A 57671-nucleotide genomic window follows, 5' to 3' on the forward strand; every position below is an offset into this window, starting at 1 on the left:
CTGATCTCGTCTCCAAGGAGGGCCGCACCAGCGTTCCCGTACTGCAAGCCCAGATCGGTGAAAACAAGCTGAACGGAGCCATCGAATTCACCACGGATTTCCTGCCGCAGGGCTCGATCGACTTCAATTTCCCGGATGTCGGCCTGCTCGCCGCCATGGCCGGTGAAAAGGCGTCGGGCGACATTGCCGGCTCGGCGGCGATCAACAGCGCCGATGGCAAGACCTCGATCGCGCTCAAGGCCAGCGGCTCGGGCATCAAGCGCGGCGACCTGGTCATCACCAAACCATCAGCCGATATCAATATCGCCGACCTGAAGACACTGGCGATCAAGGGTAACCTGTCGGTCGAAGCGTTTGCGCAAGGTGCAAACCGCGTCAACGGCCTGAAGCTCGATTTCGTCCAGCAGGCGGCCAAGACCAATGTGACGCTCGGCGGCAGCTATGACGGCGCGCCGCTGAATCTGAGTGCCGATATCCAGACCAGCGGCGGCAAGACGGTCGTCAATCTTGCCAATTTCGCCGCATCTCCGCGCAAGATTCCACTCAAGCTGTCGTCCCCGACCGTGATCACCATCGAGAATGGCACCGTCAGCCTGCAGAAGCTGACCATCGGCGCTTCCGGCGGCTCGATCGCGGTGACAGGCAAGGCCGGCGAAAAGCTCGATCTCGCCGTCAATCTCAATGCGCTGCCGGCAAAACTTGCCAACACGTTCTCGCCCTCGCTCGGCGCGGATGGCGCGATCAGCGGCACGGTCGGCGTCAAGGGCACGGCTGCGGCTCCGGCAGTCAGTTACGACTTGCGCTGGGCTAATGCCGGCTTTGCGCAGACCCGCTCTGCGGGTGTGGGTGCGCTCAACATCACAGCCAAGGGACAATTCGCTGATAATACCGTGACCGTAGACACGACGCTCAGCGGCCCGAGCGGCCTCGCCTTCCGGGGCGGCGGCAAGGTCGGCATCACTGGAAACCGGCCGATCGCCATGAAATTCTCGGGCGATCTCCCCTTCGGCCTCGGTGCGGCGCTGCTGGCCCAGCAGGGCTTCACGCTGACCGGCTCGGCGAAAGTAGATGTCGCGATCGCGGGTGCGGCCACGGCACCTGTTATCACCGGCACGATCTCGACCTCGGGCGCACGCCTCGTCGATGTCAGGCATAATCTGGCGATCGACGACCTCGCCGCCAATGTCTCGCTGAACGGCCAGCAGGCGAATATCTCGAAATTGTCCGGCCGGCTGGCCAGCGGCGGTTCGCTCGATGTCTCCGGCACGGTCGGCATCACGCCCGGCTCCGGCTTTCCGGCAGACCTCACGATCCGCCTCGACAACGCCACCTATGTCGATGGCAGCCTTGTCTCGGCCACCGTCGATGGCGCCATGACGCTGAAAGGCCCGCTGACGGCCTCGCCGATCCTCGGCGGCAATGTCACGATCCAGAAGGCGGCGATCACGATTCCGGAAAAGCTGCCGGCCTCGCTGTCCGAGATCAACATCAAGCACAAGAATGCACCGGCCAAGGTTCGTCAGATGCAGGCCGATATCCGCAAGGACCAGCGTGGCGGTGGTGACGGCGCCGGCGGTGGCGGCGTCATCGGCTTCGACCTGACGGTGAGCGCGCCCGGAAAGCTGTTCGTGCGCGGCCGCGGCATCGATGCCGAACTCGGCGGCGACCTGACGATCCGGGGAACAGCCGCCCAGCCGGTCGTCTCCGGCGCGTTCGAGATGCGTCGTGGCCGGCTCGAAATCCTCGCCAAGCGGCTCGATTTCACCGACGGAACGATCAGCTTCGGCGGCAACCTGATCCCGACACTCGATCTCGACGCCACCTCCAGTGCCGGCACGACGACGATCACGGTCAATGTCACCGGTGTCGCCAACAATCCGGCGATCACCTTCTCGTCGTCACCCGCTTTGCCGCAGGATGAAATCCTGGCGCAGCTGATCTTCAACCGTTCGCTCTCCAAGCTCTCGGCCCTGCAGATCGCGCAGCTCGCCAGCGCCGTCAGCGAACTCGCCGGCGGCGGCTCGAACGGGCTGTTGAACGGCCTGCGCAACAAGCTCGGCGTCGACGATCTCGACGTCTCCACCGACGCCACCGGCGGCGCCACCGTGACCGCCGGCAAATATCTCAACGAGCGGACCTATCTCGAACTCCAGTCCGGCTCGGAATCCGGCGGCGGCAAGGCGATCATCAATCTCGACGTCGGCCGTGGCGTCAAGCTGCGCGGCGAAGCCGGCTCGAGCGGCGCGGGCGGCGGGATTTTCTATGAGAAGGAATATTGAGCCATCATTCGGTGAAAAAAGGTACGACGATGTCGAACGGAGCATCAATAGTCAGCAAAGAAAGCTCCGCTTGAATGTCTGCATGACGAAGTCGATCGTTTCGGGACGCGGATGCCGAAGATCGACGCCATATGCGTCTTCCAGAAACGCCGTGACGATCTCGTAGGATGGAAAATAGTACAAATTGCGATCGTCGACGAACTCGCGCATCAGTTCGTCAATGGCAACCCGGAGCGATGCCTTCGAGACGCAATTTGCAGTGATGCACGATACCGGCCGGAATGTTGCGGCAAGCGGAACCGGTGAGAGGGTTATCACAACCGTTGCCGAAGGCCGATATTCCCGGATGATCTGTAGTACGGACCGCAGATTTGTTTTGTTCTCTTCGACAGTCAGAACCTTGAAACCATGCTTATCGGGGTCGAAAACAGCCTTGGGTATGGCCTTCCAGAAGATATCTCCCGTCGATTTGTCGTACCAGACTTCGGAAAGGCCGAGCGTAAAGATGAAGACGTCCGTTTCGGCAAAAATCTGGCGTGTTGTTTCCTTCATGTCCTCGGTAGCACCCGCAAAGGCGCCATCCCTGTCGTGCCAGACCGATGATTTTGGGCCTTGATCATGGAAAGCCCACTCGAATTGCTGTCTTAGAGCTGCGGAATTGACGATTCCCTCGCCCGAGCGCACTACGTGAGCGTCGAGATTGCTCGTCTTGTCTCCGAACACGCGATACCCTGCGGCTTGGAGAAACTTCGTAACTTCGGATGCGAAACAGCTTCCAAAGGCTGTGATGTAGTGTTCGCGGTTGATGAATGGCGCGCCTGGCAGCCAACCATGACCGACATAGCGTTCCACGGCATCGGGTTCGCTCAGGCTATCCCGAACGGGATGGAAGTTCGTCGTCTCACCCCGATACCATGTGGCGTGCGCCCGCCTCTTCTTGCCGGCCATGTTGTAATAGATGAGACCGGGCACTTCCTTCGCATCGTCGGGAACCACAAAGTCCTTCGTCGGCGCTTTCATGGGCAATCTTTCTTCAAAAAAGCTAGGCCCATTCGGGCCGCATGTAGCGGGTGCCTGCGAAGCGCCCATGAATCGACATTATTGTGGGAAAATCACTCGGCTATGTAAAGAACGCCCGATCAGACGATCGGTAATTTCTCTCTCTCTCTCTCTCTCTCTCTCTCTCTCTCCTAAACCGCCGCCGAAATCTTGCTGGTCTTCAGCAGGATATTCGTTTCCGTCAGGTTGATGCCGTCGATCAGGCGAATGAGCCGCAGCGTCTCGTCGAATGTGCCGAGGTCCTTGTCCTCCAGTTCGGCGATGAAATCCCAGCGGCCATTGGTGGAGTGGAGAGCCCGGACCTGCGGCAGGCCGCGCAATTGCGCCGCCACACGGTCCGCCATCTTGCCGTGGATCTCGATCATGACGATGGCCCGCACGCCGCTGCCGGACAGTTCGGCGCCGGTGCGGATGGTGAAGGCCGCGATGGTGCCGGAAGCCACCAGCCGGTCGATACGGGCCGCGACCGTGGCGCGCGATGCGCCGGTCATGGCGGCAAGAGAAGAAACCGGCGTGCGGGCATTGTGACGCAGCGCGCTGATCAGCGCATGATCGAGATCATCCAGACTTATCATCTTGCGCATCCAACCTTATCATAATGCCGATTATTGCCTTCCATTTGCCAGTTTTCCATCTATTTGCCAACGCCTGAACCCGTATAATCCGCGCAGAAACCGGGCAAACCGGCATCACGCAAACCTGCGGGGAAACCATGGCTGAAACCAAGAAGAAGATCACCCTGATCGGCGCACCGATCGAAGAAGGCTCGGGCCGTCGCGGCTGCGCCATGGGGCCTGCCGCCCTGCGCATCGCGGGTCTGGACACCACGCTCGCCGAACTCGGCCATACCGTGACGGATGAGGGTGACGTGAAGCCGCTGCCGGCGCGCGACATTCCCAACCACAAGGGCGCCAACAACCTGCAGATCGTCACGGCGTTTACCCGCGCGCTGGATTCCGCCGTGCATGACGTCGCCCGCGCCGGTGGCGTGCCGATCGTCCTCGGTGGCGACCATGCGTTGGCCATGGGCTCGGTTTCTGGCATGGCCCGTCATGCCGCCGATGTCGGCCGCCCTCTCTTCGTGCTCTGGCTCGATGCTCACGCCGATTTCAATTCGCCGGCCACCACCCCGTCGGGCAACATGCATGGCATGCCGGTCGCGTTCTTCTGCGGCCAGGCGGAATTTGCCCCGATCCTCGACAAGGATCGCCCGATGGTCGATCCCAAGAACGTCTTTCAGGTGGGCATCCGCTCCGTCGATGCGCGCGAGCGTGAGGAAATCACCAAGCACGGCGTCAATGTCTTCGACATGCGCGCTATCGACGAGACCGGCATGGCGCACATCATGCACGAGATCATCGCCACGGTGAAAGCAGCCAACGGCCTGCTGCATGTGAGCCTCGATGTCGATTTCCTCGATCCGGAATTCGCCCCCGGCGTCGGCACCACGGTTCCCGGCGGTGCGACCTTCCGCGAAGCGCATCTGATCATGGAAATGCTCTGTGATACCGGGCTCGTTTCCTCGGTCGACCTCGTTGAACTCAACCCGTTCCTCGACGATCGCGGCAAGAGCGCCCGCATTCTCGTCGAACTGACGGCCAGCCTGTTCGGCCGCCGCATCCTCGATCGCCCCACCCGCAGCGCCTGAGACCCAAGAACAAAGCCACCGGAGGACCCATGAACACGACCAATGCCCTGATTGAAACCGAATACCGGCTCGGCGCGCATAACTACAAGCCGCTCGACGTCGTGCTGGCACGCGGCGAAGGCGTCTATGTCTGGGATCTCGACGGCAATCGCTACCTCGATTGCCTCTCGGCCTATTCCGCCGTCAACCAGGGCCATTGCCATCCGAAGATCCTGGCGGCGATGGTGGAACAGGCGAGCAAGCTGACGCTGACATCCCGTGCCTTCCGCAACAACCAACTGGCACATCTCTACGAGGAACTGGCCGCTCTCACCGGCAGCCACAAGATCCTGCCGATGAACTCAGGCGCCGAAGCCGTCGAGACCGCCGTCAAGGCGGTGCGCAAATGGGGTTACGAGGTCAAGGGCGTTGCCGAGAACAAGGCCGAGATCATCGTCTGCTCCAACAATTTCCATGGCCGCACCATGGGCATTGTCGGCTTCTCCACGGATCCGGATGCCCGCTCTGGCTTCGGTCCCTTCGCCCCCGGTTTCCGCACCGTGCCGTTCGGCGATATCGATGCCTTCCGCGCGGCGATCAACGAAAACACCGTTGCCTTCCTGATCGAGCCGATCCAGGGCGAAGCCGGCGTCATGATCCCGCCGCAGGGCTATTTCCCGGAAGTTCGTGCGCTCTGCTCTAAGCATGGCATCACGCTGATTCTCGACGAAATCCAGACCGGGCTTGGCCGCACCGGCAAGCTTCTGGCCGAAGAGCATGAAGGCATCGAGGCCGACGTGACCCTGATCGGCAAGGCGCTGTCCGGCGGCTTCTATCCGGTGTCCGCCGTGCTCTCCAATTCCGAGGTTCTGGGCGTCCTGAAGCCCGGTCAACATGGCTCGACCTTCGGCGGCAATCCGCTCGCCTGTGCCATTGCGCGCGCAGCCCTGAAGGCGCTGACCGAGGAAGGCATGATTGAGAACTCGGCCGCCATGGGCGACCGTTTCATGGCGGGCCTCAAGGACATCCGATCCAACATCATCAAGGAAGTTCGCGGCCGCGGCCTGATGCTGGCTGTCGAACTGGTCCCCGAGGCCGGTGGCGCCCGCAAATATTGCGAAGCCCTGAAGGAGCGCGGCATCCTCGCAAAGGATACCCATGGCGATACGATCCGCATCGCGCCGCCGCTGGTGATTACGGCCGATCAGGTGGATTGGGCTGTCGAGCAGTTCGCCGCCGTTCTGCACGCCTGACCAGTAAAAACATTGCGACCGCGATCCGTTCCAAGCACGGGTCGCGGTCTGCGAGCAAATTCCGCCTTATTTACTCGCCAGCCGGGTGGTTATGTCAAATAATTTGACTTAATCAGTATAGATGACCCGCGCGGTCCACTTTCCTCAATATTTATTTAATATGTTCTCACCAGATTGCGGTCAGCGCGATTGGCCGAGCCAAGCATGATGCAGGCGCGACGCCGATGAATCGGCATCCAACTCAAAGTCATTTTTGAACCCACCCGCCATGTGCTGCCAAACACATGTATTTCGCGGCAAACCGTTGAGACGACGATGCCAGTTTTTGGAAATCGATTCCGCACAGACGCCAATGCAATCCTCTCGGCCATGCAGCGTTCGCAGGCCATCATCGAATTCGACATGCAGGGCAGGATCCTGACCGCCAACGACAATTTCTGCAGGGCGATGGGCTATTCGCTCACTGAAATCGTCGGCCAGCATCACCGGCTGTTCGTCGATCCCGCCGACGCCGCCAGCGCGGACTATCAGCAATTCTGGGCGCGGCTCGGCCGCGGCGAATTCGACAGCCGCCAATATCGACGCATCGGCAAAGGCGGTCGGGAAATATGGATCGAGGCATCCTACAACCCGATCTTCCGGGGCGGAAAGCCCTACAAGGTTGTGAAGTTCGCCACCGACATCACCACCGCGAAACTGAAAACCGCCGAAGATGCCGGCAAGATCGACGCCATCTCGCGGGCGCAGGCCGTCATCGAATTTGCGCCGGACGGCAAGATTCTGACCGCGAACGCCAACTTCCTCTCGACTGTGGGTTACGAACTTGCCGACATTCGGGGCAAGCATCACAGCATGTTCTGCGAGCCGACCTATGCCGGTAGCGAGGAATACAAGACGCTCTGGAACGATCTGCGTTCCGGCAAGTTCATCGCCGACGAGTTCAAGCGGATCGGGCGTGGTGGAAAACAGGTCTGGATCCAGGCCAGCTACAATCCGATCTTCGATCACAATGGTCGGGTCTTCAAGGTCGTCAAATTTGCGACGGACGTGACCGGCCGCATTCAAAACAGCGAAACACTTGCGGGCGCGCTTGAAAAGCTGGCCGCCGGCAATCTCGATCAGTCGATCGGCGATAAGTTCATCCCGGCGTTGGAGAAACTGCGCCTCGCTTTCAACGAATCGGCGGCAAAGCTGAAACAGGCCATGCGCGCTGTCGGCCAGAACGCGGCAGCGATCGCCTCCGGATCCAGCGAAATCAGCAACGCCGCCGCCGATCTGTCGAGCCGCACCGAACAGCAGGCCGCCTCGATCGAGGAAACCGCCGCAGCACTCGAACAGATCACCACCACGGTCGCCGATTCCAGCCGCCGCGCCGAGGAGGCCGGCAAGCTCGTCGCACAGACTAAGGAGGATGCCGAGCGTTCGAGCACCGTGGTCAACAACGCCGTCGCTGCGATGGGCCAGATTGCCGCATCGTCCAGCGAGATCAGCAATATCATCGGCGTCATCGACGAAATCGCCTTTCAGACCAACCTGCTTGCCTTGAATGCCGGCGTCGAGGCTGCACGTGCCGGGGATGCCGGCAAGGGGTTCGCCGTTGTGGCGCAGGAGGTTCGCGAACTTGCCCAACGCTCGGCAAAGGCCGCGAAAGAGATCAAGAGCCTGATCACCGCCTCCACCGAACAGGTAAAAAGTGGCGTCTCGTTGGTTGGTCAGACCGGCAAGGCGCTGGAGGAAATCCTCGCGCAGGTGCAACTGATCAACACGAATGTGGTCGCTATTGTAGAAGGTGCGAAAGAACAGGCGACAGGTTTGAAAGAAATTAACCAGGCTGTGAATACTATGGACCAAGGTACACAGCAGAATGCAGCGATGGTCGAGCAATCCACGGCTGCCAGCCACTCCTTGGCAAGGGAAGCGGAAGCTCTTTTCCAGCTTCTGGGTCAATTCAAGGTCGGCGAGGCAGGAGAGGGGCGCATAACGACAGCGCGGCAGGATGCCAGACCGGTCGCTTCTCCAGCCCGCGCGATGGCCAACCGGGTGGCGAAGGCCTTTAATTCAAACGTGGCAGTTGCCGCCAATCGGGATAGCTGGGAAGAATTTTGATGAGCAACACAATCGCAACAGGTAGCTTCGGTCACGAAACCCTCGAGATCATCGCCTTCCGCCTTCATGATCAGGAATTCTGCGTGAAGACGACAACGATACGCGAAATCCGCGGCTGGGCGCCGTCCACCCCGATCCCGCACTCTCCGGCCGAAGTCCTGGGTGTCATGAACCTGCGCGGCACCGTGATCCCGATCATCGATCTCGCCCACAAGCTCGGCATGAAAAGCACGGTTGCCAACGAGCGCAGCGCCATCGTCGTCGCCGAAGTGCACAACATGGTCATCGGCCTCGTCGTCGACCGCGTCTCCGACATCCTGACCGTCCGCGGCGAGCAGGTCCAGCCGGTTCCGGAAATCACCACCTCGTTCGACAAGAGCTATGCGGAAGGCATCATCGCCAACGAGACCGGCATGATCTGCTTCCTCAACCTCGCCCGCATGTTCAAGGAACGCGAAATGGACGACATCGCCGCCTGATCGGTGCCTGTCCTATCCGAGAGTTCAGAGAGCGGTCCACGGGCCGCTCTTTTCGTTTGGCTCCCCCAAGTCGGCTTATTTTGCGACAACCTCCCTCCACTCCGTCATCCTCGGCCTCCGCGCCGAGGATCCACAACCCGGGGCATGGATGGTCGGGTCAAGCCCGACCATGACGGATGAAAGCTGTCAAGCCAGCGCAGCCTCGTCCTCGCCGACAAAGAACCGGCGGCGATATTCGCCCGGTGACAGGCCGAGCAGCTTTCGGAAAATCTTGCGAAACGCGCCCGGGTCCTCATAACCGATCTGCCAGGCAATCTGCTCGACCTTGATGCTGGAAATTTCCAGAAGCTCCCGCGCCTTGGCGATGCGCAACTGCTGGCAATATTCGGTCGGATTGATGCCGGTTGCCTTCTGGAACCGGCGCAGGAAGGTGCGTTCGCCAAGCCCCGCCCGCTCGGCCATCATTTCCAGCGTGATCTTTTCCGTGTGATGCGCCTGCAGCCAGTGCTGGATCTTCAGCACTGCCTCATCGCCATGGTGCAGCTTCGGCGCAAAGGTGCTGTAGAAGGTCTGTTCGCGCCCGGCCGGATCGACCAGCATGAAACGCGCCGTCGCCAGCTGGATGCTGGGGCTCATAAAGCGCGCGACGAGCTTCAGCCCCAGATCGATCCAGGCCATCATCGCCCCGGCCGTGATGATATCGCCGTCGTCGATGATCAGCTTGCTGACATCGACCTTGATGCCGGGAAACTTGCCGGAAATCTGCTCGGAATGCGTCCAGTGCGTGGTCGCCAGCCGTCCCTCGAGCAGGCCGGATTCAGCCATCAGATAGGCGCCGCCGCAGATCGAGCAGATCGTCGTCCCGTCCGCATGCTGCGCCCTGATCCACGCCGGAAAGGCGGCCATGCGTTCGCCCACCGGCAGGTTGGTGAGGCTCGGCGGCAGGATCAGCGCGATCAGACCCCGCTCGGGCAGGCCCGGATGACTGTCGAAAGCCTTCTCCACCGATGAACCGTCGGCCGAAAGCTGCCAATGGCTGACGCGGATACGCGCCGGTGCCCGACCGCCCTGCTCCTCGCTCATCAGGTTGGCGACGTGGAACAGGTCGGTCAGCCCGTGGATCGCGGCACGCTGCGCCTCCGGATAGACGACAATTCCGATCTCCGCTGGTTCACCGAACGCCATTTGTCAGTTCCGTCCCGCTTAATGTCAGTTTCGCCAATCCCGAGTTTAGGCCCCGCTTGGTATCAAAGCAACAAGACGGGCGGCGGAAACGGAATGACCGAAACGGAGCCGCCCATCGAGGAAAAACAACCACATAGAACAAGGGAACACGACAATGACCATCACCGCCTCCACCGAAAATGCAGTCCTGACCCGCCGCAACATGCTGATCGGTGCCGCCGGCATCACCAGTCTCGCAGGCCTCCCGGCCGCAGCCGTTGCAGCCAATTCCGCCACCACAGCCAACACAACATCCAATGAAGGGAACAAGACCATGAGCAGCAAGATCATCACCCGCGACGGCGTCGAAATCTATTACAAGGACTGGGGTCCGAAGGACGGCCAGGTCGTCATCCTCAGCCATGGCTGGCCGCTGTCCGCCGACAGCTGGGAAGCCCAGGCTTTCCATCTCGCCCTGAACGGCTTCCGCGTCATCACCCATGATCGCCGCGGCCATGGCCGGTCGTCACAGCCTTGGGACGGCAATGACATGGATCACTATGCCGACGACCTGTCCGACCTGATCGAGCAACTGGACCTGAAGGACATCTTCCTCGCCGGCTTCTCCACCGGCGGCGGCGAGATCACCCGCTATGTCGGCCGCCATGGCACCAGCCGCATCGCCAAGCTGGGCCTGATTTCCGCCGTGCCGCCGCTGATGGTCAAGACCGAAGCCAACCCGCTCGGCCTGCCGAAGGAGGTTTTCGACGGCATCCAGGCCGCCAGCATCGTCGATCGCTCCAAGCTCTACCGCGACATCGCATCCGGCCCCTTCTTCGGCTTCAACCGGCCGGGCGCGGTTTCCTCACAGGGCATGATCGACAGCTTCTGGCTGCAGGGCATGATGGGTGGCCACAAGAACACCTATGACTCGATCGTCGCCTTCTCGCAGACCGACTTCACCGAGGACCTGAAGAAGTTCGACAAGCCAACCATCATCATCCATGGCGACGACGACCAGATCGTGCCGATCGATGCCGCCGCCCGCTCCTCCAAGAAACTGGTGCCGCACGCCATCCTCAAGGTCTATGCCGGCGCCCCGCATGGCATCACCGACACGCACAAGCAGCAACTCAACGCCGACCTGCTCGAGTTCGCACGGTCCTGACCGCCAGATGCCCGGCACCGCCTCCCGCGCGGTGCCGGCCTCCTCCCCCCCATCAACCCAATCCGAACTGGAGCACCGCCATGGCCCGCACCCTAGCCGCACTCGATACGCTTCCTGAAATCGACCCCGCCCGTCGCCGGTTCCTTACTCTTGGCGGCGCCATCGCAACCCTTCCCTTCTGGCCCAAGACCATGTTCGCCACCGAAACCCACCGCATCGCCCAGGGCGATTTCGACATCACCGTCCTGAGCGATGGCTACATTACCCTGCCTGCCGACATCATCATGCCCGAAGCTTCACCGGCTGAGCGGGTCGACATCCTCAAGCGCCTCGGCGGCAGTGCTGACAGCGCTCAGGCACCGTCCAACATCCCTGTCATCCGCACCGGCAAGGACATTATCGTCGTCGATGTCGGCTCAGGCACGAATTTCCAGGACACGGCCGGCACCTTCGGCACGAATTTCGAGATCACAGGCATCGATCCCGCCGATGTCACCAAGGTCGTCTTCACCCATGCCCATCCGGATCACACCGGTGGCACCCTGACGAGCGCCGGCACCTTGCGCTTCCCGAATGCCGAATATGTCGTCTCCGAGAAGGAATGGACCTTCTGGACCGATCCGGATTTCGAAACGAAGATGCCGAAGGCCCTGCACGGCTTTGCCCGCGGCGCCCAGCGCGACCTGTTTGCAGTCAAGGATCGGGTCAAGCTGGTCAAGCAGGGCGATGACATCGTCACCGGCATGCGTGTGCTCGATACAGCCGGCCATACGCCGGGCCACATCTCGCTGGAGCTAGCCGGTGGCGACGGTCTGATCATCTCGGCCGACGCAGCCACCAACCGGATCGTCTCGTTCGAGCATCCCGGTTGGAAATTCGGCTTCGACACGCAGCAGGACGTCGCGATCAGGAACCGCCAGGCTTTGATGGACCGCGCCGCCACCGACCGCATCAAGCTCCTCGGCTATCACTGGACCTATCCCGGTATTGGTTACGCCGAACGCAAGGGAACCGGCTACCGCTTCGCCGCGGCGTGAGGCATTTCCACATGCGCAAAATTCAACAGAGCCTTGCTCCCTGCGAGGCTCTGTCTCGTTTCACAACAGCGTACATCGGCGCTTGAACGGTCATAAAGTTCAGCCTACGGTCCGGCATGGCCACCTCCCGTCAGACAAAAGAGCCCACCGGAACGATGCTGGACAGTATCCGTGCCTGGCTGAGCATGCTCTATCTCGGCACCAGTCCGCGTGCCGTTCGCTTCCAGGTGATCATGGCGCTGGTCGATCTGGCCATCATCATCTTTTTCCTGCTCGGCCCGTATTTCAGCGGCGGCAGGACCTATCTGATCGTTGACTATGCCATTGCCGTCCTGATTGCCTTCGAGCTTGCTGGACGCGCACTGCTAACCGCCAGTTTAACGCGGTGGCTGACGCGGCCCATGACATGGGTCGATATCATCATCCTGGCGACATTGCTGTTCCCGGCAACCTTCTCGAACTTCGCCTTCCTGCGTGCCTTCCGGATCTGGTCGCTCAGCCAGAGCAAGGTCTTCACCCTGTTGATCAAGCGCGCCCGCTGCGGCGAATGGGAAGATGTGATCCGCGCTTGCGTGAACTTCCTCACCTTCCTCTTCCTCGTCACCGGCTTCGTCTATTCGACGTTTTTCTACCATGTGCCCGGTGTCGATGGCTTGATCGACGCCCTCTACTTCACGGTCGCCACCGTGACAACCACGGGCTTCGGCGACATCACCCTTCCGGGGCCACTCGGCAAGCTGACCTCGATCGTCACCATGATCTTCGGCATCTCGCTGTTTGTCCGGCTGGCACAGGCGATCGTACGACCGCACAAGGTTAACTTCCCCTGCCCGGAATGCGGCCTGCAGCGCCACGACGCCGATGCCGTGCATTGCAAGGCTTGCGGCCATATCTTGAACATTCCGGACGAAGGAAGCTGACAGCCCCTCGAAGGCAGGCCGGCTCGGTCAGGGCGACACGGTCGATTGTGCGATGCGCTCGAATCGTGCGATGATGCAATCAGTGTTTGTCGTGGTGTTTTCACCAGCTAGCCAGGGGAAGCGAAACTCTCCAGCCATGCTGCCACGGTGGAAACTGCGTGTATCCGAGTTTGTCTTCCCTCCCTTGAATTTCGGCACCCGCGCGATGGCATGGCTTCTGTCACTTTATACCTTGATCTGCCTGTTCTTTCTCGACAATACCTATCGCGAGGGCGAAGCTGCGGGCGGCGCCTGGGACGGGATGCGCGTTCTCGGACTGGTTTTATGCCTTTTGTGGCCCTTGCTTGTCGCCCACGTGATCATCTCGGCCTACAGGGATCGGCAAACAGCTGACAGACGTCCATAATCTCGCCCGCAGGACGCGCCTGAATGGCGTTGTAAAAATCGAGAGTGGCGGATGGCCTAAGCATGGGAGGACGCGGGGCAAGAGACCGGCGAACGTCGGGTAAATCAGATTCTGGCGTGACGAGAGACCGCAACCGCCGATCCGGCAGGCTGTTTTTCGCCATTACCCTTGCTTTGGTCGTCATCGGGATCCTGGCAACCGTTCTGCTCGCCAATCGCCACCGCAATCTTGATGTCCTGCTGACATTTCTCGGCTATCCCGATCTCTTGCTGCGCGAGGAACCTGAAGCCAGGACCGTCACGATCAAAACCAGCAAAGGCGTTCGCTTGCCTGCGGCGCGGATGATCCTGCCCATCCATGCGTTCTCGGATATGAAGGCGCCGGAACAGCGCTTGGTTCGACTGATCCAGAGCGACCCGAGGACATTATGCGAGAAATTGAAGGCCGGCGGCTTCAACGACCTCGACTGGACGATCAGCAGTGCCAGCAAGGACAAGTGGGAATGCTCCTCCATCGTCAATCTCCCGCCGAGAAGCCCGGAACAACCGGTTCAGTCATCCGTTTTCATCTTCATCAAGGGTGACGGCGAAAACCGTGTCACATCCTTCCGGGTAAAGCTGAACATCGAGGATACCGCCGATACGATCAGGGTCGTCGACCTCGCCGGCAATGCCGCGAACATATTCCTGCGTGAAGTACGGTGGGGAAACCCTGGCGAAATTCTCGGCAAGATCCATGGACTGGAAGCTTTCGACATTCGCAACTTCGGCAGCCGGATCCAGTTCAAGCGAGAATTCGGGGAAACCCCGCGGTACAATTTCCTCGCCAATCAGATCAGCAGCCCCGGCAAGCAGACGCCTGGAGATATATTCTTCGATCGCAAGAAATGGTTTCCGCTGACCGACAGCAACGGGCTGCCGATGATCGATGGCATGATGGCGGGCGAAGGTTCGCAGGGTCTATCACTCAACGGACCTGCAGAATAAGACAATATTTGCAGTCATAAAAATTTCAAATTAGCAGCTTGCTTCGACCCGTTTTCTACCGCGCTGCACAATAGATGTGCTCGATGCCGCAAATCATTGCAGAACAACGGTATTCACCCAAAAATGAGCCATTTTGAACCGTCGCAAATTAACCACAAACGGCAAGTTTGCGGTCGCGGTGGCTTGTCAAAGTCGATCATATTTAATAAATGATTAAAAACTCAAAAAACGCTTTTTCGACAAAATACTTTTCAGGGACGAAACCTTCAGCGAGGAAACCGGAAGCAGGCAACTGCTGCCTGTCAGACGCGAAATTCTTGCAAAACAGAAGATCGATCAGTTCTTCGACAAAACAAATTTTTCAGTAAAGCCAAGGAAAGGCTGAGCTGTCTGTCAAAGGTGCCAGGAGTAGTAAACGCAATGACAGAAAAAATGATGTTGCAACAAACAGCCGTTGTCGGAGTGGAGGATAGCCGGCTGGGCAGGACGATTTCGGGGAGGCTCTCCGTTCATCCCAAGGAACGGCGTGCGGACGAAAGCAATTTTTACATCAATCCGGCCAGCGCGCCGGACATGCCTCTTCAACTGGCCTTGAAGCGCGCCATGGATATTGTTGGATCGTTCCTCGGTCTGCTTGTGCTCGCACCAGCCATTGTTCTGGTCGCCGTTCTCATCAAGCTGGAAAGCAAAGGCCCGGTTTTCTTCCGGCAGTTGCGGACGGGCCTCAACGAGACCCCGTTCGAGATCCTGAAGTTCCGCTCGATGTACACAGACCTTTGCGATAACAGCGGCGTGCGTCAGACGATCGACAATGACCCGCGCATCACCCCGCTCGGCCGCATCCTGCGCAAGACCAATCTCGATGAACTGCCGCAGCTCTGGAACGTCCTGACCGGTGACATGTCGCTCGTGGGACCTCGCCCCCATGTTCCCGACATGCTGGCTGCCGGGCGCAGCTATTCCGAACTGGTGCAAGGTTATGAAAACCGCCACCTGATGCGGCCCGGTATTACCGGTCTCGCCCAGGCACGCGGTCTGCGTGGTCCGACGGAACAGCGATGGATGGCCATTCGCCGTGTCGTTTGCGATGTCGAATATGTCCGCAACTTCTCGGTTCTGCTCGATATCAAGATCATGGTTCGCACCCTGATCAACGAACTGAAGGGCGGCACGGGCTTTTAAGGCCGACCACTTCTGGAACTCGAAAGTCTTTGTGAACCACCGGCTCGCGCCGGTGGTTTTTTATTGTCACGCGTACGCAAGATCGCCCCATCCAACCTGGTGACTACCGGTCGCGAATGATCGCAATTGAAAATCATTCCTGCTACAGGCTCCCGCCATCCTTAAAATAGCCGGGATACTGCACCTCTTCCGGATCCGGCTCGTTCGGCTTGGGCTTCTTTTCTGCGGCAAGACTGCCGTCATCCACGCCCGCAGCAGGCTGCTTCCGCTTCTTGTCGGCGTCAGGGCCGTTGACTTCGGCCAATAGTGATCTGGCAACATTTTCGATGGACATATCGATCTCCTTCTCTGCAAAGAAACGACACGCCGACGGGGTTGGTTCCGATACATGCGCCATGCTGTCGCCCATCCAAAAAAGAAACCGCCCGGGCATGACCCGGGCGGCTCGATTTCACCTGAGGACGTTGCCGGCTTTTACTTCTGCCAGCTCTTGACCAGTTCGTCATAGTTGATGGTGATCGGCTTTTCTTTTTCGTTCTCGATCTTCAACTGCGGAGCGAGGTTGCCCTTCGATACGGCATCCTTGTTCCAGTATTCGAGGTCATGTTCCTCGGCGAGCTTCGGACCGATGTCGCCCTGTACACCCGAACGTTCCAGGCGCTGCAGAACCTTTTCCTGCTCGGCGCACAGCGAATCCATGGCTTCCTGGGCGGTTTTCGCGCCGGAGGAAGCATCACCGATTGCCTGCCACCACAGCTGGGCCAGCTTCGGATAGTCCGGGATGTTCGTGCCGGTCGGCGACCACTGGACACGGGCCGGCGAACGGTAGAACTCGATCAGACCGCCGAGCTTGGGAGCCCGTTCCGTGAAGCTCGGATGCTGGATCGTCGATTCGCGGATCAGCGTCAGACCGACGTGAGCCTTCTTGACGTCGACCGTCTTCGAGGTGACGAACTGCGCGTAGAGCCATGCGGCCTTGGCGCGGTCATCCGGGGTGGACTTGAGCAGCGTCCAGGAACCCACGTCCTGGTAGCCGAGCTTCATGCCTTCCTTCCAGTAGACGCCGTGCGGCGACGGAGCGAAACGCCACTTCGGCGTACCGTCCGCGTTGACGACCGGCAGGCCTTCCTTGACGAAGTCGGCCGTGAAGGCCGTATAGGTGAACATCTGCTGGGCGACTTCACCCTGGGCCGGAACCGGACCGGCTTCACCGAAGGTCATGCCCTGGGCTGCAGCCGGAGCGTAAGCCTTCAGCCAATCGAGGTACTTCTGGATCGAATAGACCGATGCAGGGCCGTTGGTATCACCACCGCGCGCCACGCAGGATCCGACCGGCTGGGACTTCTCGTTGACCTTGATGCCCCATTCGTCGACCGGAAGACCGTTCGGCAGGCCTTTGTCGCCGTTGCCGGCCATCGATAGCCAGGCGTCGGTGAAGCGCCAGCCGAGCGACGGGTCCTTCTTGCCGTAGTCCATGTGGCCATAGACCTTCTTGCCGTCGACTTCGCGACCGGTGAAGAATTCGGCGATGTCTTCGTAAGCCGACCAGTTGACGGGAACGCCGAGGTCATAGCCGTACTTCGCCTTGAAGTCCGCCTTGTTCTTCTCGTCGTTGAACCAGTCGTAACGGAACCAGTAGAGGTTCGCGAACTGCTGGTCGGGCAACTGGTAAAGGTCGCCGTCCGGAGCGGTCGTGAACTTGGTGCCGATGAAGTCGGCGAGGTCGAGACCGGGGTTGGTCACGTCCTTGCCTTCGTTGGCCATCCACTTGGTCAGCGAGCGGGCCTGCTGGTACCGCCAATGGGTACCAATCAGGTCTGAATCGTTGACATAGGCGTCATAGACGTTTTCGCCAGACTGCATCTGCGTCTGCAGCTTTTCGACGACGTCGCCTTCACCGATCAGGTCGTGGGTGATCTTGATGCCGGTGATGGCGGTGAAGGCCGGAGCGAGAACCTTCGATTCATATTCGTGCGTGGCGATGGTTTCGGAAACCACCTTGATGTCCATGCCGGCAAACGGCTTGGCCGCGTCGATGAACCATTGCATTTCCGCTTCCTGGCCGGCGCGGTCAAGCGTCGACAGGTCGCCCACTTCCTTGTCGAGGAACTGCTTTGCTTCGTCCATGCCGGCGAATGCCGTGCCGGTAAAGGCCAGAAGCATGACTGCTGTCGTTGTTAGAAGATGCCGTCGCATAGGTGTCCTCCCTTAAAGGTTTTGCGATTGCAGTGACGGACGGCCCGGTTCCTCCCCGGCTATCCGGTTCGTAATCTTGTCTCAGACCAGCTTGAACACCCCGATGGCGTACACGACGGAAAGAGCAAGAGCCCACCACACGTTGGGACCGACAAGTCCCAGCCATGCGAGATGAATGAAGGCGCTGCCGAGCAGCGAGACGAACAGCCGGTCTCCGCGCGTCGTCTCGAAGCGCAGGATGCCGACGCGCGGATTGCCGCCCGGGCTGGCATATTCCCAGACCGCCATCAGCGACAGCAGCAGGAAGATCGTCAGAAAGAACATGGCGCCGGGGAATGACCAGGCCATCCACCCACCTGGGATCAGCGGCGCGAACCAGTCGCGCACCCCGTCCTTGACCGGCAGTGCCAGGATGAGCAGCCCGACGATGGCGGCATAGACGACAAGGACGATGGCCAGAGCCAGCGGCCAGCGATTGGTGCGTTGAATGACAGCAGCCATGAGACCCTCCCCCTCAGACCCGGCCAAGGGCAAAACCCTTGGCGATGTAGTTGCGAACGAAATAGATGACGATGGCGCCGGGAATGATGGTCAGCACGCCGGCCGCGGCCAGCACGCCCCAGTCCATTCCCGATGCCGAGACCGTGCGCGTCATGATGGCGGCGATCGGCTTGGCATCGGTCGTCGTCAGCGTGCGGGCGATCAGGAGTTCGACCCAGGAGAACATGAAGTTGAAGAAGGCCGCGACACCGATGCCGGATGCGATCAGCGGGATATAGATCCGCAGGAAGAAGCGCGGGAACGAATAACCGTCGATATAGGCGGTTTCGTCGATCTCCTTCGGTACACCCGACATGAAGCCCTCGAGGATCCAGACCGCCAGCGGCACGTTGAACAGGCAGTGCGCCAGGGCAACCGCGATATGCGTGTCGATCAGGCCAAAGGCCGAATAAAGCTGGAAGAAGGGCAGCGCAAAAACGGCCGGCGGCGCCATGCGGTTGGTGAGCAGCCAGAAGAACAGGTGCTTGTCCCCGAGGAAACGGTAGCGCGAGAAGGCATAGGCCGCCGGAAGCGCCACCGAGACGGAGATGACCGTGTTCATCACCACATAGATGATCGAGTTGATGTAACCCTTGTACCAGGACGGATCGGTAAAGATCACAGCATAGTTGCGAAGGGTCGGTGCATGCGGATAGAGCGAGAATGTGCCGGTGATCTCGGTATTCGTCTTGAAGCTCATGTTGACGAGCCAGTAGATTGGCAGCAACAGGAAGACGATGTAGAGGGTCGGCACCAGCCAGGAGAGGCTGCGGTCGGATGTTTGCGTCGCGGTGGTCATTGTTTTTCCTCCCTCCAGCCGTCAGTTCTGCGCATCGCTATTGGTCATCACGGTGTAGAAGATCCATGAGAGCAGCAGGATGATCAGGAAGTAGATGAGGGACATGGCCGCGGCCGGTCCAAGGTCGAACTGGCCGATCGCCATCTTGACGAGATCGATCGACAGGAACGTGGTCGAATTGCCGGGGCCGCCGCCGGTGATGACAAAGGGCTCGGTGTAAATCATGAAACTGTCCATGAAGCGCAAGAGGAAGGCGATGAGCAGGACGCGCTTCATCTTCGGCAACTGGATGTAGCGGAATACGGCCCAGCGCGAGGCGCCATCAATCTTGGCAGCCTGGTAATAGGCATCCGGGATCGAGACGAGACCGGCATAGCAGAGGAGAACGACCAAGCTCGTCCAGTGCCAGACGTCCATGACGATCAGCGTCAGCCAGGCATCGAAGACATTGTTGACGTAGTTATAGGGAATGCCGAGCGCCGCCAGCGTATAACCGAGCAGACCAATATCGACACGGCCGAAGACCTGCCAGATGGTGCCGACCACGTTCCACGGAATAAGCAGCGGCAAAGACATCAGGACGAGGCAGACGGGCACGCCAAAACCCTTTTTCGGCATGTTGAGCGCGATCAGGATGCCGAGCGGAATCTCGATTGCCAGGATAATGCCGGAAAACAGCAGGTTGCGCCCGAGCGCTTCCCAGAAGCGGTCGGAATCCAGGACGTCGGAAAACCAGCCGACGCCGTTCCAGAAGAACTCGTTATTCCCGAACGTGTCCTGAACCGAATAGTTGACCACCGTCATCAGCGGGATAACTGCCGAAAAGGCGACCAGCACCAGCACCGGCAGGACCATGAACCAGGCCTTGTTGTTCCAGGTCTTTTCCATGATCAGGCCTCCCCACCAACGCGCCAGGAATCGGCGTAGATATTGATGGCATTGGGATCGAAGGTGATCTTCGGTTCCGAGGGAATTTCGCCGTCCTCATGAACGACAATGGCGATCGGGCGGTTGGCAAAGGAGGCGCGCACGATCTTCTGGCGGCCGATATCCTCGACCTTGGAGATCGTCACAGGCATGCCCTCGCGGCCGAGACGGACGAATTCCGGGCGAATGCCCAGTTCGGTCTTGGCACCGGCCGCAATCTTCGGCGCAAACGAGAGAGCGACCTTCTGACCATCGAGATCGACAGACGAGCCATCGATCTTCGCCGGCAGAACGTTCATGCCCGGTGAGCCGATGAAATAGCCGACGAAGGTGTGCTTCGGACGCTCGAACAGCTCTGCCGGCGTCCCGATCTGGACGATTTCGCCGTCATACATGACGACAACCTTGTCGGCGAAGGTCAGCGCTTCGGTCTGATCGTGCGTCACGTAGACCATCGTGAAGCCGAACTGCTTGTGCAGCCGCTTCAGTTGCGAGCGCAGCACCCATTTCATGTGCGGGTCGATAACCGTCAGCGGCTCGTCGAACAGGATGGCGCTGACATCGGAGCGGACGAGGCCGCGGCCGAGCGAGATCTTCTGCTTCTGGTCTGCGGTCAGCCCTTGCGCCTTTTTCTTCGCACGATCGGACAAGCCGATCATTTCGAGGATTTCGGTAACGCGGCGGTCGACTTCGTTTTCCGGAACACGACGGTTGCGCAGCGGGAAGGCCAGGTTGTCGTACACCGTCATCGTGTCGTAGATGACCGGAAACTGGAACACCTGCGCGATATTGCGGTCCTGCGTCGACAGGTTGGTCACGTCCTTGCCGTCGAACAGGATCTTGCCTTCCGACGGCTGCAGCAGCCCGGAAATGATGTTGAGCAGCGTGGTCTTGCCGCAGCCGGACGGGCCGAGCAGCGCATAGGCGCCGCCATCGTTCCACTCGTGATGCACTTCCTTCAGCGAGTAATCCGAAGGCTTTTTCGGGTTCGGGCCGTAGGCGTGGCGGATATGATCGAGATTTATGCGTGCCATGGTGTTCTCCTCACGCTCCCCGACCGGCTGAGCCGCCGATTGCGCGACCGTCGGCACCGAAGGCCATCAGGTGTCGCGTGTCGACGAAAAGCTCGATCGCCGTATCCGGCTCGATGTCGTGAATGCCGTGCTCCAGCATGACCCAGCGCGATCCGGCGCAATCGACATGGATGAAGCTCTCGGAGCCGGCGATTTCCGAAATGATGATCTTCGCCTTGAGCGGCGCCGCGGTCGCATGCGGACGCGTCAGGGACAGGTGATGCGGATGGAAAGCAACGGTGTAGGGACCGTCGGCAATACCTGCCAGATGCTCCGGCACCGGCAGGACGGTGATGCCCTGGCGCTCGAAAACATTTCCGGCCTTGGTCAACTCGATCGTGTTCAGCGGCGGATCGGCGAAGGTCTTGGCGGTAATGATATCGGTGGGCTTGCGATAGACCCCGATAGTCGGGCCGAACTGGCTGATGCGACCCTCGTTCAGGGTCGCCGTATTGCCGCCAAGCAACAGCGCTTCCTGCGGTTCCGTGGTCGCATAGACGAAGATCGAACCGGATGCGGCAAACAGCTTCGGCAATTCCTCGCGCAATTCCTCACGCAGCTTGTAGTCGAGGTTCGCCAACGGCTCGTCGAGCAGGACGAGGCTGGCATTCTTGACGATGGCGCGGGCAAGCGCCGTGCGCTGTTGCTGGCCGCCGGACAAGTTGAGCGGTGTACGCTCCAGATAGGGCGTCAGCTTCATCAGTTCGGCCGCCTTGCGCACCTCGCGATCTATGGTCGCTTCGTCCTTGCCGGAAATGCGCATCGGCGACGCGATGTTCTCGTAGACCGTCATCGCCGGATAGTTGATGAACTGCTGGTAGACCATCGCGACGGAGCGATCCTGCACCCGCACACCGGTCACATCCTTGCCATCGAAGGAGATCGTACCTGTCGTCGGCTTGTCGAGACCGGCCATCAGCCGCATCAGCGACGTCTTGCCGGACAGCGTCGGGCCAAGCAAAACGTTGAGCGAGCCCCGCTCCAGCACAAGGTTCGTCGGATGGATATGCGTATCCGCCCCCACGACCTTGGTTATATCTTTCAGTTCAAGCATTTCTCAGGCTTCCTCCCAGCCATCGGCAGCGCCATCGAGGCGCTGCCCTCAGGCAACGTTGCGGACAGTCTCCCGCAAGTATTCCTCCAACCCGGCGGCTTCCGCCTGGGTCAATGTCAATCCGAGCTTGGTCCGGCGCCAAAGCACGTCCTCTGCGCGCCTTGCCCATTCCTGGGCGACCAGCCACTGCACTTCGATTTCATAAAGATCGGCGCCGAACAGGCGTCCGAGATCTTCCGCCTTGCCGGCATTGCCGAGCAGGCTTGTCGCCAACGTACCATAGAGCCTTACCAATCGACGCGCATGGCGCGCAGCCAGAAACGGATAGCGGCTTGAAAGCTTGGCGACTTCGGATTCATAGGCCGTCGGCGCAAAATCGCCGCCCGGCAACACGCTTCCGGCCGTCCAAGGACGCCCCTTGGAGCCGATCGCATCGGCGATCTTTTCCAGTGCATGCTCGCCCAGCCGGCGATAGGTCGTCAGCTTGCCGCCGAACACGTTGAGCAACGGCGCCTCGCCGGCATTGCCGTCGATCTTCAGGACATAATCCCGCGTCGCCTCCTGCGCCTTCGAGGCACCGTCGTCGAACAGCGGCCGCACGCCGGAATAGGTCCAGACGACATCCGACGGCTTGACCGGTTCGGAAAAGTATTCGCTCGCCGCATTGCAGAGATAGTTGATCTCGCCTTCGGTGATCCGGATCTCCTTGGGGTCGCCGGTGAAATCATTGTCGGTCGTGCCGATCAGCGTGAAGTCGGTCTCGTAGGGGATCGCAAAGATGATGCGATTGTCCGGGTTCTGGAAGAAATAGGCGCGTGCATCGTCGAACTTCTTCTTCACGACGATATGGCTTCCCTGAACCAGACGGACATTGTGGACATTGTTCTTGCGCACGGCATTCGACAGCACGACATCGACCCAGGGGCCGGCGGCATTGACCAGCATGCGCGACTTGAAGGTGCTCACGACCCCGGTCGCCGTATCCTCGACCTTGATCACCCAGACGGAGCCTTCGCGTGTCGCCGAGGTCACGCGGCTGCGGGTCATGATATGAGCGCCCTTGAGGGCTGCATCCTTCGCATTGAGAACAACGAGGCGGGCATCATCGACCCAGCCGTCTGAATATTCGAAAGCCTTGGTAAACAGCGCCTTCAAAGGCTTGGCCGCGGGATCGCGGCGCATGTCGAGCGTGCGCGTCGCCGGCAGCAGCTTTCGGCCGCCGATATGGTCATAGAGAAAGAGACCGAGACGGATCAGCCACGCGGGGCGGATACCGCCCTTGTGGAACGGCAGCACGAAACGCATCGGCCAGATGATATGCGGCGCCATCGCCCAGAGCACTTCGCGCTCCATCAGCGATTCCCGCACGAGACGGAACTCATAATGCTCGAGATAGCGAAGCCCGCCATGGATCAGCTTGGTGGCGCGCGAGGAGGTGCCGGAGGCGAAATCGTCCATTTCCGCAAGCGCGACCGAATAGCCGCGGCCGACCGCATCCCTTGCGATCCCGCAGCCATTGATGCCGCCACCGATCACGAAAATGTCGAGTACATCCTGCGCAGGCACTGCTTTCCCTCCCCGCTTTTCGCATTGCACCATTTTGCGCATTTGCGAAAGCAAAAATAATTAAAGCGAATATCTAGCGAATGTCAAACGAATGTTTTTAGAAAATCAGCAGTGCCTGAATTCACCCTTCAGGCTGAGGTTTCAATCAGGCGAACGTCCTGTTCCTGACAGATCGAACGCACATTTTCGACCGGACAGGTATCGGTAATGAAGGTGTGGACCTGCGTTATATGGCCGATCCGCACCGGTGCGGTTCGTTCGAACTTGGTCGAGTCGGACACCAGGATGACATGGCGGGCATTGGCGATGATCGCCTGCGCTACTTTCACTTCGCGATAATCGAAATCCAGCAGCGCTCCATCATGGTCGATCGCTGACGCGCCGATGACAGCGTAGTCCACCTTGAACTGACGAATGAAATCGACGGCGGCCTCGCCGACAATGCCCCCATCCGCACCACGCACGACACCGCCGGCTATGACGACCTCAATCGAGGGGAAAACCCGCAAGCGATTGGCAACATTGATATTATTGGTGATCACCATCAGCTCTTTGTGATCGAGCAGCGCTTCGCCGACGGCTTCCGTCGTCGTGCCGATATTGATGAACAGCGACGAATTGTTCGGGATCATCGCGGCCGCGGCCTGGCCGATGGCCTGCTTCTCCGGCGCCGCAATCGACCGGCGCGCTTCGTATTTCACATTTTCGTTTCCGCGCGGGAAGATGGCGCCGCCATGAATGCGCGTCAGCACCCGCCCGTCGCACAAATCGTTGAGATCCTTGCGGATCGTCTGCGGCGTGACCGAAAAACGCAGGGCAAGTTCATCGACGAGAACACGGCCTTCCGTCTTGGCCAGTTCCAGGATTTCGGACTGTCGACCCGTCAGATACATGAATGCTCACTCCCCACCGTTTTCGTTTTTCTTCATAATATGCAAAAACGAAAGCAGTGCAATTTCATAAACGCGTCATGCCCTTCGAAAAGGAACCTGCGGGAAAATGAAAGGTCAATCGCCGCGTTTGCAATTCTGGTCGCGATGCGACAGCCTGTCGGTCGCTTGGGAGGATTTCCGATGTTTCATCCATCTTTGTTCAAGGATCTGAACGTAGTCGTCACGGGTGCCGGACGCGGTATCGGCCTTGAGGTCGCGCGCCAGTTTCTCGATTGTGGCGCCATCGTCTATCTGCATGGCGGGCGCATCGCGCGCGAGCCACTTCCGGACTTTCTCGATTCCGCATTGGTCGATGGCCGGGCCTATCTCTCCTATGCCGATTTCTCCACGGCCGGTGGCGTCGATCTGCTCGCGGAAAGCATCGGCAAGCGGCTTCAGACGATCGACGTCCTGATCAACAATGCCGGCACCATGGTGGGACGCTTCCTCGCAGGGGACCTGACGGACGCCCAATATGAAAGTGTCGTCCAACTCAACCAGACGGCTGTGGTCCAGACCACCCGGGCACTCTTGCCGTTGATCAGGCGTGGCACGCATCCGGCGATCGTCAACACCGTGTCCATTTCGGCCCTGACCGGCGGCAGCGCCGGCTCATCGATCTACTCGGCAACAAAGGCCTTCGTCTCCACCTATTCCAAGGCACTCGCACGCGAACTGGCGCCGGACGGCATCCGCGTCAATTGCGTGTCGCCGGGTACCATCACCACCGATTTCCACGATCGTTATTCCTCCGCCGAAAAGCTGGAGGCCACCCGCAAGACGATCCCGCTACAGCGGTTGGGAACGGCGGAAGATTGCGCGCCTGCCTATTTGTTCCTCGCCTCGCATGCGCTCTCCGGCTACATCACCGGCCAGGTGCTGGAAGTGAACGGCGGACAGCTGATCTGCTGAGCGCAGACAACACCGCGTTTGGGAGAGGTAGCGCATGATCGACAAGCTGGAATTCTTCATCGCGCTCGCCCAGGAACGGCATTTCGGGCGCGCCGCCGACCTTTGCGGCATCACCCAGCCGACCCTTTCGGCTGCCATCAAGCAGCTTGAAGAGCAACTCGGCGTCATGCTGGTCAATCGCGGCTCGCGTTACCAGAGCCTGACGCCGGAGGGCCAGCGCGTGCTGGAATGGGCGCGCCGCATCGTCAGCGATTCCCGCACCATGCATGAGGAGATGCGGGCCGCACGACGCGGTCTGGTCGGCCATATCCGGCTGGCCGCCGTGCCGACGACACTCGCCATGGTACCCCGCATCACCGGCCCGTTCCAGGAAAAGCATCCCGACGTCACCTTTTCCGTGCTCTCCACCACATCCCTGAAAATCCTCGGCCTTCTGGAAAATCTGGAGATCGACGCAGGCCTCACCTATCTCGAGAACGAGCCGCTTGGTCGCGTCACCAGTGTACCGCTGCAGGTAGAGCGTTATCATCTCGTCACCGCCGCCGGCAGCCCGCTGTCGGATCGCGAAACCGTGACTTGGAAGGAAATCGCCGGCATTCGGCTTTGTCTATTGACCGCCGATATGCAGAACCGGCGCATCATCAACCAGCATTTCGCCGAGGCTGGTGTCAGCGTCTCGCCAAAACTCGAATCAAATTCGATGATCGTGCTGTTTTCCCATGTGCGCACTGGACACTGGGCCAGCATCATGCCCTATAACGTCGGGAAATCGTTTGGCTTTTACGAGGACATCCGCCTCATTCCGATCGTCGAGCCGGACGCCCGCCACACGGTCGGTCTGGTCGCCACGCACCGGGAACCGTTCACGCCCCTCGTCTCCGCACTTCTGCACGAAGCCCGCACACTCGGCGAGATTCCCCCCTATTGATAGAAAATTCCTATCACTCAACGAAATACGCGTATTGACCCGATATCTGAGTGCTGACACGCTGTTCGTTAATGCGTGAAATGCAAAAACGCCGTCTTTGTCCTGTACGGGATGAGACGAGACTATCCGAAGCTCTGGAGGGGGCGGGTGATATCGGACGGTGGAACTGAGCATAGCGCGCCATATTGTTCATTTCAGTTCGGGAGGTCTGAACGTTGAACCTGCATGTATCAAGCCGGGATATCGGTGAGCGGACGCTGTCCATCATCGGCGAGTTGAAAGCGCTCGAAGGCCCGCTTCTGCCGATTCTGCACGAAATCCAGGCCGAGTTCGGTTATGTGCCGCAGGAAGCCCTGCCGATCATTGCCCGCGAACTCAACCTGTCTCGCGCCGAGGTTCACGGCGTCGTCTCGTTCTATCACGATTACCGCGATCACCCGACCGGCCGGCATGTGCTGAAGCTCTGTCGCGCCGAGGCCTGTCAGTCGATGGGCGGCGATGCGCTGGCGGAGCGGGTCAAGGCCCTGCTCGGTATCGATTTCCACCAGACGACACTGGATGGCGCCGTGACACTCGAACCTGTCTACTGTCTGGGGCTCTGTTCCACCGCACCCGCCGCCATGCTGGACGGTGAGGTGCACGGAAGGCTCGATGCGGATGCGGTAAAAGACCTCGTTGCGGAGGTGCGCGCATGACCGTCACCATTTTCGTCCCCCGCGATGCGGCAGCACTCGCTGTCGGTGCCGACAGGGTGGCCAAGGCCATCGAAAAGGAAATCGCTGCCCGTGGCATCGATGCGCGTGTGGTGCGCAATGGTTCGCGCGGCATGCTGTGGCTGGAACCGCTTGTGGAGGTGCGCACGGATCACGGCCGCATCGCCTACGGCCCGGTGAAACCATCGGACGTCGTCTCGCTCTTCGATGCCGGTTTCCTCAATGGCAGCGCCCATCCGCTCTGTCATGGGCCGACCCAGGATATCCCCTATTATGCAAGCCAGACTCGCCTCACCTTCTCCCGCTGCGGAGTGACCGATCCGCTGTCGATCGAAGACTATCGCCAATATCGCGGCCTGACCGGGCTGGAAAAGGCGATCGCTATGACGCCTGCCGATATCGTCAAGGAAGTCACCGACAGCGGCCTGCGCGGGCGCGGCGGCGCGGGCTTCCCGACCGGCATCAAGTGGAAGACGGTGATGGATGCGGCCGGGCCGCAGAAATATATCGTCTGCAACGCCGACGAAGGCGACAGTGCGACTTTTGCCGACCGGATGATCATGGAAGGCGATCCCTTCGTGCTGATCGAGGGCATGGCGATCGCCGGCATCGCGACCGGCGCGACCAAGGGCTATGTCTATATCCGTTCGGAATACCCGCATGCGATAGCGATCATGGACGAAGCGATCCGCCTCGCCCGCGCCGAAAAGATCCTCGGGCCTTCGGTGCTCGGGTCAGCCTACGCCTTCGACATGGAAGTGCGCAGCGGTGCCGGAGCTTACGTCTGCGGCGAGGAAACCTCGCTCTTGAACAGCCTGGAAGGCAAGCGCGGCATCGTGCGCGCCAAGCCGCCACTCCCCGCCCTGCAAGGTTTCCTGGGGCGGCCGACGGTCGTCAACAATGTGATGTCGCTCGCCTCCATCCCTGTCATTCTCGACCGGGGCGCGGCTTTCTACAAGGATTTCGGCATGGGCCGTTCGCGCGGCACGATCCCGATCCAGATCGCCGGCAATGTCAAACATGGCGGCCTTTACGAGATCGCCTTCGGCCTCACCCTCGGCCAGATCGTCAACGAGATCGGAGGCGGCACGGCCAGCGGACGGCCGGTCAAGGCCGTGCAGGTCGGCGGCCCGCTCGGCGCCTATTTCCCGGTCTCGCTGTTCGACACGCCGTTCGATTACGAGGCTTTCGCGGCCAAGGATGGGCTGATCGGTCATGCCGGTATCACAGTCTTCGACGACACGGTGGACATGCTGAAGCAGGCACGCTTCGCGATGGAATTCTGCGCCATCGAAAGCTGCGGCAAGTGCACCCCCTGCCGCATCGGCTCCACCCGCGGCGTCGAGACCGCCGACAAGATTGCCCAGGGGATCGAGCTGGAGAAGAACAAGGCGCTGCTCGCCGACCTCTGCAACACGATGAAATTCGGCTCGCTCTGCGCGCTGGGCGGCTTCACACCCTATCCGGTGATGAGCGCGATGAACCATTTCCCCAACGATTTCTCGCCGGCTCCGATGGTGGAGGCTGCGGAATGACGACGGACTCGGCCGAAGTCATCAAATTCGCGACTTTGTTCTCCAAGTTGAAGAACTTGGATTTAGAGCCAACCGATCTCGCTCGAATTGCCAAGAACGATGAGAGCATTCGCGAACTATGTATCGATCTACATTTCTCCGCTTCGGTGCTTAGGAACGCTGAGCGCTCTGACCGGCAGATTTTTGCAAGTCCAACAGAGCCGAAGTTCATAAAACAGTTCCGAGATTTTGAAGCCCGATTTGAACACGTTGTCGCTGAGGTTTTTTTGGCCGATCTAGACCTAGGCATATTGAGTCCGTCAGATCAGAATGATGCACTGTCGGTTCCCGCAGCGCTATCCCGCGCCCAACGACATTGGGAGATTGCCGACGACAGCGCTCTTGAGAAGGCGCAAAGTATTGAAACCGCGCTAAACTTCGCTCGTGACGAGGCCACTCAAGAACATCGCGGATTCCCAGATGGCTTTCCGGAAAGTATTGAGGACGCCGTTTTCGCTTGGAACCAGTTGCGGGGCCATACCGGCTTGAGTCTTCGCGCTACATTGCGAAGACGGCTGCTTGTTCCATTTGTGATGATCCCGCGGCATATTGATTCAAAATATGGGACAACCGAGAAATTTTCTCTCCTCCGCCTCCTTCAAGAGGTCCACGAGTGTTTCATATTTGGTCAATTTCTCGCTTCGATAGTATTGATGCGAAGTGTGATCGAACAGGTATTGAGAGATCACTATAAAGCAGGTGACGATCATACGAAGCTAAAGACTCGTATCGAACTGGCTGTCGACCTCCCGCCACAAGCAAACAAAATTGCGCTTCAAAGCTTTCGGGAGCTTTCAAATGCAGTTGTGCATTCGGATGTGAAAGAGAGTGGCCGTTTGAAAAGCAAAGACTCCATGGTCTTTGAGCTTCAAATCGTGCGCGCCATGAGCTTGGTGCAGACGCTAATCGAAGGCACGCCCCGTAACACACGCCCCAACTTTGCTTCGGCTGGGGAATAAGAGGTCTAACCATGTCCCTCATCCACGAAATCGACTACGGCACCCCCGCCTCCCGTTCCGAGAAAATGGTGACGCTGACCATCGACGGTCGCGAGATCACCGTGCCCGAAGGCACCTCGATCATGCGCGCCTCGATGGAAGCCGGCATCCAGGTGCCGAAGCTCTGCGCCACCGACATGGTTGATGCCTTCGGCTCCTGCCGCCTCTGTCTCGTGGAAATCGAAGGACGCAACGGCACGCCCGCATCCTGCACCACACCGGTCGCCCCCGGCATCAGCGTTCACACGCAGACCTCGCGCCTGAAGGATATTCGCAAGGGCGTGATGGAGCTTTATATCTCCGACCACCCGCTCGACTGTCTGACCTGCGCCGCCAATGGCGACTGCGAACTGCAGGACATGGCCGGCGCTGTCGGCCTGCGCGATGTGCGTTATGGCTATGACGGCGATAACCACGTCAAGGCGCGCAACAATGGCGACATCAACGCCAAGTGGATGCCGAAAGACGAATCCAACCCTTACTTCACCTATGACCCCTCGAAATGCATCGTCTGTTCGCGCTGCGTGCGGGCCTGCGAGGAAGTGCAGGGCACCTTCGCACTGACGATCGAAGGCCGAGGCTTTGGCAGCCGCGTATCGCCTGGCATGCACGAGGATTTCTTGTCGTCTGAATGCGTGTCCTGCGGCGCCTGCGTGCAGGCCTGTCCCACCGCGACACTGACGGAAAAGTCGGTGATCGAGATCGGCCAGCCGGAACATTCCGCCGTCACCACCTGCGCCTATTGCGGCGTCGGCTGTTCGTTCAAGGCGGAAATGCGCGGCGAGGAACTGGTGCGCATGGTGCCGTGGAAAGACGGCCAGGCCAATCGCGGCCATTCCTGCGTCAAGGGCCGCTTCGCCTATGGCTATTCGACCCACAAGGAACGCATCCTCAACCCGATGATCCGCGAGAAAGTCAGCGATCCCTGGCGCGAAGTCAGCTGGGAAGAGGCGCTGGCTTACACAGCATCCGAGTTCCGCCGCATCCAGTATCAGTACGGGCGCGAATCCGTCGGCGGCATCACCTCCTCGCGCTGCACCAATGAAGAGACCTATCTGGTGCAGAAGCTGATCCGCTCGGGCTTCGGCAACAACAATGTCGACACCTGCGCCCGCGTCTGCCATTCGCCGACCGGCTACGGGCTCGGCGCTACCTTCGGCACCTCCGCTGGCACGCAGAATTTCGATTCGGTAGAGTTTACCGACGTCGTCATCGTCATCGGCGCCAACCCGACCGATGGCCATCCGGTCTTCGCGTCTCGCCTGAAAAAGCGCCTGCGCCAGGGTGCCAAGCTGATCGTCATCGACCCGCGCCGCACCGACATGGTCTCGTCGCCGCATATCAAGGCAGCGCATCACCTGCCGCTGCTTCCCGGCACCAATGTCGCCGTGGTCACCTCGCTCGCCCATGTCATCGTCACCGAAGGCCTGTTCGACGAAAAGTTCATCCGCGAACGCTGCGACTGGTCGGAATTCGAGGACTGGGCCGCCTTCGTCGCCGAACCGCATCACAGCCCGGAAGCCGTCGAAAAGCTGTCGGGCGTTCCGGCCGAAGAAATCCGCGGTGCCGCCCGCCTGTTCGCCACCGGCGGCAACGGCGCCATCTATTACGGCCTCGGCGTCACGGAGCACAGCCAGGGGTCGACGACCGTCATCGGCATCGCCAATCTCGCCATGGCCACCGGCAATATCGGCCGTCCCGGCGTAGGCGTGAACCCGCTGCGTGGCCAGAACAACGTGCAGGGCTCCTGCGACATGGGCTCCTTCCCGCACGAGCTTCCCGGCTATCGCCACGTCTCGGACGACGCGACCCGCGATATCTTCGAAAAGCTCTGGGGCGTCACCATCTCCAACGAGCCGGGCCTGCGCATTCCCAACATGCTGGACGCCGCCGTCGATGGCTCGTTCAAGGGCATCTACATCCAGGGCGAGGACATTCTGCAGTCCGATCCGGATACCAAGCATGTCTCAGCGGGCCTCGCCGCAATGGAATGCGTCGTTGTGCAGGACCTGTTCCTCAACGAAACCGCCAACTACGCCCATGTCTTTCTGCCGGGCTCGACCTTCCTCGAAAAGGATGGCACCTTCACCAATGCCGAACGCCGCATCAACCGCGTCCGCAAGGTGATGACACCCCGCAACGGCTATGCCGACTGGGAAGTGACGCAGAACCTCGCCAAGGCGATGGGCCTGAAGTGGAACTACACGCATCCGTCCGAGATCATGGACGAGATCGCCGCCACGACCCCGAGCTTCGCGCTGGTCTCCTACGATTACCTGGAAAAGATGGGCTCGGTTCAGTGGCCCTGCAACGAAAAGGCGCCACTCGGCTCCCCGATAATGCATATCGACGGCTTCGTCCGCGGCAAGGGCAAATTCATCCGCACTGAATATGTCGCGACCGACGAGAAGACCGGACCGCGCTTCCCGCTGCTGCTAACCACCGGCCGCATTCTCTCCCAGTACAATGTCGGCGCCCAGACACGGCGCACGGACAATGTTGTCTGGCATGAGGAAGACCGGCTGGAAATCCATCCGCACGATGCAGAGGTACGCGGCGTGCGCGATGGCGACTGGGTAAAGCTGCAGAGCCGCGCCGGCGACACGACCCTGCGTGCGCTGATCACCGAACGCGTCGCCCCCGGCGTCGTCTACACCACCTTCCATCACCCGACGACACAGGCGAACGTCATCACCACCGACTTCTCCGACTGGGCAACCAACTGCCCCGAGTATAAGGTGACAGCGGTCCAGATCTCGCCCTCGAACGGCCCGTCGCAATGGCAGGTGGACTACGACGAACAAGCCCGCCAGTCCCGCCGCATCGCCGGCAAGCTGGAGGCCGCGGAGTAGGATTTGTAAGTGATGGTTCTGACTTCAGGCTCGCTCCGACGAGTACGGTTTTTCCCTTTTGCCGGGAGCTTGCGGCAGACGCGGGTTAACCCTCCCCCTTGTGGGGAGGGTCGGAGCGAAGCGGAGGGGAGGGGTTCTTTTTTGACTAAAAGAAAGTCCCCTCCCCAACCCCTCCCCACAAGGGGGAGGGGCTTAACCCAGCCGTTCCGCCTTTCCCCCTCTTCTCCCCCGCGGGGAGAAGGTGCCCCCACGGATCTTGCCTTCGGCAAGCCCGAGGACAGGCTCCGGGCGGATGAGGGGGGCCGCAGGCCAGTTTCACGTGCGCTGAGGATAGCGATTTCATTCGCTGACACGGATAAGGTGGCTTCGCCCCCCTCATCCGGCGCTTCGCGCCACCTTCTCCCCGATGGGGAGAAGAGGGAGTGTGCGGCATGACCTCCTTCAAGCTGACACAAACCGTCGCCGAGACCGCTCACCGCAACGGCAAACTCACCCCAGGTTCCCGTGTCGTTCCCGAGGAAACCCCGGTGGCCCTGTCCTATGGCGGCTCCACCCATGCGGTGATGATGGCGACACCAGGCGATTTCGAGGATTTCGCCGTTGGCTTCAGCCTGACCGAAGGGATCATCACCAACCCGTCGCAGATCGAATCCATTGAAGCGGTGCCCGATGAAAAGGGCATCGACCTGCAGATCATGTTGCGGGACGAAGAGAATGACGCATTGGTCTCCCGCCGCCGCCATATGGCCGGTCCGGTCGGCTGCGGTCTCTGCGGTATCGAATCGATCGAGCAGGCCGTGCGCAGGACGCCATCCGTCTCCGCCTCACCGCTGCGCCTCACCGAACAGCAGATCATCGAGGCAGTCGCATTATTGAACGGCCAGCAGCCGCTGCATTTCGAGACGCGTGCCGTACATGGCGCCGGCTTCTACGGGCCGGGCAAGGGCCTGATCGTCGTGCGCGAGGATGTCGGCCGCCACAATGCACTGGACAAGCTCGTGGGGGCCGCCGCCCGTGCCGGCCATCCCGGTGCCACCGGCGCCGTCGTCGTGACGAGCCGTGTCTCCGTCGAGATGGTGCAGAAGACCGCCATCATCGGCAGCCCGTTCATCATTGCCATTTCGGCGCCGACAGCGCTCGCCATTCGCACCGCGGACGAGGCCGGCATGACCCTCGTCGCGCTGGTGCGCGGCGCCGATTTCGAGATTTTCACTCACCCCGATCGCATTCAATCCGGAGCTGTCGCCAATGTCGCTTGATAACACCAATGGCAAACTCGTGCGGATGGCCAACCAGATCGCCACTTTCTTCAAGTCGCAGCCGGAAGCCGAGCGCGTCCAAGGCGTCGCGACCCATATCAACAAGTTCTGGGAGCCGCGCATGCGCAAGGCGTTCTTCGAGCTGATCGAGCAGGGCGATGCCGGGTTTGACCCGATCGTCATCTCCGCCGCCGCCATCATCAAGCGCCCTGCACCGACCCCGCACACCACCGCACACTGACCTTCGTCGTCAACGCGGTTGAACCCAGGCGCCGTCCGGGTTAAGCAACTACACCGGAAAAGATGGGCCGGTTGGTAATCCGGCCCCTGCTTTCAGCAGCTTATGGCCTTCTGGCTTCCACGGTCCAGTTTGATCGGCAACGATCAGCGGTGGACGTGGTCAAGTGCCGTGTTTCCTCGCTGGCAATCAAGGAAATCGACATGGCATCCGAAATAACATCAGCCCACACAATAGAGGGCCGCACGCTGGATCGTGCTGCGGTCGAGGCCCTCGTCAAAGTCGGGACGCCGCACAAGCTGATCGATTGCACCCTCGAGGAGGCAGACCTCTCGAGCCTGGCACTGGATGGCTGGGTGTTCGAGGGTTGCAATGTCAAGCAGGCCATCTTGACCGGCGCGAAGCTGAGCGAGACGCTCTGGTCGAACTGCAAGGGTGGCCTCGCCGACTTCACCGGCGCCGATCTCTCCGAAAGCCGGATCACGGGTTGCGACTTCAACAATGCAAACCTCCGGGGCGCCACGCTCACTGTCGCCCAAATCAAGCGCAGCAAGCTGACCGGCGCCAATCTCTCGGAAGCAAAGACGCTCAACCTGACCTTCGAGGAAACCCGGCTCGCTGATGCCCGCCTGCCGGGCCTGTCTTTCCGAAAGGCACGTTTGAATGGCCTCGATTTTCAGCTGTCGGACTTGAGGAAATCCGATTTTCGCGACGCGATCTTTCAGGATTGCAGCCTGCGCGACGCCAATCTGGACGAATGCCGGTTCGAGGGTGCCGACCTTCGCGGCGCCGACCTCGGCGGCATCCGCCTGCTGAACGCCAAGCAGTTCAAGGGCGCCACCATCTCGCGCGATCAGGCCGGCCAGTTGCTTGCCGAACTGGGCTTGAAGGTTCGGTAGCCGCGAGAGGCAGCCCTAAGGGCGCCCGACTGTCAGCTTGGCGATCTCGGCCGCAAGGCTATCCTGCGAATAGGGCTTGCCCAGCCGTGGCACCTCGATATCCGCGCCCGGCGGCAGGTCAGCATATCCGGTGGCGAGCAGAATCGGGAAATCCGGCTTCAGGGCACGCGCCGCCTTCACCAGTTCCGCACCCGTCATGCCCGGCATGGAATAATCGGTGATCATCAGGTCGAACACCTGACCGTTGTTCAGCAGTTCCAGCGCTTCCTTGCCGGAATGCGCTTCCACCACCTCGTGACCGAGATCCATCAGCATGTCGGCCGAACTCATGGCGATCAGCACATCGTCATCGACCAGCAGGATCCTCTTCGGCCCGGCATCATGGCCATTCAAAGGTTCGGGTTCCACCACTTGCTCGACCACAAAATCCTCCGTCGCAACCGGCACCCAGAGCGCGGCCGTTGTACCGGCTCCGACAGTGCTCGTCAGCTTGAGCGCGCCCTTGAGCTGCAAGGCGAGCCCGTGGATCATCGAAAGCCCGAGACCGGTGCCCTTGCCCAGTTCCTTCGTCGAAAAGAACGGCTCGATCGCCTTCTGCAGGGTTTCGGCATCCATCCCGTGTCCCCGGTCGATGACCGAAAGGACCACATAACGTCCCTTTGCGAGGTCGTCGTCGGGTGTCGTCTGCATCGCTTCCTTCAGTTCGATCCGCAGCGCGCCGCCGTTGGGCATCGCATCGCGGGCATTGACCGCCAGATTGAGCAGTGCAAGTTCAATCTGGTTGGAATCGGCAACCACGGGCGGAAGCGTCGCGGGGATCATTGTCTCGACCATGATTTCGGGACCGACCGAGCGCTTGAGAAGGTCCTCCATATCGACGACCAGTTTGGCCATATCAACGGAGCCCATATGCAAGTCCTGCCGACGCGCGAAGGCCAGAAGCCGCTGCGTCAGCGATGCCCCGCGTTTTGCACCCTGTAGCGCGCCCTCGATCAGCCGCACGGATTTGGCGTCGCCGTCCAGCCGTTTACGCAACAGTTCGAGATTACCCAGCACCGCCATCAGCAGGTTGTTGAAATCGTGGGCGACCCCACCGGTCAGCTGGCCGATCGCCTCCATCTTCTGCGCCTGCCGCAACTGCTCCTCGGCGCGTTCACGTTGGGCAACCTCCGCCATCACGGTCGCATGCGCCGCTTCCAACTCGGCGGTGCGGGCGGCGACCCGAACTTCGAGAATTTCGTTCTGCTGCCGCTGATGCTCCTCGGCCCGCATGCGGGCAGTGATATCGGCGGAGACACCGACCAGCTTGACCGCACGGTTCTTGCGATCCCGGTAGAGCTGCGCCCGGATTTCCGCCCAATGAACCGATCCATCCTCCCAGATGAGGCGATATTCGATCGAATAATCGGCGCCGGTCTCGATCGTATTCATCACCGCCGCCTGCATCCGCTCCAAATCGTCAGGATGAATCAGGGAAAGCAGGTGATCGTAGGTCAGATCATCTTCCGGGCCTCGCCCAAAGATGCTGCGGCAGGTGACGGATGTCGTCAGCGCATAGGTTGCCAGATCGAGTTCCCACGCGCCCAGCCGCCCTGCCTCCAGCGCCGTCTGTAGCCGCCGTTCGCCCTCATCCAGCGCCTCGATACGCAGCCGGGCTTCATACTGGCGCCGCCGTCCGCGAAGCGCGGTCTTGGCGACGCTGACAAAGGTTGTCGCGTGAAAGGGCCGCTCCAGGAAGCTAGCATTTCCAAGCACTTCCGACAGGCGCGCGGCAGCAGGGTTGCGCTCCGGGCCACCACCACGCTGCGTCAGGATGATGAACGGCATATCCGACCAGCTGGGCTGGGTGGCGATCCAGGCCGAAAGCGCGCGAAGATCGGCCGAGCGCAAGGCTTCCTCGGTGACGACAGCAAAGGCGATGTTTTCTTCCAGGCCGGCAACGAAGTTGTCGAGATCATCGGCAAGCTGCGAACGCATGCCGACCTCCGCCAGCAACGAAGCCGCAATCTGCGCGTCCCGTCCCACAGGTGCATGGATCAGCGCTATGGCGTCTCTGTTAGGAATCTTTGCCGTCCCCGTCCGAGAAATTGAGCAAGGCCTGCCCCTCGTTCACCAGCGTCGGCACGCCGCGAAGAATGCCCTGAAAGCCCGACAGCGGCGGTCCGAGCGTCAGCCCGGCATCGCCGATATGGAACTCGCGAATCGTGTCTTCGTGCCTGCCGGTTCTCTTCTTGATGACGGAGATCGCGCGGCGTACCTTGCCGAGCGCCTCGAAGTACCGCAACAGGATAACGATATCGGCAAGATAAGTGACGTCCACCGGCGACTTCATATCTCCGACAAGGCCATGCTGGGCGACGGTGAGAAATGTGTTGGCACCCTGGCGGTTGAGATATTGCAGCAGTTCATGCATGTGCAGGATCAGCGCATTTTCTTCCGGCATGGATGCCTGATAGCCATTGATGCTGTCGATGATCACGGTCTTGGCATCGAATGTCGATACCCGATCCCGGACACGCTGTGCGAACTCTCCAGGCGACAATTCGGCCGCGTCGAGTTGCTCGATATGGATTGCTCCCTCATCCCGCATGCGCTCAAGATCGATACCCAGCGGCTTCATCCGATCATAGAGCAGCCCGAGTTCCTCGTCGAAGATGAAGATCGCCGATCTTTCCCCTCGTTTTGCTGCGGCAACAACGAACTGCAAGGCAAACAGGCTCTTGCCGGTACCGGCCGGTCCGATCAGCAGTGTGCTTGATCCTCGCTCAACGCCCCCGCCCAGCAAGCCATCGAACTCGGCAATGCCGGTTCCTAACGTACTGCGCGCAAAATCGGTGCGGTGCTCCAGCGCACGCAGCCGCGGAAATACCGCCACGCCGCCGGTCTTGATCACGAAATCATGATACCCGCCACGAAACGCCTGACCGCGATATTTGACGACCCGCATGCGACGACGCTCCGACCCGTAATCGGGCGCAAGCTGCTCAAGATGCACGACACCGTGGACGACACTGTGAACCGTCTTGTCGAGATTGTCCGACGTCATATCATCCAGAAGCACGACAGTCGCGCCGGATTTGGCGAAGAAATGCTTGAGCGCCAGGATCTGGCGCCGATAACGGAGCGAACTCTGCGCCAGCAACCGGATTTCCGAAAGACTGTCGATCACCAGACGGCTGGGTTTCAATCTCTCGAAGGCTTCGAAGATCAGCTTCGTGGTTTCGCCGAGTTCAAGGTCGGATGAGTAGAGCAGGCTTTGCTGCTGGTCGGCATCGAGCAGACTTTCCGGCGGCACAAGCTCGAAAATCTCGATGGACTCGCCCACCGTCATCCCATGAGAGGCGGCACTCTCCTGTAATTCGTCCTCCGTCTCGGACAAGGTAATGTAGAGACATCGCTCACCCAGATTTGCACCTTCGATCAGGAATTGCAGGGCAATCGTGGTCTTGCCCGTTCCGGGCGATCCTTCCAGCAGGAAAACGTGACCGCGTGACAAGCCGCCGGACAGCACATCGTCCAGCCCAGCGACCCCCGTCATTGCTTTGGATTCATTCCCGTTTACCATGCGCGCTCCTTCGTTGAACGAAAACATAGGGCTGCCGCAAAAAACGGCAACAGCTCCGCCTCATCGCCGAAGGAAGATTCAGTCGTCTTTTCGGCGTTTCCGGCGAGCGGATCAGCGGCTGATGCGTGTCGACAGGATGATCGACGACAGCGTCTTCTCCACCCCGTCGATTTCGCCGATCCGGTCGATCACCAGATCAAGCTCGCTGATGGAGCTGGCCGCGACAATGGCGATCAAATCGAAGCTGCCGCTGACCGAATGCAGGGTGCGGACATCCTCGATATCGTGCAGTTCCTGGGTCACCCGCCCGAGCGCCTTGGCTGCGAGGGTAATCAGCACATGCGCCTTGACCAGACCCTTCTCAAAGTCATCCGATAGCCGCACGCCGTAGCCGGCAATCACTCCGTCCCGCTCCAACCGCTCGATCTTTGCCTGCACCGTCGTGCGCGACAATCCCAGCTTTCGTGCCAGAAGCGCAGTCGGCATGCGGGCATTCTCGCTGAGGATGGCGAGAAGCTGCCTGTCCTTGTCTACTAACGTCATTCTGCAAAACTCCATCGGCGTTATGCCGATATTTTGACGGCATTTTTAACAGATCAGCGCTTCATATCAACTGTGGAACGGTGAAGAATTGGGCTCTGACATTCATTCGAGGGGAACCACCATGAAAAACATCGTCGTCATCGGCGCCGGCAAGATCGGCTCCACCATTGCGCGGCTTCTCGCCCATTCCGGCGACTATCAGGTCACCCTTGCCGATCGCAGCGCCGAGCAACTGGCCTTGATCGAGAAGCACGACGCGATTTCGGTCGCGGAAATCGACATTTCCGACAGCGCCGCCATGGTCGCGCTCCTGACAGGCAAGTTCGCCGTTCTCAGCGCCGCCCCGTATCACCTGACGATCGCGATTGCCGAAGCCGCCTCGAAGGCCGGCGTCCACTATCTCGACCTCACCGAGGATGTCGAATCCACCCGCCGCGTCAAGGAAATCGCTGAAACCGCACAAACCGCCTTCATTCCGCAGTGCGGCCTCGCACCGGGCTTCATCTCGATCGTCGCCAATGATCTCGCCAGCCGTTTCGACACGCTCGACAGTGTGCGCATGCGCGTCGGCGCCCTGCCGCAGTACCCGTCCAATGCTCTGAACTATAACCTGACCTGGAGCACCGACGGCGTTATCAACGAATATATCGAGCCCTGCGAAGCCATCGTCGAAGGCCAGTTGATCGAAGTCCCGGCTCTGGAAGAGCGCGAGGAATTCTCGCTCGACGGTGTCACCTACGAGGCCTTCAACACGTCGGGCGGTCTCGGCACGCTGTGCGAAACCCTCAAGGGCAAAGTGCGCACGCTGAACTACCGCACCATTCGCTATCCCGGCCATGCCGCGATCATGAAGGCGCTGCTGAACGACCTGGGTCTGCGTCATCGTCGCGAAGTGCTCAAAGACATCTTCGAGAACTCGCTGCCCTCGACCATGCAGGACGTCGTTATCATTTTCGTGACCGTCTCCGGCCGCAAGGAAGGCCGTCTGGTGCAGGAAACCTACGCCAACAAGGTTTACAGCGCCGTCGTCGCCGGCCGCATGATGAGCGCCATCCAGATTACCACGGCCACCAGCATCTGCGCCGTTCTCGACATGCTGGCCAAGGGTGAACTGCCGGCCAAGGGCTTCATCCGGCAGGAAGAAATCAGCCTCGACGCGTTCCTCAAGAGCCGCTTCGGCCACCACTACGAACAGCGCGCATACGCGGACAAAATGGCAAGCTGACCTGCGGGGAAACGCAGAAAAACAAGACCATAAGCCGCAACGCCCGGGATCGGAAGATCCCGGGCGTTTTGCTTTGTCAGCTATTAGCGGCAAACGCGATAACGATGATATTGATCACGCCGCTGATTGTGAAAATCAAACACATAATCAGAAGCAAACGAATATGGAGCCGCCCCAAGCGACTGATCATGTATCCGTACACTGCTTCATCGAGTAATCGTCCCTCGGGATCATCTTGCGAAAAGGCCTTTTTCCTGGCCGCAGCCAAGCTGGGAGCGAGAAAAAAATAGAAGGCAGATGGCGGTACGAAGAGCCCGAAGACGATCGCCATTCCCAAAAGCGCATAACCAGTGATCGGCAACATGAGATGACCAGAAACGGTGAGCGGACTTCACTTAAAGACGAGTGCGAGCCTGTATCCACAAAATGCGCTGCTTACCCATCATACTCAATCTGCCTCTGATCGCGGTCGCCTTGGATTACGTCCGCCCGAACTCATCATCCAGCCGGATGATATCGTCATCCTCAAGATACGAACCCGTCTGCACCTCGATCAGTTCCAGCGGTATCTTGCCGGGGTTGGTCAGACGGTGAACGACGCCCTGCGGGATATAGACCGACTCGTTTTCATGCAGCAGCCGCGTTTGGCCGTCGATGGTGATTTCGGCCGTGCCGCGCACGACGATCCAGTGTTCTGAACGATGGTGATGCTTCTGCAGCGAGATCTTGCGGCCCGGCGTCACATGCAGGCGCTTGACCTCGAACCGTTCGCCGCTGAGAACCGATGCCACGGCGCCCCAAGGGCGATAGGAGGTCGGATGGTTTTCCGTCAGCCCCTTGGTCTTCGCTGACTGCGCCAGCTGCTTGACGATCTTGCCGACATCCTGGCTGTCCTCCAGCCGGCCGACGTAAACGGCGTCTTCGCTGGCGATGACGGCGATATCGTCCAGCCCCTGCACCGCGAGATGGATATCGCGCGACAGGACCAGAGAATTGCGCGTGTTGGACACGGTCGCCTTCTGCCCGACGACATTGCCGTCTGCGTCCTTCTCGCCGATCGCCCAGACCGAATCCCAGCTGCCGAGGTCCGACCAGCTAAAGGATGACGGCACGACGGCGGCATGCGGCGTGTTTTCGAAAACGGCATAATCGACCGAAATATTCGGTGCCTGCGAGAAGGCAGCCTCGTCCAGCCGATCGAAATCAAGATCGCGCTGGGAGGCCTGGATAGCACGTTGCGCCGCATCGTAAACGGCAGGGGCGTAGCGCAGGATTTCGGCGAGGAACTGCCCGACCGGCAGCATGAACATGCCGGAATTCCACAGATAGTTTCCGCTCGCCAAGAGTTCTTCGGCCCGCTCCCGGTTCGGCTTCTCGACAAAGCGCGCGACCGTATTCGCGCCGGTCTCCAGCGTCTCTCCTTTCTCGATATAGCCATAGCCTGTCGCGGGTTCGGTCGGCTGGATCCCGAAGGTCACCAATTTACCGGCCTTGGCGGTCTCCCGGGCGATGTGGATGCAATCGAAATAGTGCTCACCGGCATCGATCTCATGGTCGGAGGCGAGAACCTGCATGATCGCGTCATCGCCATGATCGCGAAGCACGACGAAGGCCGCGGCGGCAAGCGCAGGAGCCGTATTGCGGGCAATCGGCTCCAGCAGGATGCTCGACAGCTCCGCATCCAGCGCACGCGCCTGCTCCGCGACGATGAAGCGGAATTCGGCATTGGTGACGATGACGGCCGGCGTGTACCATTCACGATCTGAGACGCGTTCCAGCGTCTTCTGGAACAGCGAGTGATCACCGAGAAACTGGAGAAACTGCTTGGGCGAAGCCGAGCGCGACAACGGCCACAGCCGCGTACCCTTGCCGCCGGCCATGATGACCGGCACGATCTTGGAAGACATGCGCATCCTCTATGCTTGTCGGGCCAAATTCGCCCAAAAATATCAAAAAAACCTGCAATAGACGCAAGATAGCGGAAAAATATGTCGTGTAAATTTATTTCGCAGTTGCGAGATTTTATCGATTCAAAGCGTTAACGGCGCAAAGCCACTTGGAATCGCCATCGCGCCGCTATCCGCAGGCAATAAAAAAACCCCGCCGAAGCGGGGTTTGAAATAGCAGCGGTCGCTTTCCGTTCAAGCGGCGACGACAATGCCGTTCAACTGAGTCAGTTCAGCAAGGAACTGCTCTAGGCGCGTCTTGTACTCGTCGCCATGCGACCCTTCCGCCAATTCTGCCTTGGTCGCCTCGATGCGCTTGTCGATTGCGCTGCGGTCCAGTTCACTGACCGGAACAGCGGATTCGGCCAGCAGCGTGCAACCGGTCGGCAGGATATCGGCGAAACCGCCGAACACGACGTAGCGCGTGACCTTGCCGTCGGCAGCCTTCACGGTAACAATACCCGGCTTGATCGTCGTCATCGTCGGGGCATGATTGGCCATGACGGTCATTTCGCCTTCCGTTGCCGGAATGACGACTTCGCTGACGCGCTCGGAAAGCAGCAGGCGTTCCGGAGAAACGAGTTCGAAATTGAAATCAGCCATGATCATTCGCTTCTTTTGGAGCTACCGGAAACATCATCCCGGCAGAAAATTCCGTTCGGAGCGGCCGGAACCCTTCCAGCCGCAGCGATTGACAACCGGGGCGCGGCTGAAGCACGCACCCCGGTCGAAGTTCATCAAGCGGCTTCGGCAGCCAGGCGCTTGGCCTTTTCGATTGCTTCGTCGATGGAGCCAACCATGTAGAAGGCGGCTTCCGGCAGGTGGTCGTACTCGCCATTGACCAGGCCCTTGAAGCCCTTGATCGTGTCTTCGAGAGCAACCAGCTTGCCCGGCGAACCGGTGAAGACTTCGGCGACGAAGAACGGCTGCGACAGGAAGCGCTCGATCTTGCGGGCGCGGGCAACGGCCAGCTTGTCTTCTTCCGACAGTTCGTCCATGCCCAGGATGGCGATGATGTCCTGGAGCGACTTGTAACGCTGCAGGGTCGTCTGGACGCGGCGCGACACTTCGTAGTGCTCTTCGCCGACAACCATCGGGTCGAGCATACGCGAGGTCGAGTCGAGCGGGTCAACGGCCGGGTAGATACCCTTTTCAGCGATCGAGCGCGACAGAACGGTCGTTGCGTCCAGGTGGGCGAACGAGGTGGCCGGAGCCGGGTCGGTCAAGTCGTCGGCGGGAACGTAGATGGCCTGAACCGAGGTGATCGAGCCCTTGGTCGTCGTGGTGATGCGTTCCTGCATCTGGCCCATGTCGGTTGCGAGCGTCGGCTGATAGCCCACGGCCGAAGGAATACGGCCAAGAAGAGCCGACACTTCGGAACCTGCCTGGGTGAAGCGGAAGATGTTGTCCACGAAGAACAGAACGTCCTGGCCTTCGTCACGGAACTGTTCAGCGATCGTCAGACCGGTCAGAGCGACGCGAGCGCGGGCGCCCGGCGGTTCGTTCATCTGGCCGTAAACGAGAGCAGCCTTGGAGCCTTCGCCGCCGCCGTGCTTGTTCACGCCGGATTCGATCATTTCGTGGTAAAGGTCGTTGCCTTCGCGGGTACGTTCACCCACGCCTGCGAATACCGAGTAACCACCGTGCGCCTTGGCGACGTTGTTGATCAGTTCCATGATGAGAACGGTCTTGCCGACGCCGGCGCCGCCGAACAGGCCGATCTTGCCGCCCTTGGCGTAAGGAGCCAAGAGGTCGACGACCTTGATGCCGGTGACGAGAATCTGTGCTTCGGTCGACTGTTCGACGTAAGCCGGTGCATCCTGGTGGATGGCGCGCTTGCCGGAGGTGATCAGCGGACCTGCTTCGTCAACCGGCTCGCCGATGACGTTCATGATGCGGCCGAGGGTTTCGAGACCAACCGGAACGGTGATCGGAGCGCCTGTGTCGGCAACCGGCTGACCGCGAACCAGACCTTCGGTCGAGTCCATGGCGATCGTGCGAACCGAATTTTCGCCGAGGTGCTGGGCAACTTCGAGAACGAGGCGGTTACCGTTGTTGTCGGTTTCCAGCGCGTTCAGAATTGCCGGCAGTTGACCTTCTGCGAAGGAAACGTCGACGACGGCGCCGATGACCTGGGTCACCTTGCCGGTCGCGCCGGAGAGAACAGCCGACGTGGTTGCAGCAGCAGCCTTGGCAGTTGCCGTCTTGCGCGGAGCAGCCGGCTTCTTTGCCGCTGCTGTATCTGTGGGGGTAGCTGCCTTAGCCATGATCCTTACCCTCTTTCCGTAACCTTAGAGCGCTTCCGCGCCCGAAATGATTTCAATGAGTTCCTTGGTGATCTGAGCCTGACGCTGACGGTTGTAGGAGAGCGTCAGCTTGTTGATCATTTCACCGGCATTGCGCGTGGCGTTGTCCATCGCGCTCATCTTGGCACCCATTTCACCGGCAACATTTTCGAGCAGAGCCCGGAAAACCTGCACCGAAATGTTGCGCGGAATGAGATCGCTGAGGATCTCGCCCGCATCTGGCTCGTATTCGTAGATCGCCGTAGCTCCGGCTTCCGTCGATACCGCCTCTGCCGGAGCGGCAGCGGGGATCAGCTGAAGTGCTGTCGGAACCTGCGAGATGACCGACTTGAACTCCGAATAGAACAGAGTGCAGACATCGAACTCGCCCTTTTCGAACAGGCCGATGATCTTCTTGCCGATCAGGTCGGCGTTTTCGAAGCCGATCTTCTTGACTTCACGCAGGTCGACACGATCGATGATCAGCGACGCGAATTCGCGACGCAGGATATCGAAGCCCTTCTTGCCAACGCAGACGATCTTGACCGTCTTGCCTTCGGCCAGAAGCTTGCGAACGTGGTCGCGCGCAAAGCGGGCGATCTGGCTGTTGAAGCCACCGCAAAGGCCGCGTTCCGCCGTGCAGACCACGAGCAGATGCGTGTGGTTCTTGCCAGTGCCAGTCATCAAACGCGGCGCGCTGTCGTCAGAACCGACAGCGGCTGCGATGTTCGACAGAACCGCGCTCATGCGCTGCGAGTACGGGCGAGCCGCTTCGGCCGCCTCCTGAGCACGCCGAAGCTTCGCCGCGGCGACCATTTTCATCGCCTTGGTGATCTTCTGCGTCGCCTTGACGGAGGCGATCCGGTTCTTCAGATCCTTAAGTGAAGGCATCCGTTATCCGTCCTTATGGAACCCGATCAGGCGAAAGACTTGGCGAAGGCATCGAGAGCAGCCTTGAGCTTGCCCTTGGTGTCGTCGCTGATAGCCTTTTCCGTGCGGATGGTGTCGAGGATGGCCTTGCCTTCCGAGCGCATGTAGGACAGGAGGCCCTGCTCGAAGGCGCCGACCTTGGCGACCGGGATCTTGTCGAGATAGCCGTTGACGCCCGAGAAGATAACCGCGACCTGCTCTTCCGTCTTCAGCGGCGAGAACTGCGGCTGCTTCAGGAGTTCGGTCAGGCGGGCACCGCGGTTCAGCAGGCGCTGGGTTGCAGCGTCAAGGTCCGAACCGAACTGGGCGAAGGCGGCCATTTCGCGATACTGGGCGAGTTCGCCCTTGATCGAGCCGGCAACCTGCTTCATCGCCTTGATCTGGGCGGCCGAACCAACGCGGGAAACCGACAGACCGACGTTAACGGCCGGGCGGATACCCTGGTAGAACAGGTCCGTTTCAAGGAAGATCTGGCCATCGGTGATCGAGATCACGTTGGTCGGGATGAACGCCGAAACGTCGTTACCCTGGGTTTCGATGACCGGCAGAGCGGTCAGCGAACCGGCGCCCTTTTCATCGGAGAGCTTTGCAGCGCGCTCGAGGAGACGCGAGTGCAGATAGAAAACGTCGCCCGGATAAGCTTCGCGGCCCGGAGGACGACGCAGCAGCAGGGACATCTGGCGGTAAGCAACAGCCTGCTTCGACAGGTCGTCGTAACCGATCAGGGCGTGCTGGCCGTTGTCACGGAAGTATTCGCCCATGGCAGCGCCGGCAAACGGTGCGAGGTACTGCATCGGAGCCGGATCGGAAGCCGTAGCAGCGATGATGATCGAATACTTCAGCGCGCCGCGCTCTTCGAGCACCTTGACGAACTGGGCAACGGTCGAGCGCTTCTGGCCGATAGCGACGTAGACGCAGTAAAGCTTTTCAGCTTCCGGACCGTTGTCGTGGATGGCCTTCTGGTTGAGGATCGTGTCCAGGATGATGGCGGTCTTGCCGGTCTGACGGTCGCCGATGACCAGCTCGCGCTGGCCGCGGCCAACCGGGATCAGAGCGTCGATGGCCTTGAGGCCGGTCGACATCGGCTCATGAACGGACTTGCGCGGGATGATGCCCGGAGCCTTGACGTCAACGCGCGAGCGCTGCTTGGCATTGATCGGGCCCTTGCCGTCGATCGGATTGCCGAGCGCGTCGACGACGCGGCCGAGCAGTTCCGGACCAACCGGGACGTCAACGATGGCGCCGGTCCGCTTGACGGTGTCGCCTTCCTTGATCTCGCGGTCGGCACCGAAGATAACGACACCGACGTTGTCAGCTTCGAGGTTCAGCGCCATGCCGCGGATGCCGCCCGGGAACTCGACCATTTCGCCCGCCTGGACGTTGTCGAGACCGTAGACGCGGGCAATACCGTCACCGACGGAGAGCACCTGACCGACTTCGGAGACGACTGCCTCCTGGCCGAAGTTTTTGATCTGATCTTTGAGAATTGCGGAAATTTCCGCGGCGCGGATATCCATCAGCCGACCTCTTTCAGTGCAAGCTTAAGGCTCGAAAGCTTTGTGCGAAGGGAAGTGTCAATCTGGCGGGACCCGACCTTGACGATCAGACCACCGAGAATAGAGGGTTCAACCGTGACGTTAAGCGTCACGTCTTTGCCGGTGACGCTCTTCAGCGCCGCCTTCAATTCAGTCTGCTGCGCGGCCGTAAGGGCATGCGCGGAAGTCACCTCGGCGGAAACTTCGCCACGATGACGGGCGGCAGTTTCGCGATAGGACTTCACAATGCCCGGCACTGCGAACAGGCGGCGATTGCGCGCAACCACCTTGAGGAAATTGCCAACCAGACCCGTGATACCGGCCTTCGCGATGAGCGCGGAAATGGCCTTGAACTGGTCGTCGGCAGAAAAGATCGGGCTGACGATAAGGCGCTTCAGGTCAGCACTCTCGTTGATCAGCGACTGGAACTTGTCCAAATCCGCCCCGACGCTCTCCACCTGCCCCGCTTCAAGCGCGAGATCGAAAAGCGAAGACGCGTACCTTTCTGCAACACCGGAAATAAGCTGGGATGTGTCTGCCACGGGCACAAGCTTCTCTTATTTTAATTCAAGAGCGATGTCTGCGGAGAACCGTAAACCCAACACCTTGAATTTGTTGCTATATTTTCTGGGTTCTGCAAGCCGGACGGCTTGTTTCCCCCACAAGTCGCGGTTCGTCTAGCATAGGATATCTGGACTCGCAACACGAGAACCGCACGAATGCGCTCAAGTTTGGGCGGTTTGGCCAAATTTTGACAAAAATGGGGTATGAGCTGACGAGGTCCACACCGTGGACGTCGCCCGGCCGCTTCATATAAAGCCGAACACATAGGCCAAGGGTAAGCCCGAAAGCACGATCTGCACGATCAGGAACACCCAGTTCACAACCGTATTGCCGCCATCCGACAGCATCGACAGGATGCGGCCGAAGGCTGCGAGCGCAAAGGCAGCGCCGAGCGCCAGATAGACCATCGGCTGCGCCAGAAGAATCGCAGCGATCCCCAGCCCCAGCGGAAATCCGCCCAGTGTCGAGCGCGCCTCCGCATACCCGCCTCGTCGCCCTTCCCGCAGGTCGAGGCCGAGCGCGCGAAAGGCAAGACCCGGCGCAAAGAGGAAGACGAGGCCGATCAGTGACGTGGCTATGGCCGCGCAGAACGCCAGGAACTCACCCGTTTCGGTTGGAATATAGAGTTCCATGTCTGCGTCCTCTGCACGGTCAACGGCCGATTCGCTTATCGCACAGACGGATTCGGCGGGAAAGACAATGTCATTTCCGCATCCACCTGAAATTCAAGGCATTATCCCTTCACGGAGAAAACCGCGGCAAAAAGGGATTATGCGAGGATCAGGCGCTACGAAAGACGATTACAAGAAACTCTGCGGATCGATATCCAGCTGGACGCTGACCGAGCCGCGCATCTTCGGGCCATTGGCCATCATCGTCTTGACGAAGGCCTGCATGTCGCTGTTGCGGCGGCCGTGGACCAGAAGCCGGAAGCGGTGGCGGCCGCGGATCAGCGCCAGCGGCGCTTCGGCCGGGCCGAGAATGCTGATGCCGCTGACCCGGGGGGCAGCAAGTCGCAAGCCGCGTGCATGTCCTTCCGCGTCGGCCCGCGTATCCGCCGAAATGATCACCGATGCCAGACGGCCGAATGGGGGCAGCAGCGCCTTTTCGCGCTCGCTGATCTCGCGGTCGTAAAACGCCTCGGAATCACCCGACACGATCGCCTGCATCACCGGATGTTGCGGCTGGTAGGTCTGCAGCAGGCCGAGGCTCTTCAAGCCGGTTCGTCCGGCACGCCCGGTTACCTGGCTGAGCAACTGGAATGTCCGCTCCGCCGCACGCGGGTCGCCATTGGCCAATCCGATATCGGCATCGACGATGCCGACGAAAGTCATCATCGGGAAATTGTGCCCCTTGGCAACGAGCTGGGTGCCGACGACGATATCCGCCTCACCCCGCTGGATCGCCTCCAGTTCGAGCCGCAGCCGCTTGACGCCCATCAGATCGGAGGAGAGCACGATGGTGCGGGCATCGGGAAAATGCCGGTCAACCTCTTCGGCGATGCGCTCGACACCCGGGCCACAAGCAACGAGATGATCGAACGTGCCGCATTCCGGGCAGGCTTCCGGGGTCTTTTCGGCATGGCCGCAATGGTGGCACTGGATCTGGCCGCGAAACCGGTGCTCGACCAGCCAGCTGGAGCAATCCGGGCACTGGAAGCGATGGCCGCACACCCGGCAGAGCGTCAAGGGTGCATAACCGCGACGATTGAGAAACAGCAGCGCCTGCTCGCCGCGCCCGACAGCCTTGCCGATATGATTGAGCATGACCGGCGACAGGAAGCCGCCGCGCTGTGGCGGATGGCGGCGCATGTCGATCAGACCGAGATCCGGAAGCGCGGCATCGCCGAACCGCGTCGGCAAATGGATCGGCTTGTAGCGGCCGAGATCGCCATTCACGCGGCTTTCGACCGAAGGCGTCGCCGAGACCAGGATGACCGGAAACTCGCCGATCCGCGCCCGCACCACCGCCATGTCGCGCGCATTGTAAAAGACACGATCCTCCTGCTTGTAGGCGGGGTCGTGTTCTTCATCGACGATGATCAGGCCGAGATTCTCGAACGGCAGGAACAGCGCCGAACGGGCGCCGGCAACGACACGCACGCCACCTTCCGTCACCTGCCGCCAGACTTTTTCACGAGTTCTTGGCGCAAGGTCGGAATGCCATTCAGCAGGCTTGGAGCCGAAGCGGTCCTGGAACCGTTCGAGGAAACTCGCCGTCAGCGCGATCTCCGGCAAAAGGATCAGCACCTGCTTGCCCGCTTTCAGCGTCGCGGCGATCGCCTCGAAATAGACCTCCGTCTTGCCCGAGCCGGTGATCCCGTCGATCAGCGATACGGAAAAGCCGCCGGCCTCGACGCTTTCCAGCAAATCCTGCGCCGCCTGCTTCTGCGGTCCTTCAAGGCGGTTCTCGGCATAATCGGGATCGGGGGCGGCCACCACGGGCGGCGGTGGCATGAACACCGTCTCGAACACGCCTTGTGCGGTCAGCCCGTCGACGACACTCGACGAGGTGCCTGCCGCATGCGCGAGCCCCGAGCGCGTCCAGGTAAAGCCGTTGTCGGCGGCGGCAATCACCCGTTCGCGCGCCGAGGTCAGGCGCTCTGGCCGCATGTCCGTCAGCCGCAAGCCCTCGACCATCGGCTCGGGGTCGAAGGCGGCCGGCGCGCGCAGCGCCATGCGGGCAACGAGGCCGGGTGGGGAAACGGTGTAGGTCGCGACCCAGTCGAGGAATGTGCGCATATCCTTGGCCAGCGGCGGGCATTCGAATGCCTTGGTGATGGCCTTCAGCTTCTTCGGGTCGACCGCGTCATCTTCGGCCCCGTCCCAGACGACGCCCAGCACCTGACGCGGACCAAGCGGCACCTGCACGATGGAACCCGGCTCGACCACCATTCCCTCCGGCACCGCATAGGAGTATGCTTTGGGGGCCGGCATAGGCACCAGAACGGGCACGACCCGGCGGGCAAACAGGTCGTCAAACAAATCGGTCGAATCTTCAGTCATCGGCCGTGACCTTGCCTTCGGTTTGCGTTAAAGGAAACCCCGAAACAACAGCACAGCCGCGTGTCCCAAGGGAGAATTCCATGAAGTTTTTTGTCGATACAGCCGATGTAAAAGAAATCCGGGAACTGAACGACCTGGGTCTCGTGGACGGCGTGACGACCAACCCCTCGCTGATCCTGAAGTCCGGCCGCGATATCCTTGAAGTCACCAAGGAAATCTGCGGTATCGTCGAAGGCCCGGTTTCGGCCGAAGTCGCCGCCACCGACTATGAGACGATCATGAAGGAAGCGGCCGTCATTTCGAAGATCGCCGACAACATCTGCATCAAGCTGCCGCTGACGCTCGATGGCCTCAAGGCCTGCAAGAACCTCTCGTCCGACGGTCACCTGACCAACGTGACGCTGTGCTTCTCGGCCAACCAGGCGTTGCTCGCCGCCAAGGCTGGCGCGACCTTCGTTTCGCCGTTTATCGGCCGCCTCGATGACATCGCTATCGACGGCATGGACCTGATCCGCGATATCCGCCAGATCTTCGACAATTACGGCTTCGAGACCGAAATCCTCGCTGCCTCGGCCCGCACGGTCAACCACATTAAGGAAGCAGCACTGATCGGCGCCGACGTTGTCACCGCACCGCCGGCCACGCTGAAGGCGCTCGTCAAGCACCCGCTGACCGACGCCGGCCTCGCCACCTTCCTCGCCGACTGGGCAAAGACCGGCCAGAAGATCGCGTAATCGGTTCCGGCAATAACCTCAAACGAACATGCCCCGCGAGACGATCGCGGGGCATTTTTTCTTTTAGTATCGAAGATCGTTTGGAAGACTGGGCGGCAAATCCAACCTTCCTCATGCCCGCCCTTGTGGCGGGCATCCAGCTACCGCGCGTCCGCGCGGTGAGAGAACGGGTGAGTTTCAGAGAGTCTTTTGACCCGACGGACGTCGGGTCGCTGGATCCCCGCCACAAGGGCGAGGATGACGGAGTGTGGGGGAATGGCCTTTGTCAACTAATCAGCGTCTTGGTTTGCCAACAGTCTAACGGCCTTAAGCTGCCTTCCTCGAACGGCTCTCCGTCATCCCGGAAATCTGGAAGCGTCCGGCGGCATTGTTGAGGTCCTGCACCTCGTCGCTGAGTTCGCGGCAGGCGGCATTGGTCTCTTCCACCATCGCGGCATTCTGCTGGGTCATCTGGTCCATCTGGTGCAGGGCCGTGTTGATTTCGGCAAGCGCCGCCGTCTGTTCGCCCGCGGCAGTCACGATCCCGCCGATCAGGCCGGTGACCTGCAACACATGCCGCTCGATACCACCAAGCGCCGAACCCGTCTCGTTGACGAGCTTGACACCGCCAGCCACTTCCTGCGTCGAGGCCTCGATCAGCGCGGTTATCTCGTGCGCGGCCTTTGCCGAGCGACCGGCCAGTTCGCGCACTTCCTGGGCGACGACAGCGAACCCCTTGCCGGCATCCCCCGCCCGCGCCGCCTCGACGCCGGCATTCAATGCCAGAAGATTGGTCTGGAACGCGATCTGGTCGATCACGGTGATGATCTGGCTGATCTGTGACGAGGAATCGGCGATCCGTTCCATGGCCGCGACCGCTTCGCGCACCACCAGAGACGATTTCGCGGCACCGTCCTTCGCCGCCTCCATCACCGAGCTCGCCTCGCGCGCTCGCTCGGCCGAATTCTTCACGGTCGCGGTGATTTCGTCGAAGGCAGACGCGGTCTGTTCCAGCGACGCCGCCTGCATTTCGGTTCGCTTGGCGAGATCATCGGTCGCACCGGCGATTTCCAGCGAATTGGTTCTGAGGCGCGCCGATGTGTGGAGAACAATGGAAATCGTCTCAGCCAGACGTTCGACGCTGCCGTTGAACTCCGTGCGAAGCGCCTCGTATTCGGAGGCGAAGGATTGCCGGATGCGGATCGACAGATCGCCATGCGACAGCCGCTCCAGTCCATGGGTCAGGGCCTCGATGACCTGCAACCGTCCGGCCTCCTCGGCGGCCTTCTGCCGACTGAGGACTTCGTCACGCTCATACTGCTTTTGCCGTTCATCCTCGGTGCGCTGGCGGGCATTGCGCCGCTCGATCGCCGCCTCCCGGAAGATCGATACGGACTTTGCGACATCGCCAATCTCGTCGGAACGGCCGGCATAGGGCACGTTCTGGTCATAATCGCCTGACGTCAGCGTCTGCATGTAGGACGACATGGCAGCCAGCGGCTGGACAGCCCGGCGGCGGAAGAACCAGAGGCCACCGAGCAGGAGAATGACCGAGACGATGGAACTGATGAAGGCGGCCGCCGACAAGATTGCCGTATCCGAGGCGGCCGCCGCTTCCTGTTCCTTCAAAAAGGTATCGGCCATGGCCACCAGTTCGTTGACGGCGGTTTCGTGGTGATGAAAACTCGTCTTGAGATCGGCAAGTGCTGCCTGCGCTCCAGCGAGGTCACCGCTCTGGAACGATGCCAGGAACTTTTTCTCCATGACCTCCCAGTAGAGATCGCCCCGCGCCAACACATCGTTTTCAAGCTTGGCCATCAGCGTGGCCGGAGCGGTCGAGGCCTTCCAGTAGACCCGTCGATCCTCGAAGGCCTTTTTCAGCACAGTGATCTTGTCGAGATTGGCCTTGGCGAATTCCGGATTGGAGACCGCCTCCATCGCCAGCATGTAGGATTCGACCGTATAGAGCGGCGGCGGCAGGATGTCGGCAATCAGATCCTTACCATAGATGACCTGCGTATAGACCGGTCCGTTCACACGCAATTTGTTGAACGCGTGGGTCTTGATCCCGATCGACAGGACAAGACCGGCAATGACGATAACACCAAAAATCAGCAATCCGCGGGCAATCGTGAATTTCATGCAATCCCCCAGCAATAAGATCCTCGCACGAAGAGAGCCTCCGGCGGGCAGAACAAACATCGATACAGTTTGAAAAAATTCCGGATCTCACCGGCGCGGAGCGTCCAGCCTCATGCAACCGGCCACCCTTGCGAGCGGGACGTGGCCGGCACCCTCCTGATGGACGATCATATTATATGATAATTGTTACGGGGTGATTAACCGTATGAGCGATTGCACTGTGGTTACAGTGGGTTGAAGAATTGGGCGTGAAAAAGACGCACGTCACTCATCCTCATCCATCATCCCCGTCAGCCGCATCCCCTCAATCCATGTCGCACCGTCCGTGCGGATGACGCGTTTGCGGCGGGTGCCGCAGCGGGCTTCGATCTCGGCAGCCAGCGCTTCCGAATGGGTGACGATCCAGATCTGGCTGTCGGCGCAGGCCGTGGCGATCATCGCGGCGAGCGCCGGCAGCATGTCGGGATGCAGGCTGGTTTCCGGCTCGTTGAGCGCAATGAAGCGCGGCCGGCGATAGGAAAGCAGCGCGCCGGCGAGCGCCAGAAAGCGCATCTGCCCATCCGACAGTTCGCGCGGCGAAAACTCGCGTTGTGGAAAATCCGGGAAAACCAGCGAGAATTCGGCGAATTCCATCGGGTCCGGAACGACGAGACGCGCGCCACCGAAAGCATCGGCCACGGCACGGTCGAGATCGACCGTATCCTGACGGGTATGGCGCAACGTCGCGAACACGGCCGCCAGGTTGGAACCGTCCTCGTCCAGCATCGTGGCCGTAACGGCAAGGCAGGGCGAACGAAGCGGTGAATCGCGGTCAGTGCGAAACCCGTGAAAGAAGCGCCAGCCGTCGATCACCCGCCGCAGGGTACCAACCTCCGGATAATGGCCGGCATCGCCCAGCAGCGCCACAGCCGTTTCCGATGTCAGCGCCTTTTCCGGATGCTCCTCCATGCGGCCCGAACCATTGCGCACGAAAATGCCCGGCCCGGCCCGCTTCATGACCGTGACGGATCGCCCGGCATCGACCTTCAATTCCTCTTCCTTCACCTGCGGCTCGAAAGCGAAACCGGCGGCGTCTATGGGAGGGCGCAATCCAGCCTCGACCCGATAGTGAAAGCTCAACGCCGCGACCTCATCCAGAAGCTCGACCTCGAGCTTGACGCGCACCGGACCGCCAGCACGTCGCTTGCCGCTCCACAAGGCAGACGCCATGCCGCCCTCACGGGCTATCTCGTATGCCAGCCGGCCACGCACGGCCGCCTGAACCAGTTGCAGGGCGCGATAGAGATTGGACTTGCCGACGCCGTTTTCGCCGATGAACAGGTTGACTCCGCCCATATCCATGCGAATGGATTTCAGCGAACGGTAATTGGCGGCGAACATGGATCGAATCTGCATGGCGCAGATTTTAGACCATAGCCGCAGACAGTGGAACAGAAGAGCGGAATGGCGCATCGCCATCACGGGCCAGATCGAACACCGTGTGCCGCTCCAGCGCCTGCGTCACTTCCGCCGGATCGCCGTCCAGCGCATCCGGCGGAATCATCTCGCCGATGGTGAAGTCGAACATATCGCCCTTCTTGTTCAGAAGCTCGTGGAAGACGGTCATGTCGCGCAGTTCGGTCGACCATTTGGCCAGCCAGTAGAACAGGCCGGAATTGCGCGCCGCCATGTGAACGGGGAGGATCGGCAGATTGTACTTGCGGGCGAAGCTGACGGCCGATGTCTTCCAGGGACGCTCGTTCAGCCGGCCATCCGCCCAATAGGCGATGCGACCGGAGGGAAACAGCACCGTCGCCTTGCCTTCAGAAATCGCCCGGTTGGTCACCTGCAGAGTCTCGCGCGCCTTCAGCTTGCTCTTGTAATCCTCACGCCATTCCACCGGAATGACCATCTCGACAAAACGCGGATTGACCCGGATGGCATCGCGATTGGCAAAGAACATCATGTCCGGACGGCGGCTCTTCAGGAGATCGAACACCGCAATCCCGTCGGCAATGCCGGTCGGATGATTGCTGACCATCAGGAAGCCGCCGGTCTGCGGGATGCGTTCGGCATTGTGCACGCGAATATCGAGCGACAGGATCCGGCTCAGATGCTCGAAGGCCTGGAAGCCCGGCAGATTGGCGACGCCATCGGCAAACTCGATCGCCTTGCGATAATTCAGGAGCGTATAGAGAAACGGCCGCATCACCGGCCAGAGCGGATGCTTGACGATGCGCTGACCGCGCTCGGCGATCAGGGTATCGACGATATGTCCGGGCTGTCCATGCGAGACCAGCGCGACCGTCTCTGCGAAATACGTGAAACCGCCTGCGAAATCCCGTCTTGCCATGGTGCTATCCGCTTTGCCTACAGCGCCGCGCGTCAAATATGACGCGCAAAGGTGGCTGTAACGCTTTAAATGTTGTGAGCTATTGCAGGTGAATATGATCCCACCATGACAAATTCCAAGGGCGTTAGGAAAAACATAACAGGCTGACGCGCAGAGTCCGGCGAACCTCGATATCGCGGAGCAAACGGGTGAACGAACTGCTGATCATTGGCCATCCCGACCTGATGGCCGAGCGCCAGAAATGGCTGGCGAGCCTCGACAACGAACGTCGTCTCTCCGGCAAGACCGTCGAGGCCTATGAGCGAGACACACGGCAGTTCCTGCATTTCCTGACTGCGCATCTCGCCGGCCCCGCAAAGCTCAGCGACATCAGCGCGCTGCGGCCCGGCGATCTGCGCGGTTTCCTCGCCGCCCGCCGCCGCGATGGCGCCGGTGCCCGCACCCTCGGACGTGGCCTCGCCGGTCTTCGCTCCTTCCTGCGGCATCTGGAAAAGAAAGGTCTTGCCAATGCCGCCGGTGCGGCCGCCGTGCGTTCGCCGAAACAGCCAAAGTCGCTGCCGAAACCGCTGACTGCCGCGGATGCCTTGACGGTGGTGACCCATGACGCCCAACTGGCCGAGGAGCCCTGGATCGCCGCCCGCAACGCCGCCGTGCTGACCCTGCTCTATGGCTGCGGCCTGCGCATTTCCGAAGCGCTTGACCTGACACCCGGAGATTTCGCCGGTACGCCGACCGCGCTGCGCATCCACGGCAAGGGCGGCAAGACCCGCATCGTGCCGTTGATCACCGTGGCGGTCGATACTATCAGGGCCTATCAAAAGCTCTGCCCCTATCACCTCGGCGAAGACGGCCCGCTGTTTCGCGGCGCCAGGGGTGGCCAATTGCAGGCGGCGATCATCCAGCGGGAAATGCAGAAGATGCGCGGTGCGCTCGGCCTGCCGGATACTGCGACACCGCATGCGCTGCGCCACTCCTTCGCCACCCATCTGCTGGCCGGCGGCGGCGATCTCCGCACCATCCAGGAACTGCTCGGCCACGCCAGCCTATCGACGACGCAGGTCTATACCGGCGTCGATTCAGCCAGGCTCCTCGAAATCTACGACCGCGCCCATCCCCGTGCTTGAAGCCGGGCGAAAAACAACTCATAGATGCGGTCGTCGTTTCAGATCAATTGCTTGCGAGTTATGATGCGTCCTTGCCTTTACCATTCGCGTGTCCCGGAATTTCTTGCAATCGCCTTCAGGTTCCTCGCCAGAACTGCCTCGATACTCTTCATTTCGCTGGCACTTGCGCTTCCGGCATGGGCCGAGGAACCGCCGGTCTGCACCGGCAAGAACCTGCTGGCCGAACTGGAGCGCACCGACCCGCAGGCTTTGGTGGAGTTGCGCAAGCAGGCTGATGAGGTCCCCAACGGAAAGGGCATATTCTGGAAGGTCGAGCGCGCCGGTAGTGAGCCCTCCTATCTGCTCGGCACCATGCACGTCACCGATCCGCGCGTCGTTCTGACACCGGAGGAAGCATGGGCACCGTTTGACAATGCCGATACCGTTGCTCTTGAACTGGAAAACATGGAACAGCCGGAGATCGCTCGGATCATGCTGTCCCGTCCCGACCTTTCGATGTTCACCGATAGCACGTCGGTGACGTCCCTGCTGAATTCCGAGGAGACCAACCGGCTGGAAATCGCGCTGAAGAAGCAAGGAATCCCTCTCCTTGCATTTTCCAAGATGAAGCCCTGGATCCTGCTCATGCATATAAGC

Annotated in this window: 51 protein-coding genes (2 of these 51 cut by a window edge); 24 read left to right on the forward strand and 27 right to left on the reverse strand. The window is 60.4% G+C overall.

From position 1 onward, the window contains the following. Nucleotides 1-2279 carry the end of a translocation/assembly module TamB domain-containing protein gene (locus ASG68_RS05930; protein WP_062577548.1) on the forward strand. It extends 3442 nt beyond the left edge of the window, so 2279 of the gene's 5721 nt are visible here — the last part of the coding sequence; its start codon lies beyond the left edge, outside the window; the stop codon is at nt 2277-2279. Between the two features lie 51 nt (nt 2280-2330). On the opposite strand, the gene ASG68_RS05935 is transcribed toward ASG68_RS05930, so the two are convergent. Next, nucleotides 2331-3299 (reverse strand): GSCFA domain-containing protein, encoded by a 969-nt coding sequence (locus ASG68_RS05935; protein ID WP_062577551.1) that lies wholly within the window; start codon nt 3297-3299, stop codon nt 2331-2333. A 170-nt stretch (nt 3300-3469) separates the two neighbouring features. After that, on the reverse strand, nt 3470-3913 hold the full coding sequence (locus tag ASG68_RS05940) for an Lrp/AsnC family transcriptional regulator (RefSeq protein ID WP_062577738.1): 444 nt from the start codon (nt 3911-3913) through the stop codon (nt 3470-3472). A 137-nt stretch (nt 3914-4050) separates the two neighbouring features. On the opposite strand from ASG68_RS05940, the gene rocF reads away from it, so the two are divergent. From rocF to ASG68_RS05960, 4 genes are all read left to right on the forward strand, one after another. After that, entirely contained in the window at nt 4051-4986 is a 936-nt protein-coding gene (gene rocF, locus ASG68_RS05945; protein WP_062577553.1) for an arginase, read from the forward strand. Nucleotides 4987-5015: 29 nt separating this feature from the next. Beyond that, nucleotides 5016-6218, forward strand: a complete 1203-nt coding sequence (gene rocD / locus ASG68_RS05950; protein ID WP_062577555.1) for an ornithine--oxo-acid transaminase — start codon at nt 5016-5018, stop codon at nt 6216-6218. A gap of 315 nt (nt 6219-6533) precedes the next feature. After that, nucleotides 6534-8324: a methyl-accepting chemotaxis protein gene (locus ASG68_RS05955; protein WP_062577557.1), complete on the forward strand. Its 1791-nt coding sequence runs from the start codon at nt 6534-6536 to the stop codon at nt 8322-8324. Beyond that, entirely contained in the window at nt 8324-8803 is a 480-nt protein-coding gene (locus ASG68_RS05960; protein ID WP_062577559.1) for a chemotaxis protein CheW, read from the forward strand. The genes ASG68_RS05955 and ASG68_RS05960 overlap by 1 nt, the downstream gene beginning before the upstream one ends. Before the next feature lie 186 nt (nt 8804-8989). On the opposite strand, the gene ASG68_RS05965 is transcribed toward ASG68_RS05960, so the two are convergent. After that, nucleotides 8990-9988, reverse strand: a complete 999-nt coding sequence (locus ASG68_RS05965) for a GlxA family transcriptional regulator (RefSeq protein WP_062577561.1) — start codon at nt 9986-9988, stop codon at nt 8990-8992. Nucleotides 9989-10142: 154 nt separating this feature from the next. Here ASG68_RS05965 and ASG68_RS05970 point away from each other — a divergent pair, with 154 nt between their 5' ends. The 6 genes from ASG68_RS05970 to ASG68_RS05995 all read left to right on the forward strand — a co-directional run bounded on the left by ASG68_RS05970 (nt 10143) and on the right by ASG68_RS05995 (nt 15666). Continuing rightward, nucleotides 10143-11135: an alpha/beta fold hydrolase gene (locus ASG68_RS05970; protein ID WP_062577563.1), complete on the forward strand. Its 993-nt coding sequence runs from the start codon at nt 10143-10145 to the stop codon at nt 11133-11135. 80 nt (nt 11136-11215) lie between these two features. Further along, nucleotides 11216-12172, forward strand: coding sequence for an MBL fold metallo-hydrolase (locus ASG68_RS05975; RefSeq protein ID WP_082499436.1), 957 nt, complete (start codon nt 11216-11218; stop codon nt 12170-12172). A 155-nt stretch (nt 12173-12327) separates the two neighbouring features. After that, nucleotides 12328-13092 (forward strand): potassium channel family protein, encoded by a 765-nt coding sequence (locus ASG68_RS05980; RefSeq protein WP_244484120.1) that lies wholly within the window; start codon nt 12328-12330, stop codon nt 13090-13092. A gap of 70 nt (nt 13093-13162) precedes the next feature. After that, a complete protein-coding gene (locus ASG68_RS05985; protein WP_156373949.1) occupies nt 13163-13498 on the forward strand; it encodes a hypothetical protein in 336 nt (111 codons plus the stop codon). Between the two features lie 116 nt (nt 13499-13614). Then, nucleotides 13615-14484 carry a DUF6030 family protein gene (locus ASG68_RS05990; RefSeq protein ID WP_062577569.1) on the forward strand — a complete coding sequence of 290 codons (870 nt, stop codon included), beginning with the start codon at nt 13615-13617 and terminating at the stop codon, nt 14482-14484. 573 nt (nt 14485-15057) lie between these two features. Next, on the forward strand, nt 15058-15666 hold the full coding sequence (locus ASG68_RS05995) for a sugar transferase (protein ID WP_062577742.1): 609 nt from the start codon (nt 15058-15060) through the stop codon (nt 15664-15666). 142 nt (nt 15667-15808) lie between these two features. Here ASG68_RS05995 and ASG68_RS06000 read toward each other — a convergent pair whose 3' ends face one another. The 9 genes from ASG68_RS06000 to ASG68_RS06040 form a co-directional block, all read right to left on the reverse strand. Then, nucleotides 15809-16000, reverse strand: a complete 192-nt coding sequence (locus ASG68_RS06000; protein WP_156373950.1) for a hypothetical protein — start codon at nt 15998-16000, stop codon at nt 15809-15811. Nucleotides 16001-16140: 140 nt separating this feature from the next. Next, a complete protein-coding gene (locus tag ASG68_RS06005; protein WP_062577573.1) occupies nt 16141-17862 on the reverse strand; it encodes an ABC transporter substrate-binding protein in 1722 nt (573 codons plus the stop codon). Nucleotides 17863-17943: 81 nt separating this feature from the next. Next, on the reverse strand, nt 17944-18363 hold the full coding sequence (locus ASG68_RS30235) for a DUF2160 domain-containing protein (protein WP_082478559.1): 420 nt from the start codon (nt 18361-18363) through the stop codon (nt 17944-17946). Nucleotides 18364-18376: 13 nt separating this feature from the next. Then, the gene (locus tag ASG68_RS06015) at nt 18377-19201 is read right to left on the reverse strand and encodes a carbohydrate ABC transporter permease (RefSeq protein ID WP_062577575.1); all 825 of its coding nucleotides are present in this window, start codon (nt 19199-19201) and stop codon (nt 18377-18379) included. A 21-nt stretch (nt 19202-19222) separates the two neighbouring features. Further along, nucleotides 19223-20089 carry a carbohydrate ABC transporter permease gene (locus ASG68_RS06020; RefSeq protein WP_062577577.1) on the reverse strand — a complete coding sequence of 289 codons (867 nt, stop codon included), beginning with the start codon at nt 20087-20089 and terminating at the stop codon, nt 19223-19225. Nucleotides 20090-20091: 2 nt separating this feature from the next. Further along, the gene (locus ASG68_RS06025; protein ID WP_062577579.1) at nt 20092-21162 is read right to left on the reverse strand and encodes an ABC transporter ATP-binding protein; all 1071 of its coding nucleotides are present in this window, start codon (nt 21160-21162) and stop codon (nt 20092-20094) included. Between the two features lie 10 nt (nt 21163-21172). Then, nucleotides 21173-22255, reverse strand: coding sequence for an ABC transporter ATP-binding protein (locus ASG68_RS06030; protein WP_062577580.1), 1083 nt, complete (start codon nt 22253-22255; stop codon nt 21173-21175). 48 nt (nt 22256-22303) lie between these two features. Beyond that, nucleotides 22304-23854 (reverse strand): glycerol-3-phosphate dehydrogenase, encoded by a 1551-nt coding sequence (gene glpD / locus ASG68_RS06035; protein WP_062577582.1) that lies wholly within the window; start codon nt 23852-23854, stop codon nt 22304-22306. A gap of 95 nt (nt 23855-23949) precedes the next feature. After that, nucleotides 23950-24714, reverse strand: a complete 765-nt coding sequence (locus tag ASG68_RS06040) for a DeoR/GlpR family DNA-binding transcription regulator (RefSeq protein WP_062577584.1) — start codon at nt 24712-24714, stop codon at nt 23950-23952. 180 nt (nt 24715-24894) lie between these two features. Here ASG68_RS06040 and ASG68_RS06045 point away from each other — a divergent pair, with 180 nt between their 5' ends. From ASG68_RS06045 to ASG68_RS06085, 9 genes are all read left to right on the forward strand, one after another. After that, complete coding sequence (locus tag ASG68_RS06045; RefSeq protein WP_062577586.1) at nt 24895-25665, forward strand: SDR family NAD(P)-dependent oxidoreductase; 771 nt, start codon at nt 24895-24897, stop codon at nt 25663-25665. Between the two features lie 34 nt (nt 25666-25699). Then, on the forward strand, nt 25700-26593 hold the full coding sequence (locus ASG68_RS06050; protein WP_062577587.1) for a LysR family transcriptional regulator: 894 nt from the start codon (nt 25700-25702) through the stop codon (nt 26591-26593). Between the two features lie 215 nt (nt 26594-26808). Continuing rightward, complete coding sequence (locus tag ASG68_RS06055) at nt 26809-27288, forward strand: formate dehydrogenase subunit gamma (protein WP_062577589.1); 480 nt, start codon at nt 26809-26811, stop codon at nt 27286-27288. Further along, nucleotides 27285-28841, forward strand: a complete 1557-nt coding sequence (locus ASG68_RS06060) for a formate dehydrogenase beta subunit (protein ID WP_062577592.1) — start codon at nt 27285-27287, stop codon at nt 28839-28841. The genes ASG68_RS06055 and ASG68_RS06060 overlap by 4 nt, the downstream gene beginning before the upstream one ends. Beyond that, complete coding sequence (locus ASG68_RS06065; protein ID WP_062577594.1) at nt 28838-29839, forward strand: DUF4145 domain-containing protein; 1002 nt, start codon at nt 28838-28840, stop codon at nt 29837-29839. The genes ASG68_RS06060 and ASG68_RS06065 overlap by 4 nt, the downstream gene beginning before the upstream one ends. 11 nt (nt 29840-29850) lie before the next feature. After that, on the forward strand, nt 29851-32730 hold the full coding sequence (gene fdhF, locus ASG68_RS06070; RefSeq protein WP_062577597.1) for a formate dehydrogenase subunit alpha: 2880 nt from the start codon (nt 29851-29853) through the stop codon (nt 32728-32730). 431 nt (nt 32731-33161) lie between these two features. Beyond that, nucleotides 33162-33989, forward strand: a complete 828-nt coding sequence (gene fdhD / locus ASG68_RS06075; RefSeq protein WP_062577599.1) for a formate dehydrogenase accessory sulfurtransferase FdhD — start codon at nt 33162-33164, stop codon at nt 33987-33989. After that, complete coding sequence (locus ASG68_RS06080; RefSeq protein WP_062577601.1) at nt 33979-34230, forward strand: formate dehydrogenase subunit delta; 252 nt, start codon at nt 33979-33981, stop codon at nt 34228-34230. Before fdhD ends, ASG68_RS06080 begins: the two co-directional genes overlap by 11 nt. Nucleotides 34231-34430: 200 nt before the next feature. Beyond that, nucleotides 34431-35126 carry a pentapeptide repeat-containing protein gene (locus ASG68_RS06085; RefSeq protein WP_062577745.1) on the forward strand — a complete coding sequence of 232 codons (696 nt, stop codon included), beginning with the start codon at nt 34431-34433 and terminating at the stop codon, nt 35124-35126. Nucleotides 35127-35141: 15 nt separating this feature from the next. Here the strand turns inward: ASG68_RS06085 and ASG68_RS06090 are convergent, their stop codons facing one another. The 3 genes from ASG68_RS06090 to ASG68_RS06100 all read right to left on the reverse strand — a co-directional run bounded on the left by ASG68_RS06090 (nt 35142) and on the right by ASG68_RS06100 (nt 39234). Next, on the reverse strand, nt 35142-37103 hold the full coding sequence (locus tag ASG68_RS06090) for a hybrid sensor histidine kinase/response regulator (protein ID WP_162243609.1): 1962 nt from the start codon (nt 37101-37103) through the stop codon (nt 35142-35144). A gap of 79 nt (nt 37104-37182) precedes the next feature. Then, entirely contained in the window at nt 37183-38691 is a 1509-nt protein-coding gene (locus tag ASG68_RS06095) for an ATPase domain-containing protein (protein ID WP_062577747.1), read from the reverse strand. 111 nt (nt 38692-38802) lie between these two features. Next, nucleotides 38803-39234, reverse strand: a complete 432-nt coding sequence (locus ASG68_RS06100) for an Lrp/AsnC family transcriptional regulator (protein ID WP_062577605.1) — start codon at nt 39232-39234, stop codon at nt 38803-38805. 121 nt (nt 39235-39355) lie between these two features. Between ASG68_RS06100 and ASG68_RS06105 the strand changes: the two genes are divergently transcribed. Next, a complete protein-coding gene (locus tag ASG68_RS06105) occupies nt 39356-40459 on the forward strand; it encodes a saccharopine dehydrogenase family protein (RefSeq protein ID WP_062577607.1) in 1104 nt (367 codons plus the stop codon). Between the two features lie 76 nt (nt 40460-40535). On the opposite strand, the gene ASG68_RS06110 is transcribed toward ASG68_RS06105, so the two are convergent. The 9 genes from ASG68_RS06110 to ASG68_RS06150 all read right to left on the reverse strand — a co-directional run bounded on the left by ASG68_RS06110 (nt 40536) and on the right by ASG68_RS06150 (nt 50724). Then, on the reverse strand, nt 40536-40823 hold the full coding sequence (locus tag ASG68_RS06110) for a hypothetical protein (RefSeq protein WP_062577610.1): 288 nt from the start codon (nt 40821-40823) through the stop codon (nt 40536-40538). Between the two features lie 115 nt (nt 40824-40938). Next, a complete protein-coding gene (locus tag ASG68_RS06115; protein WP_062577749.1) occupies nt 40939-42366 on the reverse strand; it encodes a mannose-1-phosphate guanylyltransferase/mannose-6-phosphate isomerase in 1428 nt (475 codons plus the stop codon). A 234-nt stretch (nt 42367-42600) separates the two neighbouring features. Then, nucleotides 42601-43008, reverse strand: a complete 408-nt coding sequence (locus ASG68_RS06120; RefSeq protein ID WP_062577751.1) for a F0F1 ATP synthase subunit epsilon — start codon at nt 43006-43008, stop codon at nt 42601-42603. A 134-nt stretch (nt 43009-43142) separates the two neighbouring features. Beyond that, nucleotides 43143-44672 carry a F0F1 ATP synthase subunit beta gene (atpD, locus tag ASG68_RS06125; RefSeq protein WP_082478561.1) on the reverse strand — a complete coding sequence of 510 codons (1530 nt, stop codon included), beginning with the start codon at nt 44670-44672 and terminating at the stop codon, nt 43143-43145. Nucleotides 44673-44696: 24 nt separating this feature from the next. Continuing rightward, entirely contained in the window at nt 44697-45581 is an 885-nt protein-coding gene (locus tag ASG68_RS06130; protein WP_062577612.1) for a F0F1 ATP synthase subunit gamma, read from the reverse strand. 26 nt (nt 45582-45607) lie between these two features. After that, nucleotides 45608-47137: a F0F1 ATP synthase subunit alpha gene (atpA, locus tag ASG68_RS06135; protein ID WP_062577613.1), complete on the reverse strand. Its 1530-nt coding sequence runs from the start codon at nt 47135-47137 to the stop codon at nt 45608-45610. Beyond that, a complete protein-coding gene (locus tag ASG68_RS06140; protein ID WP_062577615.1) occupies nt 47137-47703 on the reverse strand; it encodes a F0F1 ATP synthase subunit delta in 567 nt (188 codons plus the stop codon). The genes atpA and ASG68_RS06140 overlap by 1 nt, the downstream gene beginning before the upstream one ends. Before the next feature lie 261 nt (nt 47704-47964). Then, complete coding sequence (locus tag ASG68_RS06145; RefSeq protein ID WP_062577617.1) at nt 47965-48351, reverse strand: hypothetical protein; 387 nt, start codon at nt 48349-48351, stop codon at nt 47965-47967. A gap of 168 nt (nt 48352-48519) precedes the next feature. Continuing rightward, the gene (locus ASG68_RS06150) at nt 48520-50724 is read right to left on the reverse strand and encodes a primosomal protein N' (protein ID WP_062577619.1); all 2205 of its coding nucleotides are present in this window, start codon (nt 50722-50724) and stop codon (nt 48520-48522) included. 80 nt (nt 50725-50804) lie between these two features. Here ASG68_RS06150 and fsa point away from each other — a divergent pair, with 80 nt between their 5' ends. Continuing rightward, nucleotides 50805-51458 (forward strand): fructose-6-phosphate aldolase, encoded by a 654-nt coding sequence (gene fsa / locus ASG68_RS06155; RefSeq protein ID WP_062577621.1) that lies wholly within the window; start codon nt 50805-50807, stop codon nt 51456-51458. 306 nt (nt 51459-51764) lie between these two features. Here the strand turns inward: fsa and ASG68_RS06160 are convergent, their stop codons facing one another. The 3 genes from ASG68_RS06160 to ASG68_RS06170 form a co-directional block, all read right to left on the reverse strand. Beyond that, nucleotides 51765-53579 carry a methyl-accepting chemotaxis protein gene (locus ASG68_RS06160; RefSeq protein ID WP_062577623.1) on the reverse strand — a complete coding sequence of 605 codons (1815 nt, stop codon included), beginning with the start codon at nt 53577-53579 and terminating at the stop codon, nt 51765-51767. Between the two features lie 264 nt (nt 53580-53843). Then, nucleotides 53844-54974: an AAA family ATPase gene (locus ASG68_RS06165; RefSeq protein ID WP_062577625.1), complete on the reverse strand. Its 1131-nt coding sequence runs from the start codon at nt 54972-54974 to the stop codon at nt 53844-53846. A 10-nt stretch (nt 54975-54984) separates the two neighbouring features. Beyond that, nucleotides 54985-55911: a GNAT family N-acetyltransferase gene (locus tag ASG68_RS06170; RefSeq protein WP_062577627.1), complete on the reverse strand. Its 927-nt coding sequence runs from the start codon at nt 55909-55911 to the stop codon at nt 54985-54987. 224 nt (nt 55912-56135) lie between these two features. Between ASG68_RS06170 and ASG68_RS06175 the strand changes: the two genes are divergently transcribed. Next, nucleotides 56136-57035 (forward strand): tyrosine recombinase XerC, encoded by a 900-nt coding sequence (locus ASG68_RS06175; RefSeq protein WP_244484123.1) that lies wholly within the window; start codon nt 56136-56138, stop codon nt 57033-57035. 63 nt (nt 57036-57098) lie between these two features. Beyond that, nucleotides 57099-57671, forward strand: partial view of a TraB/GumN family protein gene (locus tag ASG68_RS06180; protein WP_162243610.1) — the 5' portion only. 486 nt of this gene lie beyond the right edge of the window; 573 of the gene's 1059 nt are visible here — the first part of the coding sequence; the start codon lies at nt 57099-57101; the stop codon falls past the right edge of the window.

It is taken from the genome of Rhizobium sp. Leaf453, assembly GCF_001425605.1.
GTDB lineage: Bacteria > Pseudomonadota > Alphaproteobacteria > Rhizobiales > Rhizobiaceae > Pararhizobium.

Coding starts and splice junctions, on each gene's coding strand:
- ASG68_RS05935 (WP_062577551.1), bottom strand. CDS start 3,299: ATGAAAGCGCCGACGAAGGACTTTGTGGTTCCCGACGATGCGAAGGAA.
- ASG68_RS05940 (WP_062577738.1), bottom strand. CDS start 3,913: ATGATAAGTCTGGATGATCTCGATCATGCGCTGATCAGCGCGCTGCGT.
- rocF (WP_062577553.1), top strand. CDS start 4,051: ATGGCTGAAACCAAGAAGAAGATCACCCTGATCGGCGCACCGATCGAA.
- rocD (WP_062577555.1), top strand. CDS start 5,016: ATGAACACGACCAATGCCCTGATTGAAACCGAATACCGGCTCGGCGCG.
- ASG68_RS05955 (WP_062577557.1), top strand. CDS start 6,534: ATGCCAGTTTTTGGAAATCGATTCCGCACAGACGCCAATGCAATCCTC.
- ASG68_RS05960 (WP_062577559.1), top strand. CDS start 8,324: ATGAGCAACACAATCGCAACAGGTAGCTTCGGTCACGAAACCCTCGAG.
- ASG68_RS05965 (WP_062577561.1), bottom strand. CDS start 9,988: ATGGCGTTCGGTGAACCAGCGGAGATCGGAATTGTCGTCTATCCGGAG.
- ASG68_RS05970 (WP_062577563.1), top strand. CDS start 10,143: ATGACCATCACCGCCTCCACCGAAAATGCAGTCCTGACCCGCCGCAAC.
- ASG68_RS05975 (WP_082499436.1), top strand. CDS start 11,216: ATGGCCCGCACCCTAGCCGCACTCGATACGCTTCCTGAAATCGACCCC.
- ASG68_RS05980 (WP_244484120.1), top strand. CDS start 12,328: ATGCTGGACAGTATCCGTGCCTGGCTGAGCATGCTCTATCTCGGCACC.
- ASG68_RS05985 (WP_156373949.1), top strand. CDS start 13,163: ATGATGCAATCAGTGTTTGTCGTGGTGTTTTCACCAGCTAGCCAGGGG.
- ASG68_RS05995 (WP_062577742.1), top strand. CDS start 15,058: ATGCCTCTTCAACTGGCCTTGAAGCGCGCCATGGATATTGTTGGATCG.
- ASG68_RS06000 (WP_156373950.1), bottom strand. CDS start 16,000: ATGTCCATCGAAAATGTTGCCAGATCACTATTGGCCGAAGTCAACGGC.
- ASG68_RS06005 (WP_062577573.1), bottom strand. CDS start 17,862: ATGCGACGGCATCTTCTAACAACGACAGCAGTCATGCTTCTGGCCTTT.
- ASG68_RS30235 (WP_082478559.1), bottom strand. CDS start 18,363: ATGGCTGCTGTCATTCAACGCACCAATCGCTGGCCGCTGGCTCTGGCC.
- ASG68_RS06015 (WP_062577575.1), bottom strand. CDS start 19,201: ATGACCACCGCGACGCAAACATCCGACCGCAGCCTCTCCTGGCTGGTG.
- ASG68_RS06020 (WP_062577577.1), bottom strand. CDS start 20,089: ATGGAAAAGACCTGGAACAACAAGGCCTGGTTCATGGTCCTGCCGGTG.
- ASG68_RS06025 (WP_062577579.1), bottom strand. CDS start 21,162: ATGGCACGCATAAATCTCGATCATATCCGCCACGCCTACGGCCCGAAC.
- ASG68_RS06030 (WP_062577580.1), bottom strand. CDS start 22,255: ATGCTTGAACTGAAAGATATAACCAAGGTCGTGGGGGCGGATACGCAT.
- glpD (WP_062577582.1), bottom strand. CDS start 23,854: ATGGTGCAATGCGAAAAGCGGGGAGGGAAAGCAGTGCCTGCGCAGGAT.
- ASG68_RS06040 (WP_062577584.1), bottom strand. CDS start 24,714: ATGTATCTGACGGGTCGACAGTCCGAAATCCTGGAACTGGCCAAGACG.
- ASG68_RS06045 (WP_062577586.1), top strand. CDS start 24,895: ATGTTTCATCCATCTTTGTTCAAGGATCTGAACGTAGTCGTCACGGGT.
- ASG68_RS06050 (WP_062577587.1), top strand. CDS start 25,700: ATGATCGACAAGCTGGAATTCTTCATCGCGCTCGCCCAGGAACGGCAT.
- ASG68_RS06060 (WP_062577592.1), top strand. CDS start 27,285: ATGACCGTCACCATTTTCGTCCCCCGCGATGCGGCAGCACTCGCTGTC.
- ASG68_RS06065 (WP_062577594.1), top strand. CDS start 28,838: ATGACGACGGACTCGGCCGAAGTCATCAAATTCGCGACTTTGTTCTCC.
- fdhF (WP_062577597.1), top strand. CDS start 29,851: ATGTCCCTCATCCACGAAATCGACTACGGCACCCCCGCCTCCCGTTCC.
- fdhD (WP_062577599.1), top strand. CDS start 33,162: ATGACCTCCTTCAAGCTGACACAAACCGTCGCCGAGACCGCTCACCGC.
- ASG68_RS06080 (WP_062577601.1), top strand. CDS start 33,979: ATGTCGCTTGATAACACCAATGGCAAACTCGTGCGGATGGCCAACCAG.
- ASG68_RS06085 (WP_062577745.1), top strand. CDS start 34,431: ATGGCATCCGAAATAACATCAGCCCACACAATAGAGGGCCGCACGCTG.
- ASG68_RS06090 (WP_162243609.1), bottom strand. CDS start 37,103: ATGCGTTCGCAGCTTGCCGATGATCTCGACAACTTCGTTGCCGGCCTG.
- ASG68_RS06095 (WP_062577747.1), bottom strand. CDS start 38,691: ATGGTAAACGGGAATGAATCCAAAGCAATGACGGGGGTCGCTGGGCTG.
- ASG68_RS06100 (WP_062577605.1), bottom strand. CDS start 39,234: ATGACGTTAGTAGACAAGGACAGGCAGCTTCTCGCCATCCTCAGCGAG.
- ASG68_RS06105 (WP_062577607.1), top strand. CDS start 39,356: ATGAAAAACATCGTCGTCATCGGCGCCGGCAAGATCGGCTCCACCATT.
- ASG68_RS06110 (WP_062577610.1), bottom strand. CDS start 40,823: ATGTTGCCGATCACTGGTTATGCGCTTTTGGGAATGGCGATCGTCTTC.
- ASG68_RS06115 (WP_062577749.1), bottom strand. CDS start 42,366: ATGTCTTCCAAGATCGTGCCGGTCATCATGGCCGGCGGCAAGGGTACG.
- ASG68_RS06120 (WP_062577751.1), bottom strand. CDS start 43,008: ATGGCTGATTTCAATTTCGAACTCGTTTCTCCGGAACGCCTGCTGCTT.
- atpD (WP_082478561.1), bottom strand. CDS start 44,672: ATGGCTAAGGCAGCTACCCCCACAGATACAGCAGCGGCAAAGAAGCCG.
- ASG68_RS06130 (WP_062577612.1), bottom strand. CDS start 45,581: ATGCCTTCACTTAAGGATCTGAAGAACCGGATCGCCTCCGTCAAGGCG.
- atpA (WP_062577613.1), bottom strand. CDS start 47,137: ATGGATATCCGCGCCGCGGAAATTTCCGCAATTCTCAAAGATCAGATC.
- ASG68_RS06145 (WP_062577617.1), bottom strand. CDS start 48,351: ATGGAACTCTATATTCCAACCGAAACGGGTGAGTTCCTGGCGTTCTGC.
- ASG68_RS06150 (WP_062577619.1), bottom strand. CDS start 50,724: ATGACTGAAGATTCGACCGATTTGTTTGACGACCTGTTTGCCCGCCGG.
- fsa (WP_062577621.1), top strand. CDS start 50,805: ATGAAGTTTTTTGTCGATACAGCCGATGTAAAAGAAATCCGGGAACTG.
- ASG68_RS06160 (WP_062577623.1), bottom strand. CDS start 53,579: ATGAAATTCACGATTGCCCGCGGATTGCTGATTTTTGGTGTTATCGTC.
- ASG68_RS06165 (WP_062577625.1), bottom strand. CDS start 54,974: ATGCAGATTCGATCCATGTTCGCCGCCAATTACCGTTCGCTGAAATCC.
- ASG68_RS06170 (WP_062577627.1), bottom strand. CDS start 55,911: ATGGCAAGACGGGATTTCGCAGGCGGTTTCACGTATTTCGCAGAGACG.
- ASG68_RS06175 (WP_244484123.1), top strand. CDS start 56,136: ATGGCCGAGCGCCAGAAATGGCTGGCGAGCCTCGACAACGAACGTCGT.